The organism is Apibacter sp. B3919, from assembly GCF_026537405.1.
Lineage (GTDB): Bacteria > Bacteroidota > Bacteroidia > Flavobacteriales > Weeksellaceae > Apibacter.
Genome location: NZ_JAFNMG010000001.1, coordinates 229510 through 284074, shown reverse-complemented (window position 1 = coordinate 284074; position 54565 = coordinate 229510). Strand labels below are relative to the sequence as shown.

77 protein-coding genes and 1 tRNA gene (1 of these 78 cut by a window edge) are annotated in these 54565 nt (G+C 31.1%); 11 read left to right on the top strand and 67 right to left on the bottom strand.

The genetic code is table 11. From position 1 onward, the window contains the following. The 3 genes from J3U20_RS01395 to J3U20_RS01385 all read right to left on the bottom strand — a co-directional run. Nucleotides 1–1180: the 5' portion of a replication-associated recombination protein A gene (locus J3U20_RS01395; protein ID WP_185149850.1), read on the bottom strand. Its footprint begins 98 nt before the window's first position; only the first 1180 of its 1278 coding nucleotides appear in the window; the start codon lies at nt 1178–1180; the stop codon falls past the left edge of the window. Nucleotides 1181–1407: 227 nt separating this feature from the next. Then, nucleotides 1408–1800, bottom strand: a complete 393-nt coding sequence (locus J3U20_RS01390) for a hypothetical protein (RefSeq protein WP_160542078.1) — start codon at nt 1798–1800, stop codon at nt 1408–1410. Nucleotides 1801–1819: 19 nt separating this feature from the next. Then, a complete protein-coding gene (locus J3U20_RS01385; protein ID WP_160542077.1) occupies nt 1820–3331 on the bottom strand; it encodes a GH3 auxin-responsive promoter family protein in 1512 nt (503 codons plus the stop codon). Nucleotides 3332–3504: 173 nt separating this feature from the next. Between J3U20_RS01385 and J3U20_RS01380 the strand changes: the two genes are divergently transcribed. From J3U20_RS01380 to J3U20_RS01370, 3 genes are all read left to right on the top strand, one after another. Next, the gene (locus J3U20_RS01380; RefSeq protein WP_160542076.1) at nt 3505–5259 is read left to right on the top strand and encodes an AMP-dependent synthetase/ligase; all 1755 of its coding nucleotides are present in this window, start codon (nt 3505–3507) and stop codon (nt 5257–5259) included. A 239-nt stretch (nt 5260–5498) separates the two neighbouring features. Then, nucleotides 5499–5585 (top strand) — tRNA-Ser (locus J3U20_RS01375). A gap of 155 nt (nt 5586–5740) precedes the next feature. After that, on the top strand, nt 5741–6868 hold the full coding sequence (locus tag J3U20_RS01370) for a site-specific integrase (protein WP_160578724.1): 1128 nt from the start codon (nt 5741–5743) through the stop codon (nt 6866–6868). A gap of 12 nt (nt 6869–6880) precedes the next feature. On the opposite strand, the gene J3U20_RS01365 is transcribed toward J3U20_RS01370, so the two are convergent. The 8 genes from J3U20_RS01365 to J3U20_RS01330 all read right to left on the bottom strand — a co-directional run bounded on the left by J3U20_RS01365 (nt 6881) and on the right by J3U20_RS01330 (nt 12299). Continuing rightward, complete coding sequence (locus J3U20_RS01365) at nt 6881–7330, bottom strand: hypothetical protein (RefSeq protein WP_160543332.1); 450 nt, start codon at nt 7328–7330, stop codon at nt 6881–6883. A gap of 322 nt (nt 7331–7652) precedes the next feature. Beyond that, nucleotides 7653–8222: a hypothetical protein gene (locus J3U20_RS01360; protein WP_160543331.1), complete on the bottom strand. Its 570-nt coding sequence runs from the start codon at nt 8220–8222 to the stop codon at nt 7653–7655. 4 nt (nt 8223–8226) lie between these two features. Next, complete coding sequence (locus J3U20_RS01355; protein ID WP_160543330.1) at nt 8227–8667, bottom strand: M15 family metallopeptidase; 441 nt, start codon at nt 8665–8667, stop codon at nt 8227–8229. Nucleotides 8668–8670: 3 nt separating this feature from the next. Next, nucleotides 8671–8901: a hypothetical protein gene (locus J3U20_RS01350; RefSeq protein ID WP_160555778.1), complete on the bottom strand. Its 231-nt coding sequence runs from the start codon at nt 8899–8901 to the stop codon at nt 8671–8673. 160 nt (nt 8902–9061) lie between these two features. Beyond that, nucleotides 9062–9472 carry a hypothetical protein gene (locus J3U20_RS01345; RefSeq protein ID WP_160543328.1) on the bottom strand — a complete coding sequence of 137 codons (411 nt, stop codon included), beginning with the start codon at nt 9470–9472 and terminating at the stop codon, nt 9062–9064. 36 nt (nt 9473–9508) lie between these two features. After that, nucleotides 9509–10369, bottom strand: a complete 861-nt coding sequence (locus J3U20_RS01340) for a hypothetical protein (RefSeq protein WP_160543327.1) — start codon at nt 10367–10369, stop codon at nt 9509–9511. A 7-nt stretch (nt 10370–10376) separates the two neighbouring features. Next, complete coding sequence (locus J3U20_RS01335) at nt 10377–11816, bottom strand: phage head spike fiber domain-containing protein (protein ID WP_160543326.1); 1440 nt, start codon at nt 11814–11816, stop codon at nt 10377–10379. A gap of 6 nt (nt 11817–11822) precedes the next feature. After that, on the bottom strand, nt 11823–12299 hold the full coding sequence (locus J3U20_RS01330; protein WP_160543325.1) for a hypothetical protein: 477 nt from the start codon (nt 12297–12299) through the stop codon (nt 11823–11825). Nucleotides 12300–12423: 124 nt separating this feature from the next. Between J3U20_RS01330 and J3U20_RS01325 the strand changes: the two genes are divergently transcribed. Together J3U20_RS01325 and J3U20_RS01320 are read left to right on the top strand one after the other, a co-directional pair. After that, entirely contained in the window at nt 12424–13128 is a 705-nt protein-coding gene (locus J3U20_RS01325) for a phage tail family protein (protein WP_160543324.1), read from the top strand. A 14-nt stretch (nt 13129–13142) separates the two neighbouring features. Next, nucleotides 13143–16580 carry a phage tail protein gene (locus J3U20_RS01320; protein ID WP_160543323.1) on the top strand — a complete coding sequence of 1146 codons (3438 nt, stop codon included), beginning with the start codon at nt 13143–13145 and terminating at the stop codon, nt 16578–16580. A gap of 515 nt (nt 16581–17095) precedes the next feature. Here J3U20_RS01320 and J3U20_RS01315 read toward each other — a convergent pair. Together J3U20_RS01315 and J3U20_RS01310 are read right to left on the bottom strand one after the other, a co-directional pair. After that, entirely contained in the window at nt 17096–17896 is an 801-nt protein-coding gene (locus tag J3U20_RS01315) for a phage antirepressor KilAC domain-containing protein (RefSeq protein WP_160543322.1), read from the bottom strand. A gap of 2 nt (nt 17897–17898) precedes the next feature. Continuing rightward, entirely contained in the window at nt 17899–18489 is a 591-nt protein-coding gene (locus J3U20_RS01310; protein ID WP_160543321.1) for a KilA-N domain-containing protein, read from the bottom strand. A 255-nt stretch (nt 18490–18744) separates the two neighbouring features. Between J3U20_RS01310 and J3U20_RS01305 the strand changes: the two genes are divergently transcribed. The 3 genes from J3U20_RS01305 (at nt 18745) to J3U20_RS01295 (ending at nt 20246) form a co-directional block, all read left to right on the top strand. After that, nucleotides 18745–19062, top strand: coding sequence for a helix-turn-helix domain-containing protein (locus tag J3U20_RS01305; protein ID WP_160543320.1), 318 nt, complete (start codon nt 18745–18747; stop codon nt 19060–19062). 80 nt (nt 19063–19142) lie between these two features. Beyond that, nucleotides 19143–19547: a hypothetical protein gene (locus J3U20_RS01300; RefSeq protein ID WP_160543319.1), complete on the top strand. Its 405-nt coding sequence runs from the start codon at nt 19143–19145 to the stop codon at nt 19545–19547. 27 nt (nt 19548–19574) lie between these two features. Then, nucleotides 19575–20246: a DNA-processing protein DprA gene (locus J3U20_RS01295; protein ID WP_160543318.1), complete on the top strand. Its 672-nt coding sequence runs from the start codon at nt 19575–19577 to the stop codon at nt 20244–20246. Between the two features lie 74 nt (nt 20247–20320). Here J3U20_RS01295 and J3U20_RS01290 read toward each other — a convergent pair whose 3' ends face one another. The 53 genes from J3U20_RS01290 to J3U20_RS01030 all read right to left on the bottom strand — a co-directional run bounded on the left by J3U20_RS01290 (nt 20321) and on the right by J3U20_RS01030 (nt 51722). Next, nucleotides 20321–20695, bottom strand: a complete 375-nt coding sequence (locus J3U20_RS01290) for a hypothetical protein (RefSeq protein WP_160543317.1) — start codon at nt 20693–20695, stop codon at nt 20321–20323. Between the two features lie 59 nt (nt 20696–20754). Then, complete coding sequence (locus tag J3U20_RS01285) at nt 20755–20964, bottom strand: hypothetical protein (protein ID WP_160543316.1); 210 nt, start codon at nt 20962–20964, stop codon at nt 20755–20757. 181 nt (nt 20965–21145) lie between these two features. Next, nucleotides 21146–21652 carry a hypothetical protein gene (locus tag J3U20_RS01280; RefSeq protein ID WP_160543315.1) on the bottom strand — a complete coding sequence of 169 codons (507 nt, stop codon included), beginning with the start codon at nt 21650–21652 and terminating at the stop codon, nt 21146–21148. A gap of 31 nt (nt 21653–21683) precedes the next feature. Then, nucleotides 21684–22124: a hypothetical protein gene (locus J3U20_RS01275; RefSeq protein WP_160543314.1), complete on the bottom strand. Its 441-nt coding sequence runs from the start codon at nt 22122–22124 to the stop codon at nt 21684–21686. Between the two features lie 9 nt (nt 22125–22133). Further along, a complete protein-coding gene (locus J3U20_RS01270) occupies nt 22134–26840 on the bottom strand; it encodes a tape measure protein (protein ID WP_160543313.1) in 4707 nt (1568 codons plus the stop codon). Then, entirely contained in the window at nt 26840–27016 is a 177-nt protein-coding gene (locus J3U20_RS01265) for a hypothetical protein (protein ID WP_160543312.1), read from the bottom strand. The genes J3U20_RS01270 and J3U20_RS01265 overlap by 1 nt, the downstream gene beginning before the upstream one ends. Before the next feature lie 59 nt (nt 27017–27075). Beyond that, entirely contained in the window at nt 27076–27630 is a 555-nt protein-coding gene (locus J3U20_RS01260; protein WP_160543311.1) for a hypothetical protein, read from the bottom strand. A 78-nt stretch (nt 27631–27708) separates the two neighbouring features. Then, nucleotides 27709–28446 (bottom strand): hypothetical protein, encoded by a 738-nt coding sequence (locus J3U20_RS01255; protein WP_160543310.1) that lies wholly within the window; start codon nt 28444–28446, stop codon nt 27709–27711. Nucleotides 28447–28457: 11 nt separating this feature from the next. After that, nucleotides 28458–28871, bottom strand: a complete 414-nt coding sequence (locus J3U20_RS01250) for a hypothetical protein (protein ID WP_160543309.1) — start codon at nt 28869–28871, stop codon at nt 28458–28460. Beyond that, complete coding sequence (locus J3U20_RS01245; protein ID WP_160543308.1) at nt 28868–29326, bottom strand: hypothetical protein; 459 nt, start codon at nt 29324–29326, stop codon at nt 28868–28870. The genes J3U20_RS01250 and J3U20_RS01245 overlap by 4 nt, the downstream gene beginning before the upstream one ends. Beyond that, nucleotides 29317–29640, bottom strand: a complete 324-nt coding sequence (locus J3U20_RS01240) for a hypothetical protein (protein ID WP_105297645.1) — start codon at nt 29638–29640, stop codon at nt 29317–29319. The genes J3U20_RS01245 and J3U20_RS01240 overlap by 10 nt, the downstream gene beginning before the upstream one ends. Next, the gene (locus J3U20_RS01235; protein WP_105297646.1) at nt 29634–29954 is read right to left on the bottom strand and encodes a DUF6706 family protein; all 321 of its coding nucleotides are present in this window, start codon (nt 29952–29954) and stop codon (nt 29634–29636) included. The genes J3U20_RS01240 and J3U20_RS01235 overlap by 7 nt, the downstream gene beginning before the upstream one ends. Before the next feature lie 12 nt (nt 29955–29966). Next, entirely contained in the window at nt 29967–31070 is a 1104-nt protein-coding gene (locus J3U20_RS01230; RefSeq protein ID WP_160543307.1) for a major capsid protein, read from the bottom strand. Nucleotide 31071: 1 nt separating this feature from the next. Further along, nucleotides 31072–31635, bottom strand: coding sequence for a hypothetical protein (locus J3U20_RS01225; protein ID WP_160543306.1), 564 nt, complete (start codon nt 31633–31635; stop codon nt 31072–31074). Nucleotides 31636–31645: 10 nt separating this feature from the next. Continuing rightward, nucleotides 31646–32263, bottom strand: coding sequence for a hypothetical protein (locus J3U20_RS01220; protein ID WP_160543305.1), 618 nt, complete (start codon nt 32261–32263; stop codon nt 31646–31648). A gap of 145 nt (nt 32264–32408) precedes the next feature. Continuing rightward, the gene (locus tag J3U20_RS01215) at nt 32409–33440 is read right to left on the bottom strand and encodes a hypothetical protein (RefSeq protein ID WP_160543304.1); all 1032 of its coding nucleotides are present in this window, start codon (nt 33438–33440) and stop codon (nt 32409–32411) included. Between the two features lie 19 nt (nt 33441–33459). Continuing rightward, entirely contained in the window at nt 33460–33654 is a 195-nt protein-coding gene (locus J3U20_RS01210; RefSeq protein ID WP_160543303.1) for a hypothetical protein, read from the bottom strand. An 18-nt stretch (nt 33655–33672) separates the two neighbouring features. Continuing rightward, nucleotides 33673–35043: a phage portal protein gene (locus J3U20_RS01205; protein ID WP_160543302.1), complete on the bottom strand. Its 1371-nt coding sequence runs from the start codon at nt 35041–35043 to the stop codon at nt 33673–33675. 27 nt (nt 35044–35070) lie between these two features. Next, nucleotides 35071–36492, bottom strand: a complete 1422-nt coding sequence (locus tag J3U20_RS01200) for a phage terminase large subunit (protein WP_160543301.1) — start codon at nt 36490–36492, stop codon at nt 35071–35073. 5 nt (nt 36493–36497) lie between these two features. Continuing rightward, the gene (locus tag J3U20_RS01195) at nt 36498–36989 is read right to left on the bottom strand and encodes a transposase (protein ID WP_160543300.1); all 492 of its coding nucleotides are present in this window, start codon (nt 36987–36989) and stop codon (nt 36498–36500) included. 21 nt (nt 36990–37010) lie between these two features. Further along, complete coding sequence (locus J3U20_RS01190) at nt 37011–37430, bottom strand: hypothetical protein (RefSeq protein ID WP_160543299.1); 420 nt, start codon at nt 37428–37430, stop codon at nt 37011–37013. Between the two features lie 51 nt (nt 37431–37481). Continuing rightward, nucleotides 37482–37715, bottom strand: a complete 234-nt coding sequence (locus J3U20_RS01185) for a DUF7681 family protein (RefSeq protein WP_160543298.1) — start codon at nt 37713–37715, stop codon at nt 37482–37484. 99 nt (nt 37716–37814) lie between these two features. Then, nucleotides 37815–38000 (bottom strand): hypothetical protein, encoded by a 186-nt coding sequence (locus J3U20_RS01180; protein WP_160543297.1) that lies wholly within the window; start codon nt 37998–38000, stop codon nt 37815–37817. Nucleotides 38001–38019: 19 nt separating this feature from the next. After that, entirely contained in the window at nt 38020–38403 is a 384-nt protein-coding gene (locus J3U20_RS01175) for a VRR-NUC domain-containing protein (protein ID WP_105297658.1), read from the bottom strand. A 64-nt stretch (nt 38404–38467) separates the two neighbouring features. Next, nucleotides 38468–39151 carry a hypothetical protein gene (locus tag J3U20_RS01170; RefSeq protein WP_160543296.1) on the bottom strand — a complete coding sequence of 228 codons (684 nt, stop codon included), beginning with the start codon at nt 39149–39151 and terminating at the stop codon, nt 38468–38470. Next, the gene (locus J3U20_RS01165) at nt 39148–39381 is read right to left on the bottom strand and encodes a hypothetical protein (RefSeq protein ID WP_105297661.1); all 234 of its coding nucleotides are present in this window, start codon (nt 39379–39381) and stop codon (nt 39148–39150) included. Before J3U20_RS01165 ends, J3U20_RS01170 begins: the two co-directional genes overlap by 4 nt. Then, nucleotides 39378–39836: a hypothetical protein gene (locus tag J3U20_RS01160; protein WP_160543295.1), complete on the bottom strand. Its 459-nt coding sequence runs from the start codon at nt 39834–39836 to the stop codon at nt 39378–39380. The genes J3U20_RS01165 and J3U20_RS01160 overlap by 4 nt, the downstream gene beginning before the upstream one ends. Nucleotides 39837–39840: 4 nt before the next feature. Then, nucleotides 39841–40206, bottom strand: a complete 366-nt coding sequence (locus J3U20_RS01155) for a YegP family protein (RefSeq protein ID WP_160543294.1) — start codon at nt 40204–40206, stop codon at nt 39841–39843. Nucleotides 40207–40229: 23 nt separating this feature from the next. After that, nucleotides 40230–40586 carry a hypothetical protein gene (locus tag J3U20_RS01150; protein ID WP_160543293.1) on the bottom strand — a complete coding sequence of 119 codons (357 nt, stop codon included), beginning with the start codon at nt 40584–40586 and terminating at the stop codon, nt 40230–40232. Nucleotides 40587–40623: 37 nt separating this feature from the next. Continuing rightward, complete coding sequence (locus tag J3U20_RS01145) at nt 40624–40830, bottom strand: hypothetical protein (RefSeq protein ID WP_160543292.1); 207 nt, start codon at nt 40828–40830, stop codon at nt 40624–40626. A gap of 13 nt (nt 40831–40843) precedes the next feature. After that, entirely contained in the window at nt 40844–41545 is a 702-nt protein-coding gene (locus tag J3U20_RS01140; protein WP_160543291.1) for a hypothetical protein, read from the bottom strand. A 23-nt stretch (nt 41546–41568) separates the two neighbouring features. After that, complete coding sequence (locus tag J3U20_RS01135) at nt 41569–41718, bottom strand: hypothetical protein (protein WP_160543290.1); 150 nt, start codon at nt 41716–41718, stop codon at nt 41569–41571. Nucleotides 41719–41734: 16 nt separating this feature from the next. Next, nucleotides 41735–42073 (bottom strand): hypothetical protein, encoded by a 339-nt coding sequence (locus J3U20_RS01130; protein ID WP_221410886.1) that lies wholly within the window; start codon nt 42071–42073, stop codon nt 41735–41737. Then, nucleotides 42070–42510, bottom strand: coding sequence for a DNA cytosine methyltransferase (locus J3U20_RS01125; protein WP_221410887.1), 441 nt, complete (start codon nt 42508–42510; stop codon nt 42070–42072). The genes J3U20_RS01130 and J3U20_RS01125 overlap by 4 nt, the downstream gene beginning before the upstream one ends. 37 nt (nt 42511–42547) lie before the next feature. Further along, complete coding sequence (locus J3U20_RS01120; RefSeq protein ID WP_160543288.1) at nt 42548–42820, bottom strand: hypothetical protein; 273 nt, start codon at nt 42818–42820, stop codon at nt 42548–42550. A gap of 24 nt (nt 42821–42844) precedes the next feature. After that, nucleotides 42845–43807, bottom strand: a complete 963-nt coding sequence (locus J3U20_RS01115; RefSeq protein ID WP_160549977.1) for a hypothetical protein — start codon at nt 43805–43807, stop codon at nt 42845–42847. Beyond that, entirely contained in the window at nt 43770–44822 is a 1053-nt protein-coding gene (locus tag J3U20_RS01110; RefSeq protein WP_160543286.1) for a DUF6291 domain-containing protein, read from the bottom strand. The genes J3U20_RS01115 and J3U20_RS01110 overlap by 38 nt, the downstream gene beginning before the upstream one ends. Before the next feature lie 22 nt (nt 44823–44844). Then, nucleotides 44845–45213 (bottom strand): hypothetical protein, encoded by a 369-nt coding sequence (locus J3U20_RS01105; RefSeq protein ID WP_160543285.1) that lies wholly within the window; start codon nt 45211–45213, stop codon nt 44845–44847. Next, nucleotides 45210–45818: an HNH endonuclease gene (locus J3U20_RS01100; RefSeq protein ID WP_160543284.1), complete on the bottom strand. Its 609-nt coding sequence runs from the start codon at nt 45816–45818 to the stop codon at nt 45210–45212. Before J3U20_RS01100 ends, J3U20_RS01105 begins: the two co-directional genes overlap by 4 nt. A 27-nt stretch (nt 45819–45845) precedes the next feature. Next, nucleotides 45846–46106 carry a hypothetical protein gene (locus tag J3U20_RS01095; protein WP_160543283.1) on the bottom strand — a complete coding sequence of 87 codons (261 nt, stop codon included), beginning with the start codon at nt 46104–46106 and terminating at the stop codon, nt 45846–45848. Nucleotides 46107–46133: 27 nt separating this feature from the next. Further along, entirely contained in the window at nt 46134–46517 is a 384-nt protein-coding gene (locus tag J3U20_RS01090) for a YegP family protein (RefSeq protein WP_160543282.1), read from the bottom strand. Nucleotides 46518–46519: 2 nt separating this feature from the next. After that, nucleotides 46520–46879 (bottom strand): YegP family protein, encoded by a 360-nt coding sequence (locus J3U20_RS01085; RefSeq protein ID WP_160543281.1) that lies wholly within the window; start codon nt 46877–46879, stop codon nt 46520–46522. A gap of 4 nt (nt 46880–46883) precedes the next feature. Then, nucleotides 46884–47270 (bottom strand): DUF1508 domain-containing protein, encoded by a 387-nt coding sequence (locus J3U20_RS01080; protein WP_160543280.1) that lies wholly within the window; start codon nt 47268–47270, stop codon nt 46884–46886. A 4-nt stretch (nt 47271–47274) separates the two neighbouring features. Next, a complete protein-coding gene (locus J3U20_RS01075) occupies nt 47275–47640 on the bottom strand; it encodes a YegP family protein (protein ID WP_160543279.1) in 366 nt (121 codons plus the stop codon). Between the two features lie 4 nt (nt 47641–47644). After that, the gene (locus J3U20_RS01070) at nt 47645–48097 is read right to left on the bottom strand and encodes a hypothetical protein (RefSeq protein WP_160543278.1); all 453 of its coding nucleotides are present in this window, start codon (nt 48095–48097) and stop codon (nt 47645–47647) included. Nucleotides 48098–48127: 30 nt separating this feature from the next. Beyond that, on the bottom strand, nt 48128–48568 hold the full coding sequence (locus tag J3U20_RS01065) for a hypothetical protein (protein ID WP_160543277.1): 441 nt from the start codon (nt 48566–48568) through the stop codon (nt 48128–48130). 6 nt (nt 48569–48574) lie between these two features. After that, nucleotides 48575–49606 (bottom strand): hypothetical protein, encoded by a 1032-nt coding sequence (locus J3U20_RS01060; RefSeq protein ID WP_105297680.1) that lies wholly within the window; start codon nt 49604–49606, stop codon nt 48575–48577. Nucleotide 49607: 1 nt separating this feature from the next. Further along, on the bottom strand, nt 49608–50159 hold the full coding sequence (locus tag J3U20_RS01055; protein WP_105297681.1) for an ERF family protein: 552 nt from the start codon (nt 50157–50159) through the stop codon (nt 49608–49610). A gap of 96 nt (nt 50160–50255) precedes the next feature. Continuing rightward, on the bottom strand, nt 50256–50489 hold the full coding sequence (locus J3U20_RS01050; RefSeq protein ID WP_105297682.1) for a hypothetical protein: 234 nt from the start codon (nt 50487–50489) through the stop codon (nt 50256–50258). Between the two features lie 11 nt (nt 50490–50500). Beyond that, a complete protein-coding gene (locus J3U20_RS01045; RefSeq protein ID WP_160543276.1) occupies nt 50501–50833 on the bottom strand; it encodes a hypothetical protein in 333 nt (110 codons plus the stop codon). Nucleotides 50834–50956: 123 nt separating this feature from the next. Then, nucleotides 50957–51307 carry a hypothetical protein gene (locus tag J3U20_RS01040; RefSeq protein WP_160543275.1) on the bottom strand — a complete coding sequence of 117 codons (351 nt, stop codon included), beginning with the start codon at nt 51305–51307 and terminating at the stop codon, nt 50957–50959. Nucleotides 51308–51333: 26 nt separating this feature from the next. Further along, nucleotides 51334–51522 (bottom strand): helix-turn-helix domain-containing protein, encoded by a 189-nt coding sequence (locus J3U20_RS01035; protein ID WP_160543274.1) that lies wholly within the window; start codon nt 51520–51522, stop codon nt 51334–51336. Between the two features lie 11 nt (nt 51523–51533). Continuing rightward, complete coding sequence (locus tag J3U20_RS01030) at nt 51534–51722, bottom strand: hypothetical protein (RefSeq protein WP_160543273.1); 189 nt, start codon at nt 51720–51722, stop codon at nt 51534–51536. Between the two features lie 117 nt (nt 51723–51839). Between J3U20_RS01030 and J3U20_RS01025 the strand changes: the two genes are divergently transcribed. Continuing rightward, a complete protein-coding gene (locus tag J3U20_RS01025; RefSeq protein WP_160543272.1) occupies nt 51840–52187 on the top strand; it encodes a helix-turn-helix domain-containing protein in 348 nt (115 codons plus the stop codon). A gap of 35 nt (nt 52188–52222) precedes the next feature. Continuing rightward, a complete protein-coding gene (locus J3U20_RS01020) occupies nt 52223–52897 on the top strand; it encodes a helix-turn-helix domain-containing protein (RefSeq protein WP_160543271.1) in 675 nt (224 codons plus the stop codon). Nucleotides 52898–53425: 528 nt separating this feature from the next. Here the strand turns inward: J3U20_RS01020 and J3U20_RS01015 are convergent. Then, nucleotides 53426–53581 carry a hypothetical protein gene (locus J3U20_RS01015; protein WP_160543270.1) on the bottom strand — a complete coding sequence of 52 codons (156 nt, stop codon included), beginning with the start codon at nt 53579–53581 and terminating at the stop codon, nt 53426–53428. A 598-nt stretch (nt 53582–54179) separates the two neighbouring features. Here J3U20_RS01015 and J3U20_RS01010 point away from each other — a divergent pair. Then, the gene (locus J3U20_RS01010) at nt 54180–54425 is read left to right on the top strand and encodes a hypothetical protein (RefSeq protein WP_160543269.1); all 246 of its coding nucleotides are present in this window, start codon (nt 54180–54182) and stop codon (nt 54423–54425) included. Nucleotides 54426–54565 lie beyond the last annotated feature (140 nt).

Genomic DNA, 54565 nt, shown 5'->3' with positions numbered 1-54565 from the left:
CTTGATCGGGTAAAAATTCCTGATATACAAAATTTCCCGGATAGTCATGGGCATATTTATATCCTGAACCGTAATTCAGCTCTTTCATTAATTGAGTGGGTGCATTTCTTATTGGTAAAGGAACGGGCAAATTTCCTGTTTCTTTAACGTATGCTAAGGCTGAATTTATTGCTAAATAGGAAGCATTTGATTTAGGAGAGGTTGCTAAATAAATGGCACACTGACTTAATAAAATTCTTGCTTCGGGATTTCCAATGACATTTACCGCTTGAAAGGTATTATTTGCTAATATTAAAGCTGTAGGATTGGCCATACCTATATCTTCTGAAGCGGAAATAACCATCCTTCGAGCTATAAATTTAATGTCTTCTCCCCCATCCAGCATTCGGGCTAACCAATATACGGCTGCATTGGGATCTGAACCTCGAATCGACTTTATAAAGGCGGAAATGATATCGTAATGTTGTTCTCCTCCTTTATCATACAAAGCCATATTTTGTTGAATGACTTTTTTTATTTCTTCATTATTGATATGGATTTCCTCCTGATCACTGAATTGTTGTACAACTAAATCCAAGCTGTTTAACAGTTTTCTGGCATCGCCTCCTGAATATTGCAATAAGGCCTCTTCTTCATCTATGATTATTTTCTTTTGGGACAAAATTTCATCTTCTGTTATAGCTCTGTGCAATAAATTGGACAACGCTTTTTTGTCTAAGTGATAAAGGGTATATACCTGACACCTGGATAATAGTGCTGATACAACTTCAAAACTGGGATTTTCCGTGGTTGCTCCGATTAATACGACCCATCCTTTCTCAACGGCTTGTAATAAACTGTCTTGCTGCGACTTATTGAATCGGTGGATTTCATCAATAAACAAAATAGGACTTTTTCCGGTAAATAAATTTTGATTTTTAGCCTTTTCTATTACTTCTCTTACTTCTTTAACTCCGGAGCTTACCGCACTAAGTGTATAATAGTCTCTTTGAGATTCATGGGCTATTATTTCTGCGAGAGTTGTTTTTCCTGTTCCCGGAGGACCCCAAAAAATCATGGAAGCCAGATTTCCACTTTCCACCATTCGTTTAATGGGACCGTCTTTTCCTATTAAATGATTTTGATATTGATAGTCCTCAAGGGTTTTCGGACGCATTCTTTCTGCTAAAGGTGACTGGATCATCCTCTTATTTATTAATACTGTTTCTAAATGTAATTATTTATTTTCAAATTATATGGATAAAAGGCAATAAATTTTCACATTTTCAAGTATATATATGCTTTATAGTTTTGAAATTAAAACTTTTAAAAATATCCTACTTTATTAAAAATAGAGTTACCTAAAGTTTCTGTAGTTTTACCATATAATTTTTCGTAAACTAATATTATATTGAATAGATATCCTTATTAGTTATTTTTGTAAAGCGTTTTGCCGTCTTTTTCTAATTCATACGTATCATTAATTTTTTTTACTACCCAATTTCCATTTTTCCATTCAGTATCATTTATCTTTTGTGCTATCACTGAACCGGGTATCTCTGATGAAAATATTTCTATACGATCTTTATCTACAAGTATATAAGCTGCTTGAGTAGAGGTTGTAGAAACAGGTTTTAATTTAATTCCTACACTAAACGGTTGAATGCAATCTCTTTTAATTTGCGACCATTGAGAACCGGTAGATCTTTTACACCCGTGTTCGTCTGCATCATTTCCTACAATGACCGAATGGGTGTTATTTTTAGATGAACAGGCAAGTAAACTTAAAGTAGTTCCTAAAATTAAAAAAAATTGTTTCATTATTAAAGTTTTTAGATTATTAATGGTTTAAGTTCAGCAATGAATCCAAATATTCCCTGTCATTAGCTAAACGGGGTATTTTATTTTGACCACCCAATTTACCTCTTTGCTTCATCCAGTCATAGAAAAGATGAGGTCTTGCTGAATGTACTTTGGGCATTGTTAATGTCATATTATTATATCTTTTGGCTTCGTAATCGGAATTTAATTTCTGCAATTCATTATCTAAAATTTCCGTAAATTTTTCCAGAGAATTCGGTTGTCGTGCAAATTCTATAATCCACTCATGCGAACCTTTTTCTTTTCCTTTCATAAATATCGGCCCGGCCGTATATTCGGATATTATCGCTTGGGTTTCTTTTTCCGCCTCTTTTAAGGCTTTTTCAGCATTTTCAACCATCAATTCTTCACCAAATGCATTAATATAAAATTTGGTTCTTCCCGTAACTCTTATTCGATACGGATTTTTAGAAACAAACTTTACCGTATCTCCTATAATGTATCTCCACAATCCGCCATTAGTTGTTATAACCAATGCATAATTGGTGTCTAACTTTACATCTTCAATGGATATAACTGTCGGATTATCCGAATAAAACTCATCCATAGGTATAAACTCATAAAATATACCATAATCGAGCATTAAGAGCATATCTTTACTTTCATTGGTATCTTGCATGGCAAAATACCCTTCGGAAGCATTATAAATTTCATAATAATTAATCGGTTTGGAAAATATGGATGCATACTGCTCAACATAAGGAGTAAAACTTATTCCCCCATGAAAGAAACATTCAACATTCGGCCATACTTCATCAATGTATTTTTTATCTGTAGCTTCCAAAACTTTTCGTAATAATACCATCATCCAGGAGGGAACTCCGGTAAAACTTCCCACATCTTGCGTAATGACTTGTTCCACAATTGCCGGTAATTTGATTTCCCAATCTTTTAAAAGAGAAACTTCTTTATTTGGAGTGCTTTTCCATTCTGCCCAAAAGGGTAGATTATCTATTAAAACGGCAGATAAATCTCCATATTTCGAATCGAAACCGGCGTAATTTTCTCGGGTTCCTCCCAACCTTAAATTTTTACATTGAAAAATCTTTGTATTTGGATTATGGAAAGCATACATTGAAAATAAATCTTTTCCTGCCTTATAATGACATTCTTGCAAGCTATCTTCTGTAATTGGAATAAATTTACTTTTAGCATTGGTTGTACCGGATGATTTGGCAAACCATTGAATTATTCCGGGCCATATAACATTTTTTTCGCCTTTTCTTGCTCTCGTTATATAAGGTTCGAAATCTTCATAATGTACTAATGGAACTTGATTTTTGAAATCCTTATATGAAGTTATTTGATTAAACTTATATTTTTTCCCGTATTCGGTATCTTTTGCCTTATATAAAAGAGCTGTTAATACGGCATTTTGGGTATCTTCAGGATTATTAATGAACACTTCCATTTGCTTAACCCTTTTCTTTACATACCACTGGATAAAGGTATTTACAATTCCTGATACCATTTCTTTACTAATTTTAGGATATAAAAGTACATATATTACTAAATCTAGCCAAAAATTAACTAATTTTTGAAATAATTAACATACCTTAATTTCATAAGAATTATATTATTCTTAACTTTACATTTCGAGATTTAGGCTTATCTTATTCTAAATTTCGATAAAAAAAATTATATATGAATTTTTCGCAAATCATACTTGATAATAAAGTATTATCTTCTAAAGTAGCCTTAAATTTTAAAGAAAATCATGAATGGAAATCGTATACTTGGTTAGAGTTTACAAATTTAGTTAAACAGACAGCCAATGCTCTAAAGTCTTTAGGAGCTAAATCTGATGACAAGATTGCCATATATGCTGATAATATGCCGCAATGGATGATTTTAGATTTAGCGATTCTTACTATTGGTGCTGTTACTGTACCGATTTTTGCTACTCTAACTTCTGAACAAGCTGAATACATCATAGATGATGCTAATGTAAAAATTATTCTTGCCGGAAATGAAAAACAATATACGAATTGTTTAAAGATCTATTCTAAAGGAACTTCTCTTGAACATATTTTAGTTGCTAAGAATTTTATTGAATTACAAAGTAAATATTCCTATCATTTTTATGATTTGATTAAAGATCAGTCAACAGACTGTGAAGTGGTTTCTAAAGATAAAGATGATATAGCTTCTATAATATATACTTCCGGAACAACCGGAGAACCCAAAGGCGTAATGCTTTCTCACGGAAATTTTATCGAAGCTTGTAAAGCTCATGAAAGTTTCTTTGGTTTTACTCCTAAAAATGAAAATTCATTAGTGTTTTTACCATTAAGTCATGTATTCGAAAAATGTTGGAGTTCTTTTGTACTTTCAAGTGGTGGACAGCTGAGCTTTTGTGAAAATCCTAGAGAAATATCACAATTTCTTTTAGAAGTGAAACCAACAACCATGTGTTCGGTTCCTCGCCTTTTCCAAAAGATTTATATTTCTGTTAATGAAAAAATCCAAAGCAGTCCCAAATTTTTAAAGAAATTATTTACATCCTCTTTGAAAATTGGTCAAAAATACTCCAATCTAAAAAGAAACGACAAAAAAATCCCTTGGTTTTTAGCCCTTAAGTATAAAATCGTTGATACACTGTTTTTCAAAAAAGTTAAGAAACAATTGGGAGGTAATCTTAGATTTATTCCTGTGGGAGGAGCTTCGATTAGTCCTGAAATAACAGAATTTTTGGATTGTATTGGAATTCATTTATGCGTGGGATATGGCTTAACTGAAACTACTGCGACTGTAGCAGCATTTCCTCTGAAAAACTATGAGTATAATTCTGTTGGTAAACCCATGACAGGAGTACAAATACGTATAGGCGATGAGAATGAAATTTTAATTAAAGGATACGGGGTTTTTAAAGGTTATTATAAGAAGGAAAAAGAGACTAAAGATGCTTTTACTGCCGATGGATGGTTCAAAACCGGTGATGCAGGAAAATTTGACGAAAACGGTAATTTAGTCATTATTGATCGCATTAAAGATTTAATGAAAACGTCTAACGGTAAATATATTTGTCCGCAGCCGATTGAAAATCTTTTAACCAATGATAATTATATTGAGAAAGCTGTGGTTGTGGGTGATAATAAACCATATGTAACTGCCTTATTAGTACCTAATTTTGAAGCGTTGAAACATTTTGCAGAAAATTTAAATATTCATTTTAATTCTTTTGAGGAGCTTATATCTCATCAAAAAATAAAAGATTTGTTCACTGCGAGAATTAATCATATTCAGCAACATTTAGCAGGATTTGAAAAAATTAAAAAATTTCAATTGCTTCCTATGGATTTTAACATGGATTCAGGTGAGATCACTCCTACTTTAAAAGTTAGACGTAAAATTGTATTGGAAAAATTTAAATTTCTAATCGATGATATGTATAGTTAATAGTAAATAAATTCTTATTATTATAAAAAAACAACTAAGATAATCTTAGTTGTTTTTTATTTTATAATTAGTATAATAAGAAACAGAGTATTGATCCAATTAGAGTTTTATATCTATATTATTAATTGCTTATTGAAATATAAATTTAAACGTTCATCCCGATAAAATTTAATTTTAATAAAGATTATATTATAGTTGGTTCAATCTAAAAATATTTCTATATTTGCGCTCTACTAAACAGAGAGGTGCTCGAGTGGTTGAAGAGGCTACCCTGGAAAGGTAGTATACGGGTAACCGTATCGTGGGTTCGAATCCCATCCTCTCTGCTAATAAACCCGCTATTTAAGCGGGTTTTCTTGTGTTTACGCGGTTTATAGCCCTTTTTTACGTTTTTTCACCTGTGCCATATTCTGCCATATTCTGCCAATTTTTTGTTACACTTTTTTAAATTTGTAACAAAAATTTTGTTACAACTTGTAATATGGACAATTTAAGTATACGATTTGTTTTTGATAGGCGAAATGAAATAGCAAAGGGTAAAACGGTAGCGCCTTTGCATATTGAAGTTAGACAAGATAAATCTACGAAACGAATATTAATACCAACGGGTATCAAATTAAAATCTACTGAATTTACACCCAAAAACGGATTTACTTGTAAGAACCATCCTAATGCATCTGCTATAACCGCTAAGGCTCATCGGATATTTAGAGATATTGAAGCATTTGTTTTATCGGAAAACTGTAATTCCTTAGAAGATGCCAAAAACTGGAATAAAGATGAATCTTTAACCCATTCAATAGTTGAATTTATTTATTCTGAATTAAAACGGCGCGATCCGTCTTTATCTGTCATAGAATATAATAAATCGTTTATGAGAAGACTTAAAGATTTCGGAAAAATTAAAGTATTTGCGGATTTAACCTACAAAAATTTATTAGAATTTGATGAGTATTTAAGACAGTTTATTAAATCTTCCCCTACTCTTTACAAACGTCATAGTTTGTTTAAGGGATATATTAATGAGGCGATTAAAAGGGGACTTTGTAAATCTAATCCCTACGATTTATTTAAAATTTCAAAAGGTAAGTCTAAGAAGCCTGTATTTTTAACTCCTGATGAAATTGACTGTATTTATTTATTTGAATTTGACAACCCTAAAATTGACAGAGTCAGAGAGTTATTCTTATTTCAATGTTATACCGGTATGTCATATGCTGACACTCAACTATTCAATAGTGAATATATCGTTGAACTGGACGGGTATAAAGTTATTCGGTCTAATAGAAAAAAGACCGATGAAAGTTTTATATCATTACTTTTACCGGAAGCCGAAAGAGTGTTAAAAAAATTTGATTATAAACTACCTAAAATAAGCAATCAAAAATATAATGATTATTTAAAAATAGTTGGTGAATATGTCGGACTTACTAAAAAACTTACCAGTCACGTTGCTCGTCATACTTTTGCCACGTATTTACTTAATAAAAGTATTCCTATTGAAACAGTGAGCAGAGCTTTAGGCCATTCCAATTTAAAACAGACACAACACTACGCTAAAATGATGGGTAAAAAAGTGGTTGATGATATGAAAAAATTGATAGAGTGATAAATTAATTAATTACTCACATTTTGAAAGAAGAATATCTTTATTATTTAAAACATTTTTAATTTCTGATACAATTTTTTTATAATTCACCTTTAGACTGGAAAAACCATTTCTAACCAGGAATTTAAAAAAAAGCTTACTAATAAAAATTAAAACGGAAAGATTATAAGTACTTAAGATTGTAAGTTTTTTTGATGTATCATTAAATTGATCATAAGCTTTTAAAAATTCTTTATTTTGGATTTTAATTACTTCATTTATATTCTTTTTATCTTTTGAATACTCTTGATCTTCTAAAGAATTTAGAAAAATAATTATTTTTATTTTAAAGTCTAGAAATTCAGGATTAACAACTATATTTTTAAATATTTTTAAAAATTCTATGTCTTCTTTTTTTAAATATCCCTTGTTTTGTATATAGGTAAGTTCCATCTTATCATAATTTGTAACTAATATATTCATGTTTTAAATGAAAAGTAATACAAAGATAAAAATATATTTATTTGATTTTTAAATATTTAAAGTTGTAGCGCTAAATTTTTCAAAATAATCTTTAATAAAAATATTAAGAATTAGCATATTCCATTTATGACATCATAAAAAAGAAAAGCCTAAATTATTGAAATTAGGCTTTATTTTAATTAAGAAGAATAAAAGTTATTTATACTTCAAATACATTCATATCATAAATCTATTTCAAATATATAAATAAATATATTTTTAGCCAAGAAAAAGATGTTTTAAATTGTGCGAAAACTATTCATTTTAAACAAAATATAAAAATTTAAAGCCTTATAAAATTATAGCTTATACCAACGCCAACGGTTGGAGTCCATCCGTTTTTAAAGTCGGTGCCATAGCCGCCAAAAACACCGATACCAACGGGTTTTATTTTGCTTTTTTTATTCTTGTAAATCCCTATTTCTTTGTCTTTTTCATCGATAATTAGTTTTGACAAATTTAATTGCTGTTTGTTTTTTTCTAATTGAATGTTTTGGATGTCTACTAAACTATCGCATTGATACGCTTGTTCTTTCAATTGTTGGACATCTTTTTGGCAAAGGGTATCGTTGTATTGCTGTATTCGTTCTTCTGTAATAAGAGTAATTTTTTCTTTTCCTTTCAGGTATATTTTTTTTACTTCTTGTTTTACTTGCTCCAACTTATCGTATTCTTTCTGTAGGCTGTCGTATTCTTTTTTGTAGGTTTTTACCTTTTTTTCTGATACTTTAATTTCTTTTTGCTGTGTTTTAGTGATAACTTTTCTTTTACCGGCGTTATAAGACGTATAACAGGCGGCAAATATCATCACGAGCATTCCAACGGTAAATATGAATTTTTCTTTAGATTTCATTGGTTTAAGGTTTTTTCAACTCAAAATGAGGGTCATCGCACATCTTCCAATCGCCCCCCCATTCTACTGTAATATTTAATTCTTTGGACGTTTTTTTTATGTGTTCTGCTATGGCTTTTAATCTTTTTCGTACTTCCGGTCCTTCTCCTTTTTCTCCTGTTTGTACGGATCCATTGTAATAAGGATATAAGTCTAACGCATAGCCGTAACCGTCGGCCTTCGCTTGATGGTTGGACTTGTTTTTCTCTCCATCGGCATAAGTTATAATTTTGCCCTGCTTGGTTCGTCCCCGTGCGAAAAGTTCTTTTTGTTCTTGAGTGGACCGCAGCCCTTGAGTTATGGTGAAATCGTAAGGACTGTTTTGTATGGCCACAACCATTACGGTTACCAGGTCCGGATGTATATCTTTTAGGTTTTTATAGCTCCTGCTACTGAATTTATTCATATTCTAATTTTTTGATGTTTTGTTTTTTCTTGTTCTTTTTTTATGGGCTTTGTCTTGATTTTTTACTAGATTTTCTACGGCGGCTTCTTGTTGCTTTTTACTGTCTTCTTCTATTTCTTTTTGCGCAACGGCCAATTCGTTTTTAAGTTGGTTTAGTACCTTGTTTTTTCTTTCCTCCGTATTCAATAATTGTTTTCTTTTCGCTTTGATGCTCGTTACGTTTTTGCTTGTCATGGTTTTTATGGAATCGATATTCGGCAACTCAGAAACAGCAAAGCGGTTTTTCTTGCTTGCTGTATTTCTGTGATGCGTCCTATACTCTAAAGGGTAAGGCTTGAGTAAATAACAAAAAAGGAGTACTACAAGGGCCGATATGATAATTTTTAGTTTCATACTATTTTTCTTTTTTTAGTTTTTTTAATCTTAAAATAGCTTCGTTTGCTTCTCTAATTATTTTTTCGTTATCTTGAATATCTTTGGTTATATGGTGATATTCTTTTTTGGTTTCGCCTAAGTATTCTACCCATTTCTCATAACATTTTTGGTTTTGTTCTATGTACTTTTTTTCCAGTTCATCGTATTTTTCATCTTTTTTCTTCAGTTCTAAATAATACTCGTCTTTTTCCTCTTCTCTGTTTTTGTCGCATTCTATCTTTTCTCTTTTTTTATCTTCCAACTCATCGTGGAATATATAGGCGGGGATGAGCATTAAGGCGCATACTAACAGAAATAAAAATTCTTTTTTGAAAGCGTTGGTTATAAACCAATCGCCGAAAGATATTATTTTATCTATTATTTCTTTCATTTAATTTATTTTCTCTCAATTACTTACGGGCGGTATCTAAATTTTTAAGCAGGGATATGTTAACGTTATTTGTACTTTGCTGTTTTTGAAATCGTTAAAGGAGTCATATACTCCTTCGAATTCAGTATTAGAAATAGTTACGCTACCATCCCAACAGTAATAATCCAGCTCTCTGAGGGTACTTCTGTTTCCCATGACCGTCCCCTTTCTAACGACATTTATTAATTGGTTTACATCGGTCTTGCCTTTCAATTCTTCAGGGACTTTAAATAAAGTTATTACCTCAGTTTCTTCGGTGTCGTCAATGTCTATGGTTGCCGTGATTACGACCAAATTTCCTTGTTTTACAGCTAAAAAAGAAGTTACGTTGGTTTTCGGATGAAAATTCCAGTTGAGAGTTTCTTTGCCATAATTTTTTTGATTTATGTATGGGTAATCTTCAGGGGCGGGAGTATAATCGGTTGCCTTTTCTCCAAACTCGAATTTATACTTATACGAGCGTGGAGCTGCTATTCTAAGATAAAAAGCTTCTGTTGGTCTTTTATAGGTAAATACTGAATATCTATATCCTTTGATTTCTATACGATCGATAATTTTTTTGTCTTTATCATAAAAGGCAATAATCGGATTTTTTGTTTCGCATGGATCCCAAAATTTAACGGTTATTGCGCCGTAATCTTCAAACTCAATATAATTTGTTACTAATGTACCCCAAACGCGTATAATTTCTCCGGTTTCTCCTATAGTACCGGTTAAATCCTCGTTTTCACATTTTTTTTCATACCAAAGGTTTTTTCCTCCTATACGAACATTTTTAACCGCTTTAATATCATATGCTATTTGTTTAAGAGTTTCTAATAATCGGTTTGCAAAAGGTTTTAGTGCAAAGGTCTGCATAAGGTAATTATTTTAAGGCTTCTTGATAAACATTTAGTGGATCTTCTGTTTGGAAATCAAGTACAAAGTCTTGATAGGAAGGAGCATAACTTGTGGCCCGATTGCCTTCTTCAAGCTGCAAGGCGGCAAAAAGGATCCCTGAAGTAACGTTAACTCTTGATTCTACACGAAATAACGGATCATTGTTCGCACTGTTATCGAATTTAACCGTTATAGAAAATCGTTGCCATTCTTGGGTGAGTTTATTAATGTCTACAATTTTCGACCCGCTGTTTGTGGCCCCGTAAACGTATAATTCGCCGTCCATTTTGGAGGTATCTTCTATGGTTTTACAATAGAATGAAAAGGTATAATCCACGCCTTTTTTCAGTCCTTGTATGTTTTTTTTCTGGTATGACATGGCCGAATAATCACGTATAACCTTATAAACCGTTGCATCTAAATATTTTTCATCGGTTATTTGTGCCGCATTTCTATTGCTCCAATTTTTATAATTGGTTGAGTTTTTTAATAAATTAACCGCACCTATATTTATTTCTTCTTGTTTTTGGATTTCCATGTCCTCCGGTGCAGGGGTATAATCGGTTGCTTTGTCTCCAAATTCAACTTTGTATTTTCCTTTTTTCGTTAAAGGACGCGGGGTTGATATTCGTAAATAAAGAGTATTTGCAGGGATATCAACAGTGCTTTCTGTATAGGTATTCCCGTTGAAATCTACTTTTTTGATAAATTTTTTATCTTTATCGAAAAAGGCAAGGGAGGCATAACCGGTAAGGGGTTTTTCCCATACTTTAACGGTTACTTTTTTGTAATCTTTAACTTCTATAAAGTCAGTATAAATAGTATCTGTGGAAGTAGAAACGGATCCGTTATCTGCTATTGATCCAAATAATTTTTCTTTTTCGCATTTTCCTGCATACAGTAAATTTCTTGTTCCGATTCTGACATTTTTTAGATTTTCGATTTCTTTTTCTACCGTGTTTACCGTTTGTTTTTCTTTATCGGTAAAGGCATTGGTATTTGCATTGGACTCGTACATTTCCTTTATTTGGGACGCTGTTAATGCGGCAGATGTTCCCGCCTGTTTGGTCCATGCAAAATCGTTAGTGTCCCAAATGTAACGAGATACTTTTTTTCCTTTTCCTTCGTCTACATCGGCATAAAATCCTCCTTCTTTAGATGGGTTCCACTTTTGGGCGTTGGTTTCGGTTTCGGGATAAGCCGCACACAAGGCTTCAAAGGAAGCGTAAGTTCCTAAATATTTATTGGAAAGTCCTTTTAGTTTGTCTTTTTCTTGTTTGGTAAAGTTTTGCTCTGAAAGGCCTTTACCTGCTTCTTTGTCTACTTTGTTGTTAAGAGTTTCATTTACTTTTTTAGAGTTATTACCTATTAGTCTAAAGGTTTCATTGGCTTGTTTAAGCCATTCGGAGAGATTTAATAAGCTCATAGTTTTTTATTTTTTTAATAATTCTTCTTGATATATTTTTAAGGGATCTTCCTCTTGATAATTAATGGTTTCATTTAACCAGGTTGAAAGCACTAAAGGAGACCATAAAACAGAGGTTGTGGACACTCCGGCTCTTAATTCTGCCAACGTTCCGCTTGCTGCAGTTCCGTTGTTTTCACTTACCCTCCCACCTCCTTTTTTAAAAAGTATTTTATTTAATTCTTCTAAAAGATTTTGTAAGTCTGTAAAGATTTTTTTATTTACCATGATTTCATCTATACCACCAATTACCAGGGTTTCATTGGGGTAATCAATAGAATACACTTTGATTTTTTCAACAAATTCATGATTAGATCCACTCCCTGTTATCTTTACGGCTTTGTATCTTTTAGGATACGGTAACTTATATTTCTCATTCTTATTTTTAAATTGAAAATGAGATTTTTTAAGCTCCTCTTCTTCGTATGAATTAAATTCGTGCATTTTTTCTCAAAAATAATTCTAAGAAAAACGATTTATTATCGTGTATAGTAATTATTTAGTAATCATCTTTAACAATAACCTCCCTGAATTTTTGATTGAAATATTTTTGAATAAAATATATAACATGTATTCTATCACATATAAATTTAATGGCATTAATTGCAAAGACTTGGGTATTGTAGTTTCTCAGTCTTTCGGACTAACGGATATGCCTAAACCTAAAGAGCTTTTAACAGCCAATTGGCCGGATGAACACGGTATCGAAGTCGATTTAGCTAACAGAGTTTTTGAAGCGAGGATAATTAAACTTAATTGCTATATGAAATGCAACAATGAAGAAGATTTTATTTCAAAGTCTCAACAATTAAATAAATTGTTTTTAAGTAGTTATAGTAAAGGACTAGTAAGTTTGGTTATTGAGTTCCCTTATTCAAAACCGCTTGTATATGCAGTATATCTTTCAGGAGAAATAAACCATACAAAAAAATGGCGTAATGGAACATTTTTTTCAACGTTTACTCTTGAATTTACAGAGCCCGAACCCATGAAATTGACATATGCCGTTAAACCGGAAACTAGAGAAGTTAAATTTAATTTTAACAGTATTCAGAAAAATACCTTTATAACTCTATACACCATAAAAGAAGAGATCATGTCAGTGCGAAAAGATGTAGCATTAAGTGAAGGAAATGATCAACTAACCGTTTATCTCAACGCATCAAATAATTTAAAAAATCGGGGATATATTATTTTAACTTGTAATAAAGGGGTTAATGCACTCTATTTTCCCTACCCTGATGATTGTATACTGTTAACCCGTGGAATCTAATAAGAAAAAATAGTATGAATAATTCACAATTTACTGTATATAGAAGTGCTAACGGCGCTTTTCAAACATATTGTTTAAACTCCTCAACAAACGTTTCTCAGGTTACATCAGCAACACAAATTACCACATTATTAAGTGATGATATAGTTAACATGACTATAATCAGTGCAACTCCGATTGATTTTAGAATTAACGACTATATATATGTATTCGATAAGATTTATAAATTAAATTCTATTCCTTCAATAGTCAAAGAAAGCTCAAGGAAGTTTACCTACCAAGTTAAATTTGAATCTTTGCAATATGATTTATTAAAATGCACGTATCTTATTCCTCAAAGTAAAGGAGACATAGACCTAAAAGGAGATTATTTAGTATCTGATTTAAGAGGATTTGCGGAAGTTATTATTACTAATACACAAAGAGTATTCGGTAAACGTTGGAGGCTGGGTGAATGTCCTACAAATACAGAATATAAAAACCTTTCCTTTGATGGACAAAATTGTCTACAGGTGTTGCAAAACTTGTGCGATGAGTATGATACGGAATTTGAGATAATAAGATCTACTGAATTTCATACCATAAACATTAAAGAAATAATTGGAAATACCTATCCTTTCACTTTTCAATATGGCAAAACGGGCGGATTATACAATTTATCAAGAAATAATTGTAATAATAAATCTTTAGTAACTCGATTATTTGTTTACGGAGGCACTAAGAATTTAAGTACAAAATATCGTCAAACCAAACTATGTTTACCAAATAAAAATAAGGTAACCTCTTATTTAGAAGAAAAAGAAGCCGTTAATAAGTTCGGTATCATTGAAAATGTTGTAAACTTTGATGATATTTATCCTTGCCGCACGGGCAAAGTAACTTCTTTAGGAGGTAAATATTATCAATTTTGCGATGCGGAAATGTTTAATCTGAATGAAAAAGATGATCAAGGTACTCTGTGGTTAATTGAGGGGGCTAACGCTAAAGTACATTTTCAAACCGGTAATTTAGCGGGTTATGAGTTTGACGTGCACTCTTACGATGATAAACAAAAAATGTTTTCTTTAGTTCCTTTTGACGATGATAGAGGGTTAAGGTTACCCAATGAAGAAAGTCCCGCCTTTCAAATAATGCCAGGAGATACGTATGTATTATTAAATATAAATTTACCTCAGAATTATATTGATGATGCGGAACAAAGATTACTAAAAAAGGGTGAAAAATACTACCAACAAAATTCACAACCTTATGTAGAATATTCTTTAGTTATTGATCCTTTATTTTTAAAGAAAAGAGAAGGAGAAGGATCGATAACCAATTTTTTCCAAGCCGGAGATTTAATAAAAATTAAAGATGAAGATATTAATGTTAATAAAAGTATACGAGTAAATTCATTTTCAAGAGACCTGATAAACCCTTATAAATATGAATTGACTATATCAGACACGGTAGAAACCAATATAATCACAAACATATTGGAGAATGTGATTAAAAATGATACAATTATCAAAGTAAATAATTTAAAAGATCCCGCTAGAATTAGACGTAATTGGCGAGATACTGAAGAATTGAAAGGATTAATATTTGACCCCGAGGGTAATTATTATACCGAAAAAATTAAGCCCGGAAGTATTGACACCATGATGTTATCGGTAGGTGCAAAATCTATGCAGTTTGACTTGATTAATACCCTGTTGGAGGCAAACTATCAAGGTGATTACAATGTTATAAAGGTTACGGGTGGCAGTTTGGTGCACTACGCAATTGAACAAGATATCAAATATTGGAATTTAGGGTCAGGCACTACCAATTTAACTAATACTAATGCTTATTATATATACGCTCGATGTGAAAAAAAGGGGGACAATGGAACTCTTATTTTTTCTCAAGATCAAATTAAAGTTGATGATGACTCTACCTATTACCATTTCATTATCGGGGTGTTAAATTCAGTACAAGACAATGTACGGTCAATTTCTCTGACGTATGGAAGTACTACTATAAACGGTAAATTTATACGAACCGGTAAAATTACTTCTTCAGACGGAAGCTCTTTTATGGACCTGGACAACAATCACCTTAAATTTGGAGACGATAATGCATGTATTGAGTGGAACAGAAATAATGACAGAAAGTTGGTTATTAAAGGGACTATAGTACAAAGTCCTTCAGGAGATGAAAATGTTATTGGAGTATATAGGGGCGAATATGATAACTCGAAAAAATATTACGTGGGTGATGAAGTTACTTATTTAGGTTCTTCTTATCGAATGATTAAAGAGGCCAACCCTGGAAATACGCCCACCAACAGATCTTATTGGACTATTATATCTAAATCCGGTAAAGACGGCTATAACGGAAAAGACGGGACAAATGGTAAGGATGGTGCAAATGGTAAAAATGGAACGGATGGCAAAGACGGCTTAAACGGTAAGGACGGAAAAGATGGTAAAGATGGTAAAGATGGTAAGGATGGTAAAGACGGAAAAAACGGTTATAACGGTCCTTCATTAGTTTTCAGGGGTGAATATAAAGACCATACGGTATATAAGGGTACCCAACTTATTGTTGAAGTAGTTAAGTTTGGAAATATGTATTATATGACCAATATTGATGCCGGCGAATTTGCTAATGTTTGGCCCTTAGCTACTCATAAATGGACTCCTTTTGGAGCTAATTTTGAAAGTGTCGCTACAGATACTTTATTAGCCGAAAACGCTAATATTGGGGATTGGATAATCCAAAACGGTAAAATCACTTCACAAAATAAAACGTCACAAGGATCTCCTAAGGCGCAATTAAACGGGGTTAACGGGGGTATAACTTTTAATTCTAATTCAGATGTCATAACAAAAGAAGGAAATGTAAAGAATGTTCAAAATTCTATAAATATCAGTTCTTCGCCTGCTAATTCTATATCTATAACAGATACTGAAGGACATTACACGCATATCACAAATGAGGGGATAAATAGTTTTGGTGCAGGAAAAGTTATTGTTACTCCAGCCCATTACAGAGTTCTCGCAGGTATAGCGGGATATTCGAGAGAAGCTCGTAAAAATAATGGAATAACTGATAGCGCTGCTATAATTGGTCTTAAATCAGGAGTTTACGGTGGTGATTACATGGATTCTTGGGGGGGATGGTTTGAAATGCTGAAAGTTATAGGACTTTATACCTCGATAAAAACAATATCTTCTGATTACCATGTAGCATCTTCAGACGTTATATTAATTCATAAAGGAAGCAGAAACACGGTTTATTTTAATAGTGGCACTCAAAAAGGCCAATTAATAATAATAAAAATTGATTCAACGAACACTCTAACCCTTTCAGCTTATTTTGGAGGCTCGAATAATTCAATTCATATAGATCCGCAAAAATGTGAATTGGTTTTTATGTTTTTTGACGGGGATAGATGGTATGCCAGTTTGATACCAAAAATTAGATAAATTATAAAAATATTTATTATCTTTGTATTGAACTTTACACAAGATGTTAATAACATCTTTACAATTTAAAAGCCTTGTAGTCATAGAAAAGGACCGCAAGGCTTTTATTTTTCATTAATTTGCACTTTTCATTATTTTTACTATTTAATCAGGTTTAGATTAACTTTAAGCAAAGCCCTTTAATATATTCCAACCAACAACTTATAGATACTTGCATCAAAAGTTAATTAATTTAAATTATTAAAGCTGTTTTTTAAAAAATAACTACTCATTTTGTACGTATCAACTTGTTTCCAATCATGAAAGTTGGAATTTTGATTTTTTGACAGTACCTTTTCATAATAACCCATTGAAAAGATTAATAATTCTAAAATTACTGTATTATTATTTTTTAACCAGTTAAATTTTTCATTTGATATAGTGCCTTTTTTATTAAGGTACAATATGATTTTATATAGTTCGTTTTCGTTCATTTTTTTTAAGTATTTTTATTAAAAATTAAAAGTAAGTTTAAATTATGCTGTTTTTAAAGTAGAAATTTGGTGATGTATAAACTCCCTGCCTTTTTCTGTCCATACCGTTAACATACACGTCCTTTCAACCCCGTCACTACCTTTGTACAGGGTAGTTTTGGTTTTCGTAAATCCTTTGTCTTGAAACTTATGGTTCAAAACCCATACACCCGCTTGCTTATACTGTATTTTGTTGTCTGCTAAAATTTTGTTTAACGTCCTTGCGCTCATTCCGAGCTCTTTGGCTATCAAATTTGTGTTATAGGTACTTTCAGAATTCAGTACGTTGTTGTAATACTCAACTTTGGGCGCTTGTTTTTGAAGTTCTTTTTCTTGTTTTTCGGATTGTTGTCTTAAATATTCAGTTTGTTGCCTTTCTTGCTTTAATTGTGTAGCTAACCCTATAACTAGATCAGGGTTTTGTATTAGTTCGTCTATCTTTTGAGGGGTTGCCGTAAGACCGTGTCTTAAGAGTTCTTTTATTCGATCATTACACCATATAGCAAATGAAGGATTTAACCATCTTGCTAATTCTATTGCTACATCTTCATGCAGCCATGTGCCTTGCATATCGGGTATTCCCCCGCTTCTAACTATCACTAAATCAGCCGTTACGATTTTCTTCGTAACGCTCAAAACTTGTATAAACTCTTTAGTTGATTGTAATTTCAACCAATCAGTAGGCCGTTTATTGAAGACTTTGGCCATTTCTGTTGCATTGATCAATAGATTATTCCCTTTCTGAAATTTTACGGAAATGTTGTTGTAGTTGAAGGTAACTACATTTTGTTGTGAGTTATGCATAATTAAAATTTTAAATTTAAAAACCCGTACGCTGCATAACTCACATACTGAAGGTATAAGATGTCACCGCTCCAAACGGCTCGTACGGGCTTAAATATTTTTTGGGATTTTTTACCTCCAAATACATTATGTGTGTTATGCATGACAAATGTATAAAATTTTTCAATTCTTACAAATATTTTTTTTATCTGTTTAACTATACAACTAAAACCATAGCGGTTCATTATGTACATAGGGTTTGTCTTACCATTTGATGCTTTATAACTTGATTCAAAGGACATTTGGAGTACAGCCAAATTTTCGGCGCTACTTAATAATTCTCTAATTGATAATTTTTGAACTATCCGCAATGCAACTCTTTGGTGCGCCCATGTACCTCTTCCATTTTCAACTCTCAATAAATCAGTAGCTATAAAATTTTTTATAGCTGACAATTCAATAGCATATTCTTGTATTTCTTTTGAATTGACAATGGTTGATAAGTTTTTATTAGGAAATGCTTTTGCAAATTCTGTTACATTCACCATGATATCACCATTTCCAAACTGAAATGTAATCTTGTTTCCATTAAAAATAAATATTTGATTTTCCATAACTATATTAGATTTAATTTAAAGAGTTTCAAATAATTCTAAGTTTATTTTTTTATACCTGTTTAATTTTTCTGTATTGCTCATATCTTTATGTTTATTTAATTGCTATTTAAATTTTATAACACAAATGTAAATAACATTTAAATATTAAACCAATAACAAGTGTTAAATTTTTGTTAATTATTTAAATATAAATTAAATTATTACCCATTTAATAAAATAGTATTTAAATTTGCTTATAATAAAATATACGAAATGATCAAACTACGAGTTAAAGAGATATTAAAAGATAAAGGAGTTTCTCAGAAAGAATTGGCTGAAAAATTAAATATGACGGAGACAGGGTTATCTATTTCAATAAATGAAAATGGTAACCCTCCTTTAAAAAGATTAGAGGATATTGCGAATATTTTAGAAGTAGAACTTGTAGAATTATTTACACCTATAGATAGTAATACAAAAGGCTACATAGAACATAATGGAACTATTCATAAAATAAATTCTATCCAAGATTTAAGAAATCTTTTAGAAGACTTTGATGGTGAAAAAAGAAATTCAGATTATAAAATATAAGTAGTTAAATTTAAAAACCCGCATGCTATAAAAAAGTAAAAATGCTTAAAAGCTAATAACCTATAAAGAATTGATTAAAAATGTATAATTTTTCACAACAAATAGATGATGATATGCCTGATTTTTATTATGTATATAAAACTGTATATGGTTATATCTCTAAATTAGGAAGTGATTCCTTAAAATCAAATAAAAGTTATGTTAAGATAGATACTTATCCTGAAAGTATCTTAATTAAAGATCCAATCTTGTATTTAAAATTAATACCTTTATATAAAACTGATAAAATAGCTATGAAGATAAAAATCAAAAAAAATGCAAAAACGGGCCATGATATTTATGCTGAAACTACTAATAATTTTAGAGTATTAGGAAAGGGTAGTTTAATTGACAATCTCAAAGAGCAAGGGTATATAAACTTAGAAAGAACTAAAGGCTCTAAAACTATTGATGATATTTTAAAATCTATTTATGGATACCAATAAACCTATAAAGCAATTTTTTTATACTAAATGAATACTTATAAAGAATATTTCAGCAAATTAACAGATATTGAAAAAAAAAATAGTCCTAAAGAATTGTATTTTAAAGGCAATTTTTCTTTACTTAGTAAAGGGCGCCGTGTATCGATTGTTGGATCTCGAAATATTTCAGAATTAGGAATAAGAAGAACAAAAAAAATCGTAAAATTTTTAGTTAATTCCAATATTACTGTTGTTAGTGGTTTAGCTCAGGGTGTAGATGCATTTGCTCACTCTACCGCTATGGATAATAATGGTAATACAATTGCGGTAATTGGTACACCTCTTGACAAATATTACCCGAAAGAAAACAAACATATACAAGATAGAATAGCTGCAGAACAATTATTATTATCACAATTCCCTGAAGGTTATCCAATTAGCCCTAAAAATTTTCCTATAAGGAATAGGACTATGGCTCTTATAAGTGATGCAACCATAATAATTGAAGCATCTGAAAAAAGCGGAACAAAACATCAAGGTTGGGAGGCATTAAGACTTGGTAGAAATCTTTTTATAATGGAGAATATTATTAAAGATGGTAAAGTAACTTGGGCCAAAGAAATGCTTGACTATGGTGCAGAAATTCTAACCAATAAAAATTATGAAAATTTAATTGATGAAATACCATATTTAACCTCAAAAGAAGAATGTATATTTTGATTTTTCTACTTATTTAGTATATACTCCTAAAGGGGTAACTCTGAGCGTCTAAACATATTTTTTTTAAGCCTATATTAATTATTTAGAAGTAAATCGTTAATATCTTTCCCATCGAAATGATCTCCTACTATATCTCTTATATCTTTTAATGCTTTTGTTAGTGGAAGTGATTCATTTTCTATAATTCTTTCAATGGTAAAATCAAATAATTTAAAATTTTTTATCGAATATTTTGCTTCTCCCTCTAATCCAACTAACGATGTGGAGTATAAATAATCTTTTAACTTTAAACCTATACTCTTAGATATTTTTATGGTTATAGCATGATCATTTGATAAACGTATTTTGGCAGCTGGTTGTTTCCCATCATACAAATGTTCAACTTTAACGTAAATTATAGTATAATCATTAATAAGGTTTATGTATTTAGTTTGTATAAACTTATTCATCCTAAGAATAGTATTTTTACGTATATCTCTAATTTTAATAATAATTACTTAAAGCTATATTATTTTTCAGTTACCACATAATATATTTTATTATCACTACTTAACGATCTGGTTGCTTTTAAAAAAACTCTGATTTCGGGGGTATCCCAGTAATATATATCATTAAGTGTAGAATAATTATCTCCTGGAGTATCCAAATATTTTTCTGTCTGATTAGAATTCAATATTCGATCTGTAAAATTTGTTATTAGCCTAGTATCTCTTTTCACATCACTGATATTGTTTGAGTAGTTTAACTCGTAAACCAGGCCTTCACTTGTTTTTTGTTTTTTTATTTGTTTATTATAAATCTTTTTTAGTTCATATTCTAGTTTACTTTTCTTAGAAAAATGACATGAAATCATAATCAGCACTAAAATAAACAGTATTATTATATTAAATTTTTTCATATCATAAAGGTTCATTGTCGGTAACAAATTTTGCGATACTATCATAAATTATTGACATTTCTAGACCTATTTTTTTGAATTCAGAAGTCATTGAGCTCGACGGATTATTCACTATAGAATCAATTTTTTTTAACTTGTTGAAAATTTTAGTCAAATCACAATAGGCATCCTTAAATTTTTTCGGAGGATTTTTAAGATTTTGAATTTTATTTTCAATTTCTTTCTGTTTAATAGTCATTGAGTTTAATTGAGGTTTTAATTTATTTTTAGTTAAATTAAAAATCTCGACACTATCTTTAACAAAGAACAGATTTGATTCATCATTAACAACATATATATAGGTATCTACATAAATACCCAATATATCTACATATTTAGTATCTAATAATACAATTTCAACATATGTGTTTTTAAATTCATTATAATATTCATTGGTGTAATCTTTATCTTTGTTAGTACATGAGTAAAAGACCAAAAGTACTACAAACAATAAAAAGATCTTTTTCATATAATTAATTTTGCACTCAAATATATAAAATTTACTTTATTTTATCTCTAATAAAAATATTATTTTCATCTCCATTGATTATTTTAAAAGTAGATTGATCGAATTTATATAATAGTACTATGGCATTCTTACCCACCGACAGATCTACATGAGCAATATGCTTTAAATAGATCCTTACCACATCATACGGCTTGACATGTAAAGTGATCGTTGAATCTCCGTAAAGAATGTTTTGTTCTTGAGCTTCAAATACCCCCCTGCTGTCTACATAAACCCCGTAAGGCTCACCTTTCAACTTAAAATGTTCCATAATTTCATAAGTAGGAAAATCTTTTTTCATACAAGGTTTAATATAATCGAATAAAACGTGGGTCAATTCTCTAACGGTCCGGGCATTCTCAAGATCGTTTAATGAATCTTCACAATGCCCTCCCATTTTTAGCATGATATTTTTTATTTGTCTATTATCCATTTTTTTTATTTAATAGAATAATCCTTTTGCTCGGGCGCTGTCCAGTCCCGAATTAGATTTAATATATTGTACCATATCACTCATCATTTTTTCCATGGAATTTAATTTAAAGGTGTTCATTTCAATTTTACTCATCAATGTAAGTTGGTCTCTCAATAAATTAAAAGAGTTTAATTGATTCATGCGAATGGCATTCAACTGTCCGGCAATTAAATTTGCCGTATCTTCACTCACTCCTTTAATAGCTCCTGAGAGAGGATCCATATCTGCAGAGTTAATGTCTTTAAAAAAATTTTCAAACTCCGTAAGCGCATTAGTAAAACTATTTCCAGCCTCGCTCAACCGGTTTTTCCATTTATCAAAATCAAACCCTGATAAGGAATTGTTATTATTACCCATATAGTCAGACATATCCTTAACAAATTTGTCGGTGACCGGTTCTAATATGCGCAATTTAAGCGCGTTTTTAACGGAATTAGCAATGACCTGCTTAAACGTCTTTTCAAAATCTTTGGCCGCATCCTTACCCTCTGAAAAAGCAGTCGTAAAAACATCTGCCAATTGGTTTGCTACGTCTTTAAAATTTGTTTGGGTGAGGGTTTCTGCTATATTGTTTTGAATGTCGATGATTTGATTATTAATTTCATTTATTTGATTTTTCCAATCTTCAATCGCTCCGTTGTCGCGTTTTTTGCTTTTTTTCTTTTGCTCATTAGCTATTAACTCATTGAGTTTTTGTTGTTGAGATTGTAAATTTTGGATTTTATCCCGTTGCGTTGAGTAATAATCCTCTCCTACCGCCCTGCCTACTTCACGTTCCAAATTTGAGAACAACCGCTGTATTTCTGCTAATTCAGATTTTAATTGTTTCGTTCTTCTTTGCAATTTTCTTGATTTGCGATCAAAGGCATCAGAAAGCGTACTGATCAGTCCCATAGCTCCACCTATTATTTGCGCCGGATTTTTATTTAATATACCCGAAATAGCCTGCATTCCTCCTTCAATTCCTTTGACGACTTTATCTAAATCTTCGGTATTATAGCCTAAATCCTTTAATCCGTTGGAAACTGCCTTTAAAGACATTATTGCATTCTCTTCAAACTCTTGATACGCTTTTTTTAATTTATCAAGCGCCTTGGATTTATTCATATCACCTTCGGCATCCTTGTATTTTTTAATAGCCTTTCTAAGATTGGTTAAAGGAGAAGAAATAGAGGCTTCGTAATCGTCTAATTGGTTGGTTAGATTCTTTTTAATTCCTTCATCACTAATATTGGCGATCATTTCTTTCATCTTCTTCGTGCTTTTCTTAAACACATCTAAAGACACATCGCCCATCCCGTCAAATAGATTTTGCCAAACATCAGAACCTTGTATTTCCGAGGCGTCTAATTCTCCGATAAGTTTGTCTTTAGTCTTTTCTATGAGAGGAATCAATTCTAAATATCCTTTTTCTCTTGCAAGCAATATATTTTTCTCGGCTTCTTCAACTATTTCTTTTCGTTGAGTTTCAAAAGTTTTGAAATTTGCCAATAATTTATTTAAAATATCCTGCTGTGTTTTTTCGGATTCTTGATTGAGGAAATTAAACGCTTCATTTTTTTGCTCACCAAAAATATTAATCGCTCCTTCATTCAATTTTTGTTTGAATTCTGCAATTTTTTCCACATATTCAAACAAGGACCGGCTTTCATCTTTTGCTCGGGCTATACTGTCCTTTAATTGCTCAAAGGATGATTTTATACCTTTAATTTCATTAATTCTGTCCGTAAGGACGGATAGTTGATTGCCTTCAACTAAAGTTAATTGGCCTCCCTTATTTACGATATTGGATTTTTGTTTTTCCAAATATTCTAAAAATGTATTTCCGTTTTTTAGTAAATCGGAAAATTGCTTATCGGCAGAATCTTTACCCAAATTCTCGATCCATTTATAGTAATTAGAATACTGTTGACTCTTATAGGCCAATTCTTCATCAAAACCCCGTATTGCCAGATTAAAACGGATCTCTTCCACTTTTTGATCTGCTTCTATCTTTTTGTCGGAAAGCTTTTTAATAAACTCCTTGTTTTTTTCTTCATACGCTGTTTTTGATATAATGTCATCAATTTTCCTGGATACCTCTTCCCAATACTTTAAAGATCCGTAAGGATATTCTTCTTTCTTAGTTTTAGTCTTTCTTTTGGATGATTTTTCAACGGAAATATTGTATTTATCTAACTCTTTTTGTGCTTCTTTGATCAGTTGGGTGTATTCTTTAAAATCTTTTTCTTGATTGGAGGTCCTGCCCGAGGATGGCAACGCTTCCAGTAATTTGGTGTACTCTTCTTCTCTTTTTTTCCAATATTCCTTATTTTTAGTTGCTGCAGGTGATTTAAGAGCTAATAATTTTACGTCGACACCGCTTATCTCTTCTAATTTATTTTTTAAAGCATAATTGATGGGTGATAAATAAGAAGGAATAACCGAAAATGAATTTCCTAATTTATCTACCTCGTCTTTAGTTTCAATAATTAATTTTTTTTGTTTCAACAGACTCTCAGTCCCTTGATTTACTAAAGATATCTTTTTTTCATGCGATAAATTCTCTTTATTCAATACATTTTGATTATCCAAAATAGCCAATGCCTGGTCTGTTAAAATTTTCTTTTGCTCTTCAAGGTATTTAATTTTCTCTTTTTCCGATAATTCTTGATACGCAGCCTCTTTGGCGTTTTGCTCGTTAAGTTTTTTTTGCTCTTTAAGTAATTTTAATTCTTCTTCTTGAGCCGCAAGTAATTTGGTTACATGAATAATTTCAAATACATTTTTGTCATCTTTTACCGTTCTTTCATAACGTTCTCTTAATTCTTTAATTTTGTTTTCCACTTCTTCAATGCCTTTCGTGTTTATCTTAACATCGGCATCATCCATGGCTTTATTTAAAATCTTTTGTTGCTCTGCCGCACTTTTGGCTTTAAAAGCATGAAGATCTAAGTTTCGTAAATAGTCGGGGTATAAGGCTTTTAATTTATTGAAAGCTTCTACTTGAGCATAAATGGAGTTTGTTTGTGAATTGATCGTATCGACCCATCTTGAGGTGTTTTGTCTTCTTTTTTGTCCTTCTTCCAATCGAGCATTTAATTTTTTTTGCGCTTCTTCTTGAGCGTTAGTGCTGTCATGCAAGGCCCACATAGTAGCGGTTAATCCGACAATAGTGGTGGTAATCAACACAAAAGGATGAGTAATCAACGCGGCATTTAAAGCTTTTTGGGCCACGGTTTCAGCCGCTAAGGCTACCGCTCGGGACTTTGAAACTACAGTCAATCCTTGAGTGACCCTGGACAGATTAACTACGTTTGCAATCATAGTTGTAGTATCTTTGGCTTTTTGAAGTGTATTATCGAGCATTAATGCGGTGCGATAAGCCCCGTAAGTACTGATAAGTGTAGTTAAAACTTTAACTAATGCTTCATAGTTTTCAACTAAAAAAGCAGCGGCCGAAATTCCTCCTGAGAGTATACTTTGTGTTTTTGTGCCTATATCATTTAATGCAACATCTACCGCATCAGAGAGTTTTTCCCGTAGCCCTACCAACGACTCCGTTTGTTTGATCATCAAGTTATGGAATTTTCCTCCTTCTGAAGACATATTTTTAAGCGCTTTTTGAACCTCAGGAAATCCTACTTTTCCGGCTTCAACCATTTCGTTTATTTGGTTGGTATTAACTTTTAGGACCTTAGCTAATTCCTCGTAAATAGGGATGCCCCTCCCCGCAAATTGCCTGATGTCTACCGCATACGCTCTTCCTTGTGTCCTCAACGTACCGTATAAATACGCCAGGTCTCCGATTGGTTGAGATACCCCTGATGCAACATCCCCTAACATTTTGAGTTCATTGCGCACTTCATGTGCGGCACTTCCATATGCTAACAGCTGTTTTGCGGCTTTTGCGGAAGATTGCAACCCAAAAGGAGATTCGGAAGCAAAACTTACCAATTCGCCCATTAATTGGTCGGCCTTTGCCTTGCTTTGAAGCATAACTTCAAATGCTATTTGGTTTTGTTGAAATTCTCCTCTAACTTTTATTAATTGGTTGGTAAAGCCTTTCAAGGCTGTTAGCGAAAAATAAGCGGCAACCCCTGTGGATAGAGATTTAAAATACCCGTTCATTTTAGAGGTTTCATCTTTAACGGTATTAGATAAATTTTCAACATCTTTTTTAGTTTTATCGATACCCTGAATGGTTGCTTTAACAGGTTTATTGGAAGATAAATCTTTTATTTTTTGCTTCGCCGTCTCTAATTCTGTTGAATATGCGGTTACAGCAGACTTAGCATCGATAATTCTGTTTTTTAGTTCGTTCCATTTTTTGGACCCTTCGCCAAAAGTTTTCTGTTGATATTTAAAGTTTTCGATCTCCTTATACAACTCTTTAATATTTCTTTTGGCTTCTTCCATAATAACCCGCTGCTTAACCATTTCGTTACTCACACTGTTTCCTGGAGCAGGAAGGATTAATTTATTTAAATTTACCCCGTATTTGGAAGCATTTTTTTGTATTAAATATTCTAACCTTTTACCGGAATTTACAACTGCAGTATCTAATTTAGAAAAATCATCCACGGCATTATTGGAAAAATTTTTAATTAAATCTTCCCCCTGTTTTATCGCTTTTTTTATAAGGCTTAGATCAATTTCAGCCGAAAAATTTAAAGCTCCTTCGTTATTGTTCATTATAGATTTTTATTTTGTTGATTTAGCATATAATTTATAATATCCTCATCCGTTTGATAGGACACCTTGTTAGATTGAGAGGTAGACGGAGTCTTTGATTCGTTTGTGTCGTATTCATAATTTGAAGCGTCTATCATCATTCGTTGAATGATTGGCCAAGGAATAACCTCGTTCATTTCTTTCCATGTAAACCCAAAGTTTTTTTTAATTTCTCCCCTTATCCCGTATAAAGATTTTAAGCCTCTTTGTTTTCCTCTATCGGAGTCGGGATCGCTGTCCTTAGCGGGGCTAGTAATCTGATAGAGTTGGTAAAATCCACTAAATTTCCTATAGTATTAATCAATAGCGCAACCTCTACCAGTTTTGAAGGAGTTAATGAGCGGTAAAAAAGCCCTGTATAATATTTCAATTTTTTTTCATTCGTATATTCCATGCCCAGAACGGCAATAGCAACAATCTTTGCTAAGACAATCGCCTTTTCTCTAACTAAGGATATAGCTGCTTTATTTAGCTGCAATTGATCTTCATTATCTAGTGAATTTTCATATTCTAACTTCAAATATTCTTTAGATAGCCTGTCTAAGACCTTTAATACCGGTTGTTTTATAACAAATTTTTTTTCTTTGCTTATTTTTATTGTTTTATACGTTGCGGGTAAGAATGAAAATAGGCCCTCTCGTTTAATCTTTTCTTTTTTTATATATTCCACAGGAATTGAAAATTCAACTCCTTGATTTAACAGCAAATCGTATTCTTGTCTTTCTGCTTGTAGTTTTTGAGATATATCCATGGTTGTATATAGTTAAAAAGCCTATATAGTAGGGTTTATATAGGCTTATTTACATGATTTTTTTATTTTTTATAAATTTTATTGCGCTAAAACTGTAAACCCAACGTTTACCGAGCCTATATACCCTCCCCCTGCTTTTTCACTAATTGTGGCGGAATTCTTGGTTATATTGGAAACTTCAACGTTTGAAGTATCTACTAATGGGTTTAATTCATTTACTCGATTTAAAATGGTCTCAGCGTTATTATCCTTGAGCTTTCCTAAATCAGTGCTTTTTAAAATTGAATCTAACCTGATTAAGGGTTTAATAAATTTCTGTGTTTGCCATTTAGGTACACCTTCTTTAGTTGGTTCAAGTATTGTACACACCAAGTGTATTTGCATCAGTTCGTTCTTTGTAAAAGAACCGGATAATTTCGGCATTATGGATACTCTAGGATAAGCAAATATATATCCCTTTTCAGGAGTGATTTTACAGCTCCATTCTTTTGCTTCAATTTTATTTGGTGCACAATAAATGGCCTCGTCTCCCGTGCCTTTAATAGTTCCACCAAAAAGTTTTTGTAACGTTTCTAAATTAAAGTTCATTAAATCAAACTCAAAACTCTCTTTCCCCGGTACTGTTATTGAATCAATCGCCGTATCTGATTCTTCTGAATAAAAATCTGTCGTATCTCCATCTTCACTGTTAAATGTGAATGTTTCGCGTCTTGTATATCCCAATCGGAACCACTGATTAGTCATTCCTCCATCTGTAGGAATGGTTCCAAATTCTATTTTTTGGAGTCCCCTGGTTGTTGTCTTATCTGTTGCCATTTTCTATTATTTTATTTAAAATATGCTTTATAACTTATAAATTGAATTCTTATATTTATATAATGATTATTAGCGGTATCCACATCTTTAAGGGTATTTTCCCAAACTATATATAAGTTGTAATCCTCATTATAAATTTCATCTATTTTATTTCTTACTAATTCATTTAACTCGTTCAGCCTTTTTAAATTTGGCTGGTTTTGTATTTGATTTTTGTATTTTATTACCAAATCAGGAACATGAATATTAAGGTTATATGTCCCCTTTTGTATGTCTCCGGTTGAAAGTATTAAAGAGTTAATAACAATATCTTCTTTATTAGAGTTTGCCGGACGTTGCAGTTTATAAATTCCTCCGGTTAAACAGCCTTGTAAAGAGTGTATTGTCTTGAAAATTAAATCAAATACATCTATATTGGTTCTCAACTTATTAACTTGTTTAGATTGGTAACCATTTTTGGAAGCTCCCGTCTGACTAATTCTTCAGAAGAAGTAAGGACATTATACCCTTTACTTTCCACGTATACGGCATAGTTCATCCCCGCTACTACTATTAATGAATACGAGTTTTTGGGTTGTTCTGCAGCTAATTTTAACGCTAAACTCTCGCCTTTTTCAGCTCCCTGCATATTGTATTCTGCTAAACCATGACGGTTAAAACCTAGTTTTTTAACCACGCTTCCATCTTTAACAATCAGGTAACCTATGGAAGAACGCAAGTTATTGGTAATGTTTTTATAGCGCCCGTTATTTCTTGCCTCAATTACAGCTTGTTCTCCTAAATAACTTAAATTCATTAAAAGAATACTTTCTACCTTTTCAGTGTATTTATGAAATTGAGCCCTTATTTCGCCTAAATTAAATTCTGGTTTTAAACCCATAGTCTTGTATGTAATTGATCCATTCGCGAATACATCACAGGCAACTCCTGCACCCTTACGGATCCTTCTCCATCTATCACTCTAATAAGCGTTCCTTGAGTCACCTGTTTTGTACCCTTTGGGCATTGTATCAATGCCGTATATAAATAATTAACACCATCTACACCTTTAATAACTTTACCGTTTCCGGCTTCATCCCTGCAATAACAATAATGTTTCCATTCAGTTTTTTGAGGTTGGTAATCACCGTTGCCATCCCGAATAGACTCAGCAATTACAAGTATTTCTAATTTATAGGGATATTGCATTACCATAAATGGACAGCACTTATTGTTGAACTTGTAAAAAACGTATCGTCTTCGCCTAATTCTTTTGCTAATGAAGAATACCACAACCGTATTGCTTCCATGTCCCAAGAAATGGAATAACCACCCTCAGACAAAGTTTTTTGCTTTGGAAGATATATGCTGAATTCTTTAAAGAGTGTTTTTTTCAAAAGCAACACATCTTCTTCGGTCTTTACTTCTTTATCGGGTGAAAGTTTTTGATTTATTATGATTAAATCAACGGTTGCAATCTCAACTCCAAATGGAGCTAACGTTGCTAATAAGTATTCTTTATAAGTCATGGGATTATCTAACTATTTTTCGGTTTTTAAACTAAATATCCCGTTAATTGAATTAAATACCGGTAAGGCTATGGTTTCTGCTTTAATAAAATCGGTTTGATTTGAATTTTGTTTCTCACCTACTCCCCATTGTGCTATTCGAATTCGTCCGTAATTAGAATATGTTACCCCGTCATCCGGCTTTAATTCGCTATTAGTGTATGAATTTTTAATAACGCCTAATTTGCCCTCAGGTACAAATACCAAGTTTTTACCGTTAAAAGGACTTATTGTTTTTAATGACCCGTCCTGTAAACGTACATTTGTTTGGCGGCGAATCACTTTAAACTTCGGTAATTCATTGCTCTCCATAAATCCATTTAATTGACTTAGTAAAAGCGGACTGTTACTTTTATCCACGCCAAAAATAACTTGCTTTAATTTTTTTGACTTCAATATAAAACTTAGTTTTGCTTGAGAAATCCATATTTCAGAAAGTTTTATATTTTGGGCCGCATCCACTACTCCCTGAATATCTTCAAAAGGATCCACGGTATTTACATTAGATTCCACCCACTCTACGGTTGCGACTCCTTTGTTGGAGTCAGGCATTTTATAATCAATACTCGTTTTAATCCCTTCAGGGTTATTATCTGCATTTATATTATAAATTCCTTCATTGGATAATGCCCCTAAAAATATCATGTCAAGTTTTGCTTGTACTCCTTCCACTGCATCTTTAACCGTACCGAACATGATTCTCATTAATTCATTATTTTTTTGTTGATCGTTTAAAAAACGGCTGTTTATCAATTCTAATACTTTTCTGTACTCTTGCACCGTCAACGGAAAAGAATGTGCGTGTGTAAGATTTTTTGCACTAAGTGTACTCAAACCTTGAGGTCCTCGAATCGGCTCTTTAGCGTTTTCATCTATAGTCGCAGCGGCAATCGATAAACTATATTTACCTATAATTTCTTCAAAGTTTAACCCAACAGTCGGGATATCCCATGGCAAATAATTTTCGTAAACAGGTAAGTCAAACAACAATTTATTTTGTCGCGAAGCTTCATCTATGCGTATTTGCACTCTTTTAGTTAATCCTCCAAATATGGAGCTATATAAAATTGGTGGCATATTATTGATTTATAAATAAAATATTATGATTCTTTTTAAGATAATGGCCCTCTTTCCATTCCTCAGGAAAGGCACCCAACACGTTTTTAAGGATAACCGCTTCACACGAAATACTTACGGTTGTGTCTTTAATGTCGTCTACTGTTTTGTCGGACTCAACAACAAATTCTGGGATATTAGTAGGATCATATAGTATATCGCCTTCTTTTAAATCCTGAATCGGTTTTGATAATGTAATCGTGTCAAACGTGGTATCATCAGTATCAATATCGGTAATTTTCACCTCTTCTCCTCCACTTTTCATGACAACATCTCCTTTACATAGCAAGGACCCTTTAGGTATTCTGGGCTTAGAAGCGGTTCCACCACCCACTATAACCACGTATTTGATAATTGTAGCTTCTAATTTGTCAAAATCAACTTTAACAAAAGATCCACGAGGAATAAAAGTCCCTATTGGTAATTTATTAGTGATATTGAACCCCCCGGGCAGCACTTTACTTTCTCCACGCCAATAAGGCTGCTTACTGCCTACATATTTTGTTTCTTTAAAATTTACTCCCATTTTTTTATTATTATGATTTATTCGGCAAACTTGCTACGAAATCTTTTTCTTCTTGAGCTAACATTGCATCATTGGTTACTTGAATTCCTGTTTTTTTGGTAGGTACTTCTAGATTTATTGTAGATTGCTTAATTTCAGAAAGTAATTGTTTTATTTCATCCTCTTTCAGATGATCGTCAATTTTAACACCGATCATGCGTCCTTCCGGTATTTCCATTTCTTTAACATATTTAGTAATAAGCTGCTGTCTTTTTTCCTTCCCTTGCTCTTCCAATAATTTTTTATTTTGTTCAGCAATACTGGCAATAAGTTGATCATTTGCCTTTTTGAAATCAAGAAACCAATTCGGAGCCCCCGATAAATTAGATTCGTTACCGTGTTCCTGTTTATTTTTTAAGCCTTCAAGTTCAGCAAGTTTGTTTTGTAGTAGGGACTTTTCCTGACGAACCGTATCTACTTCTCCTTGAAATGCTTTAAGAAGATTTTCAACCCCTGAGATAGCGGTATCAATATCTCCCTCTACTGTTACGTTATCAGCTAAATAACTAGCCATCCCGTTAAATGCTTTTTCTCCAAACCCTAAATTTTTATATTTAGTTTTTAGCGCTGTTTTTATTTTTTCTTTCATTACAAAATATTTTGTAGCACAAAAATACATTACGGCATGAGCGCATCGCTTGATTTAAACGGGTAATTACTAAATAATTACTATAAAAAACAAGAGTCTTTCCTGTAGCATACAGGAATATAAAAGAAGGTTAAAAATTAATTAATCACAGGTTTTGGAAAATGGGCTTTATAGGTAAAATATCTTTATTGTCTCTAATAAAATAAGGTAGAGACTTTGCTGTATTAATTCTTTTAAGATTTTCGCTTAACCAAAGTAAAAAGTTTGAAGGTAACTCTTCCACTTCATTTACACTTTTCCAGTCAAGCTCTTTTCCACGCAACGTATAGTTGTTAAGTTTAAGCATTTCTTCATGTGTCATTAAAATTGGAAGCATACTGCATAAACATTGCGGATGCCACCCTACAAATTGAAAATATTTAGGGTATTTACCCTTTAATGAATCGCATATTTTACAGGGATACGGGTTTTTGCTTCTTTTTATTTCATAGCCCACGACAAAGGGCATATCTTTCCATCTTTCAACATCTGCAGTTTTGTATGCAATATTAATTTCAGTTCTTGCCAGGCGTAAGGCATTTTTTTTACTGCTTCGATAAACTCCTCTCCCCGGCGCATATTCTTTCGCTGCTTTTGATAAAGTTAATTTGTTGTTTTGATCTTTAATTCTCCGAAAAAGCCTGTCCGGTTCGTTAAGATATTTTTTTATGCCGATGCTCAATAAATGTGCAGATTGTCCACTACGCAAACAAGCGTCTATACACAATTCTAACTCCTTTTTGTGTTGAGTGGTTAATTTCCAAACTCTATCGGACAAGTTTAAACCGTATCTTTTGCGTTCAAAAAAAGCATGTAAGGGGGCGTCGTTTCTTTTCAAAAACTTATCCTTGTTCTTGATTGTTTTTATTTTTTTTACTAACTCGTCATTTTTAGTATTGGACAGGTTCCATTCCTTAGTAATTGAAACTTTCAATGAGGAATATAATTCTGAATACATATTTCGAAGTATATTCTTTACCAATTCAGCAAACGGATAATCATAAAAAGTAAATGCCTTTTTATGTAAGGTAATTCTATGAATTAGTATTAGTTCAATTAAAAGATTTGTATATTTTTCATAGAGTTTTTCAATCTGAATGGTATACTCATCTACTCTTTTATGGGCATCGTCAATCATTTTACTTTTTACCTAGTTTTTATAAGGTTTTTAATAGGTCCTTTTCTTTCGACAGTTCAAATTCATAATATACCCCCGACCCGCTTTCATCTCTTAATTTATACCTTACTTCATTCATGGTTATTAGTATTTCAATTATAAAGTTTTCTAATTGTTTACTGTCGTTTTTAATATATATAGTATCTCCTACGCTAAATTTAGTTTTTATTTCCATTAGTTTAAATTTTTAAGATTAAATACCGGATTCAAAAATATTTACGGCTCTTTCTTTTTCTACCTTTTCCTCTTTTTCTATTTTAATTTTCTCTAATTCTTCTGAAGCATTAGTTACATAAGGATTTAATGATACGGCGCTTTGTTGCGAAATAATTTCGTTCTGCTTTGCCTCTATTAAATCATTTAACAAGGTTGAGATGTCTTCATCAAATGGTTCTTGAAATTCATGGGTTATAATCAATTTTTTACATTCTTCTTTTAATTTAACATCTAGAATATTTGAAATAATAGCTATAATCAAATTAGAAAAACGGTCCAACATAGCCCCGTATATTTCCTTATTCATATCTGCTTTTATTTTAGCTAATATCATTAATTGCTTTAAAGCTTTACCGGACATATTACTTGTGCCTTTAATGTTTTCATAATCTATACTAGGTGTAAACGCTCCCCTTAGTATGTGTTTATCTAAAAAATCCATTTCGTATTTTTTTCCTTCCGGTAAAGAATCATAAGTTAAATAACTGGCCCCTCCTTCACCGGTTAATTTGATTATTTTGCCCTGGTCGTTTTTTTCCGGCATGGAAGCTATTTTATCTATATGAAGTTTAAGGATTGGAGAAGAAAAATAATCATTGGTATCAGCATTAGTAGACGCTAACCATTCTTGCCTTTCAATAAGAGGATTCACGTCCCCGAATTCTGTATTTTGTTGAAATAAAATTACCGGTATCTTGCCAGCTAAATTAATTTCTATATTTACATCCCACCCTATATTAGATTTAACACATCTGTAAATATTTTTTTTAGTATATATATCACAATGTTGTTTTACATCGCTGCCGACTTTTAAGTTATATACTCTGGCGAAATTCAGTAATCTACCAAATTGATCTTTTGAATAATACAAATCATCTCCGAGGGATTTTGACAAGGGTTTAGCCAAAATATCCGGTAGTCCTCCTTCTTCTTTTTCCCAATGGATTAATAAGGCACTTTCCGATTCAGCTCCGGCAATTCTTTTGCATTGTCTTATAGCATAGTCAAATCTTATTTTCTTTAAAACTTCCAAAAACTTATGGTAGGCATTATCCGTTTTTTTCGATATTTGATTCCATTTAACCGGATTACCAAAAAGCATAACTAAGGAAATTTCATTGATGTATTTTGGATAATTTATAGGCAACTTCCATTGTTTTTTTAGGCCTATCCGTTCTCCTTTTTCATTGGTTAAAATCTTATCTTCTCTATCATTTATATTATGCGTGTTTACATTATATTTTTTAATATTACTTAACGCGTTTTCGCTGTTATTATCCAGTATTGACAAAATACCGCTTATATCTTTAGTTGACAATAACTCATCAAACGTTTTATTTACTCCCATTATCAATATTTTAATATTTATTTATTTTTAGTGAAAACCAAAAGTGTCTTTAGTTATATTTTCAAATACCCCCGTATCCATGTATTCAAAATACATCCTCATAGTAAAACAATCTAACCAATCGGGTGAATGTCCAATAGTGTCTTTAATTTCTTCTTTCGGTTTAACCTCTAACTTGCCGTCACCGTCAACATTCCAAGTTTGAAGATTTCCTAACTCCAGGATTATATTTTCTTTCTCGCTTTCGCTTATTTCCGCCTCAAACCCTATTTCATTATTATTTATCTTTTCCGCTAATTTATAAGCGCATTGGGTTTTAAGATTTTTATAATTTTCCTCATTAAAAGGTTTAGAGTTATTTTTAAACCCAATCACATTGCAATTATCAACCACTCCACCACCAACCCCGTCTTCATCTACTAATACTCTGTAATTCGGTATTTTATATTTTTGCTGCAAATGTTTTATGTTCATTTGAATATCCGTTAGTTTCGAGGTATCAAATTGATTTTGGTAGATAAGAACATAACCATTCCACACAGTTATTCTAGCTACATCAGAACCAAACCTAGCAACGTCACAAACTATATAATACTTTCCATTCTTAACTGATAGTATATTATTAAATATTTGTAAAATGGTATCGTGGGCACACATAGCATTCGGGTTATCTTCATAATCCCAATTAGCTTTTAAAAGCCTTTCTATTAATACCTTGTTATTAGACGTTTGAAGGTTTTTTATATAACCGGAATCGATGAAAGGATTTTCAGTTACCAAACATTGTAAAAAAACAACGTGTGGAGGTAGTAATTTTTTAATATAGGGCTTATAAAATTTATTATAAAGCCAATTTTTTTTAGGATTACAAGTAATAAATATTTTTCCGATTAAGTCATATTTATCATTCATCCATCGGTTAATCCTAGTTTTAAGGATATCATAAGCCCCTAAATTAATTTGTCCGGCTTCTTCAATCCATCCTCCTGTATATTCTTTAGATCCGAATCTTTCATATAAAGGATCTTTCGGAAGGAATTGTAATTTTAAAAAATCTATCCTACTTCCATTGATAAATTCTATGAAATTATATTTTTCGTTTATTTTATAGTAATCTTTATCAATACCATATTGTTTAAACACTCTGCCGAAGGTCTGCCAAGTTGAAGTCATTAAATCAACTAAGGTCTCTCTACCTACAAACCATTTTGTTCCTGGGTATAAAAGACTCATAAAAGCTAAATAGGTACACCCTGTCCAGCTTTTTGCTCCTCCTGCGGCTCCTCCGTACACAACGTCTGTATGTACATCGTCTGTCAATAGTTGAAAGCAATCGTTTTGTTTTTTGTGAGACTTTCCATCCCTATCAGTTATAAACTCAAAATTTTTGCGCTTGAATAATTCTATACGGGCTTCTAATAATGGATTATACCGGCACGGTGCATTCATTAAACTCAGCTGTTGTTTTGTCCTTCACTTAATATTTTTTCAACCTTTTTTAAATTTTCGGTAGGTATTTTTGAGGCGTCAAATGATTTAAACAAATTATCACCATCTTTTCCTGTATGTTCATTATACTGTTTGTTTTTCCAATTTTCGGGATCTTGATTAGTAAGAGCAAATATTATTGCTGCGGTATCAGGAAGGATATGTTTTGTTGTTGTTGTTATCTCCGTTGATTTTGGTTTTTTTACTGTCTTTGTTTCTACAACTTCATATCCACGAATTTTTTTTAATAAAGATTTTTCAGCTTCTACTGCGTACATTTTACGTCTCTCTTTTTTTGCCTTTTTTATTTTCTCGGAAAAATCGGGTTTTTCTTTTTGCCACTCAAAATAGGTACAATCGGCAATTCCAACTCTTTTGCATATCTCTGTAACGGTATAACTATCGGATTTTATTAAATCGGTTATTTCTTCTACTATCTCTTTGCTATACTTTGCCATATCAAGGGTTATTTTTCACTTTTAAATTGTATCAAACTTTAAATTATTCTTAATTTCTTTTTCGACCTGTATATATTTTTGTATAAAATTTTTATCGTATTGGATGTCTTCATCAAATTTTTTAATAAAAAAATAGACACTGGTTATGTGCCTATTTAGTTTTTTACTAATCTCATAAGTAGATAATCCCAGCTTTCTTGCATAATGAACATACATCATTCTGCTTTGGGCATATTCAAGTTTTTTAGAATTAGAGGAAATATCATCGGATATATTAAACACAAGTTTAATTATCTTTTCTATTTGATCTAGGATAGAATAGTCAATATCAATTTTTTTTATAAAATGAAATTGATCTAACCCACATTCTTTTAACTTAGATAGTTGTTGATGTATATACTTGTCTGAACCTTTTAATGTACCGGTAAAAATTACTTCCAAAGAGATTTATTTAGTTTAAAATTATTTTTCTTAAATGTTGATGTAGTTAGCTTACTTATCAAAAGTTAATGCCTTTACTGCCCATAGAAGTGCCCCTTCTAATTCCGTTATTGCTACAGAACACAATCTTTTCTGTTCCTGTGATTCAGAAGTAGCTCTTAAATCATTTAAGGTATCTATTTTAGCTGCTACATTTTTTTTAAATTGGTAAACTAATTCATTTCCTGTAGGAGTGTTATTTAACCCTACCAACTTTCCCCCGTAACTTAAATTTTGATTTTCCATCTTTTTTAGATTTTTTAATAATAGTATTTATACAAAAATACTTAATTTTTATTTATTCAACAAATTGATTTAATGTTATTTAATTTGTTTTACTTAAAGTTATACTTTAAGTTGTATTTTTTCTTCCAATTGCATTTCTGTTATAATCCTTGAGAGTTGAGCCGGTGAGATATTAAATATTTTTGATAAGGCGGGGATTGTATTTTCTTCATTTGATTTAAAATATTCGTAAACCTTTATTTTCAGGACTTTAGGAATATCATCATATCTTTTAAAATCTCTCATTTTATTGGTTATAGTTTTCTTATTTTTTATTCAAATAGTTATTTACTTTTTCAATGAACTCTTCTAATGAATAACATACCTCTACTTTATAATCTTTTCTTTCTGCGTCTTCGATAAACACTCGTTGATTTTCTCGTAATTTTCCGTTTTTTGCCTTCATTTCGATAAACAACCCATGATACCCTTCTTTTCCACGCATAAGAAAAAGGTCGGAGACCCCGGCCATAACTCCCTCTCCTTTCATTATGGCCGCCTCTATTTTGCCTCTTTTCCCTCCGTTTGGAATAGCGAAAATGGTTTCTTTGGGATATTGTAACTTAAACCATTTGATACATGCTCTTTGTAACCGGCTTTCAGGGTTCTCTCGTTTTTTTCTTATTTTAATTTCTTCTTTATTTTCCATTTTTTAATTTTTATAAGCTCTGTTATTTTTTAGATTACTTATATGAATAATTATGTTTTTAGAATTAATACTTCCAATCTTTGGGTTTGTCAATCCATTCAAAGCTATATACCCATACCCACGGATTTTCATCCCACGCTTCAATTCCGTATATGGAATGCCAAAGAGATTGAAATCTTTTTCTAGCGGATGTAAAATTAAATCCACTTTCATGATAATAATCTTTGTACCTACTTACATAGTCCTCGAACATTTCAACCCCCTCTTCTATAGCGTCTTTTTCTGTAATATCCTGTAGCTTTTCAACCCTTACATCCGTTACTTTAAGAAATATCCTCACGGCTTTTTTTGGCATGAGTATAGGTCTTCCCCATTTCTTTAATTCAAAGTTTTCTATAAAACTATCATATTCGGTATCATAATTGATTTTATATAAATATGGTTCTTTTAAATAATCACTATATCCACTATACCCCCATTTTTCTCTTACCCATAGAATAACTCCTTTTTTTATTGGATTTTCTTCTAACAAATCATCAATATTAATATCTACATTCGCCATATCTTTGCTTGTTATTCCCTCCTCAGTTGCTCCTGACAGATATTTTTCCCCTTGTTCTACTTCCCTTTGTTTTATTGGCTGTGGTTTAATTATTCTTCTTGTCATGGTTTTATCTTCAGCTAGTATAGCTTGAATCATCGGAGTTGAAAAATTAATTGGTATATAGGTGTTATTTGTTTTTTTCATTTGTTTATATTTATTTTTCTTATTCCTTTTGACGTTTGTTCCGCTAAACTTTGGATATTTTCATAAGACATTTCTAAGCATTCTTCATAATCAAGTCCGTAATCTTCATTACAATCTTCACGTAATTGATCTGTGGATTGAAAATCTTTTGATATTTTCTTTAGAGCATCTAACATTAAATTGAATTCCTCTGCTTGTCTGTATGTTATTGTGATATTATTGTTTTTCATTTTTTATATTTATTATTTAAATAATTTTCTATATCCGTTAATTCTAATACGATCCCACGGCAATACAATTCTCCATCATCATAAATGTCAAATGTTGCATGAGGGATATTTGTTGTTATTAACCATGAACAGTCTAGTTCTTTTGGACGCCATTGAATTTTAATAGGAATTTTTGGTAAAATAAAACCCAAATTATAATCTTCTAAGAACATTTTTATTTCTTCTATTTCTTTTTGTGATATACAGGTTAAATCTCCATCTTCACCTATGTATAGATATTTAGTATCTTTTTCATAAACTACATCCTTATACATAATACCTCTTAATCTCAAAAAATCATCAGAAACCACGAAACAAACCAAAAGCCTATTTTTTCTGGCTTGTATTTGCTCATAATCCATTTCTGCTCCATTTTGAATGCCATCTAATAATTGTGCTAATTCCTCTTTTTTCATGTTTTTAGTTTTTTATTTTAGTATTGTCAACAACAGGCGTTTTTAGAGATAAGTTTTTTAAATTTTTAATTAAGCTTATAGCTTCTTCTTTTGTTTCAAATGATGGTGATTCTACTATTATTTCACCGCTTTCGTCCCTCAATAAGAAGATCCATTTTTTATCGAAAGTTTGTATTACTCTAAACCGATCTTCATTTTTAAAATTTCTTATTACAGATTTTAGTTCTTCTTGACAACTAGTTTTTCGTACATATAAATCACTTTCTAGATAAATGTTCCCTTCTTCGTCTTTTAAATTGAAATAGAATAAATTGTCTTTATATTTGTGTATTTCAAAATAAAATTTTTTGTTGTTATTTGTGAGTGTCATGATTTTAGTTTATTAAATTATTATTATTTAGTTTTGTCAATAACAGGAGTTTTAAGAGACAAATGTCTTAAATCTTCAATTACATTTTCAGCTTTTTCTCGTGTATCAAATTCATCAGTGATTACTCTTGTCAAACCATTTCCTTTTTTCAAAAGGATTATCCATTTTCCATCGTAAATTGACCATAACTTAAAATGATATTCGTTTTTAGAGTTATATATTATTCCTTTTACCTCTTTTTCGCATTTGGTTTTTTGTGTATAGTTACCTATATCTAAATAAATATTATCTTCATAGTCTTTTAATTGGAAATAAAAAAGGCCGTCATAATCTTTGTGTATTTCAAAAAAGTATTTTTCGTTGTTATTTGAATGTTTCATGGTTTTACTTTTTTTAATGTTTTTTTATTTTATATAGTTAAAAGATCCTTTTTTCTTTAGACAATTCAAACTCAAAAAATACATCAACCAACTCCATACACCTTGTTCTATATTTTATTTCATATAATGAAACTATTACTTCAATTATAAAAACTATTCGCTGCTCTCTATCATTTTTAATATATACTTGATCTCCTATATCAAATTTTGATTCTCTTATCCATCTTTTTGATGATATTATCATTTTAATTTTAATTTTAATAAAATGGTCTTACTATTTCTAAAACTTCGTCTTCCGTAAACATTCTGAATTTTCCTATTTTATCAAACCCATAATATTTATCTGGTTCAATAGTTACATCTAATATTTTACCTCCAACTAGCGCAGAATACGCTGTTAATGGATTGTTATTTTTATCATATTTAACAATAATTACTAATCCATGATGCGCTTTTACTATTGATCTGTTACCTACCGTACATGTAATGGAGTTTTTACCTTTTGTTGAGCTTAGTGAATACTTACCCAAAGTCACGCTATATGCGCTTTCTCCTTTTGTATAGCTCTGTGAATGATCCCCAAATGTTGCACTATGTGAATACGACCCTTCAGTGCGGCTTTCTGATATCTTACCTAAAGTAGTACATGGTGAGCAGACCCCTTGTGTTTGGCTTTTGGAGTTTTCTTCCAAAGTTGCGCTTGGTGAAAACCACCCGTCTGTTTTACTTTTCGAGTTATATCCTAAAGTAGCGCTGGGTGACAAATCCCCCTTTGTATAGCTTTGCGACTGAATTCCTAAGGTTGCACTAGGTGAAAACTCCCCTTCTGTTTCACTTTTTGATTCGCTCATTAAAGTTACACATGGTGATGCTTTCCCTAGTGTTTTGTTTATCTTGCTTTTACTGAATAGTTTTTTTAGCTTTCTGATAATTTTGTTAAGAAAATTTTCTTTTTTCATAATTTTATTTTTTTAATAGTTCTTTATCTCAACGCTATTGTTCTTTTATCTTTTCGGTAATATTTTTTTCCTGCTTCTATTTTTTCGGCTTCTATTTCTTTAGCTTTATTTATATTTTCAATGGCTTTTTTTCTTGCTTGTTTTTTTTCTTTATGGGTAATTTCTCCTTTCATTTTGTGGTATGATTTATTAATTTTTAAATTCAAACTTTTTAATACATTCAAAAAGATAATGTGCGATTTCCGGTATTACTGCATTTCCCAATGAACTTATTCTTCTTTTGTCCAATTCTTTGGAAAACCCATCATCCATTCGTAAAAATTCATAGCTTGATTTGCCGTTAAACCGTTTAATTGGCACTGATATAGGGTTTTGTCTTGATAGTTTTTTAAGTAATACTATTTGGTAACTCAATGAAGATTGAAGTATTATTAATGCATCGCTTTTCGTAGGGGTAGGCAATACCGTAAAATCGGGTTCTTTTATGATTGTATCCAAATTGCGTAGCCGATAAACTTTGCCATTCACACATACCCGATTTTGGTAAGGTCGTGTAAAACTTTTCCGAGTCCTCGAACAGTAAGCATTGGACTATTTTCAATAATAACGTATCGGGGTCTAACATCCCTAATAATTCGCCACATTTCAGTCCATAATCCTGATCTTTTCCCATTAATTCCTTTTGCTTTACCATCTATAAAATTTTCTTTACTTATGTTGCTTATACTTATATCTTGACATGGAAATCCTCCACTTATTATATCTACATATTCAGGTGTTTGCATAGTAACTATGTCCTTATAAATTCTTGTTTCAGGAAAATGTTTTTTTATTATTTTTACATTGAATTCTTCTATTTCACACCCCCACAATGTTTTTATTCCACTCATTTCCGCGCCTAAGTCAAATCCTCCAATCCCCGTGAATAAACTTCCGTGAGTTAAGTTTCCTGTTAAGTTGTTCATATGGTTATAATTCCGTTAAAGTGTTTTTTGTTGGAGTTTAAATTGTGACATAATTTTTACGGATAACTGTTTCCACTTTTTGGGCGAGATCCTGAATGTAGGTAGATCCACTTATCTTTTTTATTGTAAATACTTTATCGGTTAACTCCTCAATTTCTTTTGCGTTAAATTCTAAGTTTTCTTTAAATTTTTTGGATCTTTCATTGAATTCCTGTATTCTTTTTAACCGATCTATTACATGGAGTAACAACATGGATAAAACCACGTATTCATGAAATAATTTATCTTTTTCTTTTTTACTTATTTTCATCATTTTTTTACAGTCTTTAATAGGTCACCTTCTAAGGCTTTTTCCTTTTAATTCAATAATGTTAAACATGGAGAATAATCGATCGTATATACGTGGTCCGTATCTTTTACCAAATTGCCACAAGGTAGAATTCACATTTTCCAAAACATCGACTCTCCCATTTTTATCTTTGATAGAGCGTTTGTGGTAATTACAGCTTATTAAAGTTGTACTTCCCAAATCGTATCTTTTTTCCAGTATATCTTTGAATATTTCAGCCTTTCCATAGTTGTTTGCCTCTCGCTCTGTTAAAATATCATCATAATAGGCACGTCCATTGTTTTGTTGCAGCCAAAAGAAATCTTTATCAGCAGGCTCTGCGCATACCTCATATTTCTCTACAACTTGATTTGCCGTAAAGTATTTAAAAAACTGTTTGTATCTGGCTAATTTTATAAGATCTCCATTTAGATTTTTAATTGAAATATCTTGTTCCAGGCATACTTTAAATAGATAATGGAAAGCTTTAAAAAATGAAGTTTTTCCACAGCCATATCCCCCTATTACAAGTAATCCTTTATTTAAATCATGTGTGATTTTATCTCCTTTGTACAAAAGATTACTTTTGTAAAAATTATCTGACTTAGCAAAATAATAAAGTAAGGTGCATAAAAATTGATTTGCTTCTCCATCATTTGCATTTGGATTGAATTTTTCCTTGTTTACTTTATAAAACGCCTGACAGAAATATTTTTTTAATTCTTTTACATCCATGGTCCCAATAGGCTTTATAACTTCTTTTTTTTCAATAATGCCCTCAGCTTCATTTGCTTTTTTTTGGTATTCTTGATAAGCATATAATGCTGCTTCATAATCTTTTACAATATGATGTTCAGGATTATTTTGTTTTAAATAGTTATAAGTAGAAGGCCGTGTTGGGCGTTTGGGTATTAAATTTCTCAATCCTTCTTCATCTATTAATTGTGAAATCTTCATCGGTTGTTTCATGTCTTAAATCCTTGTTTTTATAATTTCCCTCTAAAATTTTAATGAAATTAGCAGGGCTCATAATCCAATCAAAATCAGCTGTCCAGCTTTGTTTATTTTGCCCATTTAAAAATGTCGACTCCGACACCATGTCTATTACCTCATTTACTTTCTCTTTTCCAAATTCTTTTATCCTTGCGCTAACCGATGATATTCTTTTGTCCGTTATTTTTTGGACTATTGGTAAGTAAGTACATCTATCATTGAAATTATTTACTATTTCCTCACAATCTTTTTTTCTTTCTTCTTTTGTTGAATAAAAACCTGATAAATTTTGATTTTCACCCCCTACTTTTTTTAAAAGCGGGGACGCTTTTGGTTCTTTTTCTAAAAGAACATCATCCTTCATTTTACATTCTTCATTTTCATTCTTCATTATACATTCTTCATTTTCATTCTTCATTATACATTCTTCATTATACATTATACATTCTACATTAGCTTCTGTTTTGCTCCTGTTTTGCTTCTGGTTTGCTCCTGGTTTGCTTCTGGTTTGCTCCTGTTTTGCTTCTGGTTTGCTTCTGGTTTGCTCCTGGCTTGCTCCTGGTTTGCTTCTGGTTTGCTCCTGGCTTGCTCCTGTTTTGCTCCTGGCTTGCTCCTGGTTTGCTTCTGGTTTGCTCCTGGCTTGCTCCTGGTTTGCTTCTGGTTTGCTCCTGGCTTGCTCCTGGCTTGCTCCTGGTTTGCTCCTGGCTTGCTCCTGGTTTGCTTCTGGTTTGCTCCTGGCTTGCTTCTGTTTTGCTTCTGGTTTGCTCCTGGTTCCTTTTTTTTTGCCATTTTCATACTTACGAATATTAGCATCCAGTTGCGGTTTTATTAGAGTAAAAATCACTTTGGGTATTTCACTTAATTCAACCTCTTTGAAGTTTAAAGAGTATTCAAATATTGCATTGTAAACCTCTGCTTGTGTTTCAGAAGGTAGTTGTTTTATTGATTCAAAAAAACTTCTATAAAATATGATACTGTCTCTTTCTTCCATTATGAAAACTTTTAAAATAGTCTTAATTTTTGTTGTTATTTTCAGGTTGCCATGATTGCATTTGTTCTTTAAACTTTTCTTCAAAATTATCTTTACCCATGTTTGCCAATGCTTCAGAGACATTGTTATATCCTAGCTTTTTTGCAAAAGTGTTTTTTTTCATATACGTATTGTCAGGGGTTAAGGTTAACATCTCTTGTTTTAGGCTAAATAGATCGTTTGCCATTTGTACATTTTCCGACATTTTGGCGGCTTGTAAGATTAATTTTGCATTATTAGTTATTGCGGTACTTATGTTAACCATGGCTTTTGCTTTGTCTATTTCTAATGTACCTTCTTCTATACCTTCTAAGGCTTTAAATAATTTGTTGTTTAATTCGGATATGTTCATTTTCTTTTTATTTTATCTTTAATTTTTTTAGTTAAGTGTAGGGTTCTTTTTATCTCCGCCGGATATTGGTGTATGGTGTTTCTCTCCATTAATTCCTTGTTGCTTATACATTCTAAATTTTCAATAACACAATTCAAGGCGTTCCCGTCTTTAAATACTATATTATATCCTTTGGGTATTTTGGTTTTTGTTTCTTTTTCCCATAACCATCGGTGCTTAAGCACCATCATATTGTCTACGGGGGATTTTATATAATAATATTGGGTGCCCATTTTATTGCGTATTACTTCTTCTAAACTTTCTTTTGTTTGTTTGGGTTTTTGTCCTTTTTTAAATCTTGTTTTTAAGTTATTTTTTATAGCTTCTTCAGATAGGTATTCTGTCATTTTCTTACCCTTATTAAAGGGGGTTGATCCTTTTTTAAATAGCCCTGCCTGTTTCCTTTTTTCAATGATTTCTTTAGGTATTTCAAGCCCTAATGATTTTAACTTACGCATTATAGTCCCATGGTTACTCCCTATTTCATCAGCTATTCTCTTTATGGGCTTATTCAAGTACTCGCGTATAATTATTTCTACTTGTTGATCTGTTAATGACTTTCTCAAAATCGTCTTTTTATTATGCAGTGATTTTTATTTATCCCTTCTTTTCATGATTATAACAGGTCTTAATTTTTTGTTATATCTTGATCGAAATTTATGTTTAACACATATAACTTCAAGGTACCCTTTATATCCACAATAAAAACCTGTTTGATACCCCTGACAATTCCATCCGTTAAATCCATCTTTTCTCAATTTCTCCATCAATGACAAATAATTTTTCATTGACATTTCCTTTTTCATAACTACCGTTATTACTTCATCGGGATCGTATTTCAGTCTTTTACTCATGCGAACATGTTTATAAATAAAAAGATTTTAGTTGTTTATTGTCCACTGAGGAATTCTCTTAGTTTTATCAGAAAATTTAGCTAAATGCACTTTTCTTGGTAAGTCTTCAACAAATTTTTCTATTCTAAATTTTGTTTTAAAATAAGGGGTAAATGCTATAGCTCTACCATTTCCGGCTGTAAGACTGCATGTCCATTTTTTATTAGAAGCTTGTTTAATTATAAAACGTTCTCTATTTTTAGAATTCCTTATTACTGATTTTATCCCGTGTTTACAATTAGTTTTGTACGTATATGCGCCTCTTTCTAAATAAATATTACCTTCTTCGTCTTTTAATTGGAAATAGAATAAGTTGTCTTCATTTTTATCTATTTCAAAATAAAATTTTTTGTTGTTTCTTGGGTATATCATGATTATTTAGTATTGTCAATAACAGGGGTTTTAAGAGATAAGCTTTTTAAATTTTCAATAAAGTTTATAGCTTCCACAATTGTATCAAAATAATAAGGTGATACTGCTATTATTTGACCGTTTTCGTCCTTCAGATAGAAGACCCATGTTTCTTCGTAAGTTTGTTTTGCTCCAAAACGATCTTCATTTTTAGAATTTATTATTATTGATCTTATCCCTTTTAGACAATTAGTTTTTTGTGTATATGAACCGCTTTTTAGATAAATGTTTCCGTTTTTATCTTTTAAATTGAAATAGAATAAATTGTATTGATCTTTGTTTATTTCAAAATATAATTTTTCGTTGTTTGTAGAGTGTTTCATGGTTTTAATTTTTTATCTTAGTATTGTCAACAACAGGCGTTTCAAGAGTTAAGCTTTTTAAATCTTCAATAAAGTTTTTAGCTTCTTCTTCTGTATCAAATTCCTTAGGAATTATTGCTATTGTTTTACTGTTAACGGTTTTCATACGTACCATCCATTTTTGATCGTAAATTTTTTCTACCTCAAACCGATCTTCATTTTTAGAATTTCTTATTACTGTTTTTATTCCATTTCGGCAATTAGTTTTGTTTGTAAATTGCCAGCTTTTAAGTAAAATTTTACCCTTTTCGTCTATCAAATCGAAATAGAATCGATAATTTAAATCGGTTAATTCGGCTTCGTCTGTGTGTATTTCAAAATAAAATTTTTTCTTGTTTGCAGAATGTTTCATGATTTTAGTTTTTTATTTTAGTATTGTCAATTAAGGCTGTTTCTAGAGATAAATTTTTTAATATTTCAATAAAGTTTTTAACTTCTTCTTTGGTGTTAAAAGCTGTTTTGAATGCTCTTGTTTTACCGTTTTCGGCTTTCAAAGAGCCTTTCCATTTTTCATCACGAGTTTGTTCAACTATAACCCGTGCATCATTTTTAGAATTTCTTATTATTGATCTTATCCCTTTTAGACAATTAGTTTTTTGTGTATATGAACCGCTTTTTAGATAAATATTTCCGTTTTTATCTTTTAAAATGAAATAGAATAAATTGTATTGATCTTTATTTATTTCAAAAAAGTATTTCTCGTTGCTATTTGAATCTTTCATGGTTTTAATTATTTAAGTAATTTTCTATATCCGTTAATTCTAATACGATCCCACGGCAATACAATTCATAATCAACATAAATGTCAAATGTTGCATGAGGGATATTTGTTGTTATTAACCATGAACAGTCTAGTTCTTTTGGACACCATTGAATTTTAATAGGAATTTTTGGTAAAATAAAATCCAAATTATAATCTTCTAAACTTTCTTTTATTTCATCATAGTTTGATTCTTCCAAAATTGCTATTTTATGATCTTTGTCTTTATACAGGAAAATACTCCCTCCTCCATAAATTCCTACTCCATTAAACACAATACCTCTTAATTCCAATAAATCATCAGAATATCCGAAACAAACCAAAAGCCCGTCTTCTTTGGCTTGTAAGTGTTCTTCATAGATCATTTCTTCTCCATATTGACGGCCATTTAATAATTGTGCTAATTCTTCTTTTTTCATGGTTTTAATTTTTTATTTTGTTTTAATTATTTATAAATATTCTTTATTGTTTTCAATACTGATTCTTATTTCATTTAAAAAGTTCAAGTCATTTGGTTCGGGTAGGTAATGACCGAATTCTTTTAATGAATATGCTCTTAATCTGTCTATTGCTATCGTCAAATCTTTACTGTTGAGTATTGACGTACTCTTCCAGTCTTCGCGAATCTCTTTCGTTCTTTTATTTAGATGTTCGGTTTTAAAAATGTCCGAATTCAATTTCTTTTTAAATATTTCTAACTTTACATATTCTAAGGTGTCTCCATATTCCAGAGCGAAAGAACTTAACAGTAAATGCAAATAATTGTTTTGACTTATACTTCGTATGGGTTGTTTTTTTGTTAATTCGAAGGTTTTTTTATTGTTTATCAACCAATTAAAGTATTCTTTTGCTTTTTGAATGTCGAAGGGTTTTTCTGCGTTGTAGAACATAATATTTTATCTATGTGTAAATATTTCATTATCAAACCCATCAATCCATTTAGGCTTGTAAAATTTAGTTTTAGACCTGAAAAAATTATAGGATTTATTAAAAGCGTTTTCAGCGATCATTTTGTTTAAACAATTGATCTTAAAATCAACCTTTCTTCTAGCATATTCTAAATACCCATCATCTACTTCTATAATGGAATAGTTAAATTTATCATCATACACAATGAATTTGAATTTAGGATTATGACTTAATCCTAGTATTATTAAACCTAAGGAATAAATCCCAAATTGAAGATCATATTGGAATTTACGCATGTCATATTCAAATTTTTCAGGTGTGCAATCGGATGCATATTTGAAATCGTAGAAAATTTTAGATTGAAAAGCGTCTAATTTTCCTTTAATTTTCCACCCTTTATATTCAAACTCTATTGCTTTTTGAAATTCTTCAACTTGCTCTAATTCCTCTAATATTTCATCTTGCGATAATAAATTATCACTTACATCTTTGCATTTTTGGTAATGGACAATGCTAATAACTTGCTTATTTTCGCAAATTGAATATATATAAGGGATTAAATGTTTTAAGTTTTCCGAACTTCCTTTTTTGTAAAACTCTTTAAATGTTTCATTGAATAGTATTTCAAAAATGGGTGATGTTTTGTCTATTCCTTTGCTCTTTATTTTTTCAACCACTGCATGGCAGAAATTAACTTGCAGTTCAGTAGATGGAATGTCTTCTAAAACTGCATAGTTCTTAATAAACAGATCAGGGGTAGTTATTAAAGTATCTATAACACTCCCCGTTATCATCCCTTCATTTGTTTTTTTAGGGCGCAGATAGTAGTTGATAAAATTTATCGGGCTATCCAAACATTTTAACGAAGAATAACTTAGTACTTTTTGCTTATTTTTAAGTCCTTCTATTAAAATGTCTTTTTCTGTCATATATTCTTGATTACTCATTAAGTATTCGTATTGATTTTCTATGTAATAGCTCTCTGAATATTGAGCTGCAAGTTCACTTGATGCGCTCATATTATTTGTTTTTTAATTCTTTAATTTTTTCTCTAATAGCTTCTTTATATTGCGTCTTCAATCCTTTAGGCGGGGTATTCCACTGTACACCAAATTCTCTTAAAAATTTTATATCCGTTGATCTTATAGCCTCTTGAAATTCCTTTTCTGTAAGCCATTGGGTAATTTTGGGTTTATTTTGTGCATTTTGAATTGTTTTATTACCGTCATCGTCTTCTGCTTGTAGTCCTAAAAGTGATTGAAGAGTATATCTACGGTAATAGGTAATGGCGGATCCTGTTTTTTGCGGGTCTTGAAATACTGGCAATTCTATTTCACTAGTTACGTTTTCTCCTGAATCGATATCCGTTATCGTAGATATTACTTTATTATCCTTTATAGGCTGCATAAGAAGTAAATTATTTTTATGCAATAAAGGCTCAACGTGCTCGATGAGCTGGTTTACATCAAAATACTTGGATTGAAAAAATGGATTTATTTCATTTTTTATAAGTTTACCTATTTCGAGTTTTACTTGAAATAGTTTTTTGTATATACTTGTTTTATTTTCCATTGTGATTTTAAGATTTTCTATGACTTTATTTCTTCTTTTAAGAACTCTTGAATTTTTTCAATACTTGACATGGTAAGCAACCACCATGTGAAATAATTATATATCCTTTTCATGGTATGCTAAGTATTCTTTTAATGATTTAAAAGTCTTACCGTTACTAAATGCACTTTGTATTTGATTATTTTTAAACCCTTTAATTATTGATTGGTGTCTATTCTCTTGAGTGTCTACCTTTTTAAGGTATTTTTCGTATGCCTTCGCTAATGTGATATTATTATTTTCTAAAGCTTCATCGTAAAGAAGTTTTACGCCTTTTATTGTAGTATCCATTTTGTAATGTTTTAAAAATATACTTTTACTTCTCTTTCCAGGTCCTCTACTATTTCATCGATTATACTGTCATAAGGTTTATTGAAGTTGTAGAGGGTTGAATAACAGTCGATAACTTCTTCCCAGTAATCGCAGGAGTAATCGTAATTTTGAAAATCTTTTGTCCAATAAAATTTAACACTTACGATGGATCCTTCTATTTTTTCTATCTCGTAATGTAAATTGCTTTCTTTAGGAAGTATTATTATGTTGAATAAAACCTCAAGAGACTCTTGAAAAATTGACTCAGCTAATTTTTTTGATACTTCTCTTTTTTTAGTTATATTTGCATTTATTGTATTCATGATAATATTTAATTGATATTATTGTGATTAAGTCCTGTTGCTGCAGGGCTTTTTTTTTATTTTATTATTCTAATTTTTGATTAGCGATTTTACAGTTAAAGGGTTTTTGATCGTTTTTGTTTTCTACATGATTTTCTGTAAATGCTCGAAAAACTCATTATATTTCTCTGTCTCTAATTCGGAAATGCGATCGATATTGAATTGGTTTAGTAATTCTTTAACTTCTTGACTTTTTTTAAACCTTATAAGAGAGTTAATCTTTTTTTTAATTTTATCGAATTTTATATTGTCGGTGAGTTTGTAGAAAGGCTCTACGGGCGGGATATTTTTTTTATCCTCTTTCTTGTTTTCTTTTATACTTTCTTCTGTCGGTTCGTTTAAATCAACAGTATCTAAGAAATTTTTACCGCATTTTTTTAAAACTTTTAAGGCCTTTTCTCCAAATTCTATATTAATTTTTATATTTATTTCCATAACAAGACAATTTTTTAAGGTTTTTTCTAATTATACCTTCTGTGTTTATTTATAAAATCTTCAACCCACTGCTCGGTTATAACTCTTTTTTTTCTAATGTTACCCACCAAGAAAGTATCATCTAATCCTATTGTGCCCTTGTCTATCATTCTGTAAATGGTGCGGGCAGACAATGAAGTCCTCGCGCTCACTTCTTTTATGGTTAAGACATTCATAATAAATTTTATTACATTACTCGTTTTACGATGGTTTCATTTAATGAAGCAGAGACATTAAATTTTTTACCTGAATCGGAGGTGATTTGTCCGGCTATTGATCGGATTATAGAAGGTCGATAAAGAGGCTTCGGAAATTTCAACACTCCCCCCTCCACCTTTAGAGAGTTGATTGCACCTCGTATATTGATTTTTTCCATATATTTGTATGTAAGTAAGTTAATAAGTACAAATGTATAACACATTGTGTTATAAAACAAATAAAAACTAACGCATTGAGTGTTAAATATATGTTAAAATGATATATTTTTTTGATAATGAATAGATTAGATATTAAAGAATTTAGAAAAAAATATAATTTAACTCAAGAAGGGTTAGCAAATATTGTTGGAACTACAATTAGAGCAGTGCAAGGATGGGAGCAGGGACAAAGAAAAATATCGCAAAGTGCTATTAAGTTAATTGAAAATTACGAAAATAATGTTTTAAATCCTGATATAACTGACATAGCACTTTATGACGTACAACTTTCAGAAGAAAAACTAAAAAACGCTAATAAGAGAATTGAATTATTGGAAGAGTTAGTTGAATCATATAAACTTGAAATAAACGATCTTAAAAATGAACTTTTAAAGTTTACTAAGGGCAAAACAATACAGAAATAAATAAAATAAGTTTCAACTTTTATTTATTTATGATAATGAGCACAATAAAACAACTTAATAACATTCTGGTATACACAAAGTTAAATCCTAAGTCATTTTCTGAAAAAATAGGACTTGCTAGGCCTCAGGCAATCTACGATATACAGAAAGGAAAAACTAAAAATTTCAGCCATGCAATGATAAATAAAATTATTTCTGTATTTCCTGAATTTAATAAATCTTGGCTATTAACAGGAGAAGGAGAAATGCTTCTTACTAAAAAAATTGAAGTAAAACATAATGATATCAATATTATACGAATGGACATATTAAACCGTATATTACAGATAAAGGAAGAGCTAGGATATAAAACAGATGGTGAATTTGCAGGCGCTATGGGTATTAATAGATCAAACTTTTCACAAATGAAACAAGGTAATAGGTCTATAGGTGACAACATATTAAACAAAATTAGTATTCATTTGAACATTTCTAAAAGATGGCTATTAACAGGAGAAGGCGAAATGTTGATAGAAAAAGAAAAAACTACTTCTACCGAAAATTTAATAAAAGAAGATCTTAAGGACCGTTGTAAATCTTTAGAAGAAAGTGTTCGATTGCTAAAACAAGAAAACGAATTGCTCAAAAAAATTATTGATCTTACTGATCGAATATACTTTTTAGAAAATTCAAAGCATAAATCCAAAAAAGATCATATTAAAGAAGATTGACATGTTTGACTTTAGAGTTAATACCCCCGTTTTTAATGTTTTTAGCTCTTTTGACGAACTTTTTTATCAAAAACAACCAAGACTACCACTAGGATAATTTAAGTATCTTAAATAGCCTTATTTTATCTTTTCTTTTTTTGGCGCAACTTTTTTTCTTTTCTCCCCTTCGGGGTAAGTGAGTCTGATAAGTAGAATTGATTTTTTATTTTATTTAAAAAAAATCAAAATTGAAAAAATCGAAAAAAAAATTTTTCCAAAAAAGAGGGGTTTTTCTTTTTTTGTTTCTTTCTTTTTTTATTTTTTTTTCTTTCTTACTTTTTTTCTTTTAAAAATCGAAAAAAGAGTTTTTTTGTAAAATTACATGCCCTTCATAACAACCCTATACATCGGACTTAACGTTAACCTGTAAAATATTTTTACAGGTTCGTGATGAGGTTAGTATCGAAGTTAGTATCAAGGTTCGTGATGAGGTTCGTTTACAGGTTTATTATTAAGGTGATGTAATGACTTGTTTAAATTTCCTAAAAATCAAAAAAAATTTTTATCTGTAGAAAATTCCCCAGATGAATTTTTATTTTCTCCCCCTACTTTTTTTAAAAGCGGGGGCGCTTTTAGTTCTTTTTCTAAAAGAACATCATCCTTCATTTTACATTCTTCATTTTCATTTTCATTTTCATTCTTCATTATACATTCTTCATTATACATTATACATTCTACATTAGCTTCTGGTTTGCTCCTAGTTTGCTCCTGGTTTGCTCCTGGTTTGCTTCTAGTTTGCTCCTGTTTTGCTTCTGGTTTGCTCCTGGTTTGCTTCTAGTTTGCTCCTGGTTTGCTCCTGTTTTGCTCCTGGTTTGCTTCTAGTTTGCTCCTGTTTTGCTTCTGTTTTGCTCCTGGTTTGCTTCTAGTTTGCTCCTGGTTTGCTTCTGTTTTGCTCCTGGTTTGCTTCTAGTTTGCTCCTGGTTTGCTTCTAGTTTGCTCCTGGTTTGCTTCTAGTTTGCTCCTGGTTTGCTCCTGGTTTGGTTATAAATAAACAGTTATATGCTTGGAATATATATATTTAAAAATGAATTTTCAAAATTTTTTTATGAAAATATAAACACACGATAACCAACCCACTTTTTTTAAAAAATTTTTACAAAGCATTAACCATTTGTTAACATTTGAAAATTATATAGTTAGCTCTTTGATTTTATACGGATTAATCAAAATATGATTTTAAACATATTAATTTTATCCTGTTTTTTTTATAAATTGCGTTTACACTAAAAATACATAAAAAAAAATGAACGAAAACGAACTGCTTAATATTATGTTATACCTTAACAAAAAAGGCACTATATCAAATGAAAAATTTAACTGGTTAAAAAAAAATAATACAGTAATTTTAGAATTATTAATCTTTTCAATGGGTTACTATGAAAAGGTACTGTCAAAAAATCAAAATTTCAACTTTAATGATTGGAAACAAGTTGATACGTACAAAATGTGTTGTAATTATTTAAAAAATAGTTTTAAAAACCTTAATTAATACTTTTTGATACCAACAATTATAAGTAGTTGGTATTCAATTAATGTTCTAATTCCATCCTCTCTGCTAATAAACCCGCTATTTAAGCGGGTTTTCTTGTGTTTACGCGGTTTATAGCCCTTTTTTACGTTTTTTCACCT

Coding starts and splice junctions, on each gene's coding strand:
- J3U20_RS01390 (WP_160542078.1), bottom strand. CDS start 1,800: ATGAAACAATTTTTTTTAATTTTAGGAACTACTTTAAGTTTACTTGCC.
- J3U20_RS01385 (WP_160542077.1), bottom strand. CDS start 3,331: ATGGTATCAGGAATTGTAAATACCTTTATCCAGTGGTATGTAAAGAAA.
- J3U20_RS01380 (WP_160542076.1), top strand. CDS start 3,505: ATGAATTTTTCGCAAATCATACTTGATAATAAAGTATTATCTTCTAAA.
- J3U20_RS01370 (WP_160578724.1), top strand. CDS start 5,741: ATGGACAATTTAAGTATACGATTTGTTTTTGATAGGCGAAATGAAATA.
- J3U20_RS01365 (WP_160543332.1), bottom strand. CDS start 7,330: ATGAATATATTAGTTACAAATTATGATAAGATGGAACTTACCTATATA.
- J3U20_RS01360 (WP_160543331.1), bottom strand. CDS start 8,222: ATGAAATCTAAAGAAAAATTCATATTTACCGTTGGAATGCTCGTGATG.
- J3U20_RS01355 (WP_160543330.1), bottom strand. CDS start 8,667: ATGAATAAATTCAGTAGCAGGAGCTATAAAAACCTAAAAGATATACAT.
- J3U20_RS01350 (WP_160555778.1), bottom strand. CDS start 8,901: ATGACAAGCAAAAACGTAACGAGCATCAAAGCGAAAAGAAAACAATTA.
- J3U20_RS01345 (WP_160543328.1), bottom strand. CDS start 9,472: ATGAAAGAAATAATAGATAAAATAATATCTTTCGGCGATTGGTTTATA.
- J3U20_RS01340 (WP_160543327.1), bottom strand. CDS start 10,369: ATGCAGACCTTTGCACTAAAACCTTTTGCAAACCGATTATTAGAAACT.
- J3U20_RS01335 (WP_160543326.1), bottom strand. CDS start 11,816: ATGAGCTTATTAAATCTCTCCGAATGGCTTAAACAAGCCAATGAAACC.
- J3U20_RS01330 (WP_160543325.1), bottom strand. CDS start 12,299: ATGCACGAATTTAATTCATACGAAGAAGAGGAGCTTAAAAAATCTCAT.
- J3U20_RS01325 (WP_160543324.1), top strand. CDS start 12,424: ATGTATTCTATCACATATAAATTTAATGGCATTAATTGCAAAGACTTG.
- J3U20_RS01320 (WP_160543323.1), top strand. CDS start 13,143: ATGAATAATTCACAATTTACTGTATATAGAAGTGCTAACGGCGCTTTT.
- J3U20_RS01315 (WP_160543322.1), bottom strand. CDS start 17,896: ATGCATAACTCACAACAAAATGTAGTTACCTTCAACTACAACAACATT.
- J3U20_RS01310 (WP_160543321.1), bottom strand. CDS start 18,489: ATGGAAAATCAAATATTTATTTTTAATGGAAACAAGATTACATTTCAG.
- J3U20_RS01305 (WP_160543320.1), top strand. CDS start 18,745: ATGATCAAACTACGAGTTAAAGAGATATTAAAAGATAAAGGAGTTTCT.
- J3U20_RS01300 (WP_160543319.1), top strand. CDS start 19,143: ATGTATAATTTTTCACAACAAATAGATGATGATATGCCTGATTTTTAT.
- J3U20_RS01295 (WP_160543318.1), top strand. CDS start 19,575: ATGAATACTTATAAAGAATATTTCAGCAAATTAACAGATATTGAAAAA.
- J3U20_RS01290 (WP_160543317.1), bottom strand. CDS start 20,695: ATGAATAAGTTTATACAAACTAAATACATAAACCTTATTAATGATTAT.
- J3U20_RS01280 (WP_160543315.1), bottom strand. CDS start 21,652: ATGAAAAAGATCTTTTTATTGTTTGTAGTACTTTTGGTCTTTTACTCA.
- J3U20_RS01275 (WP_160543314.1), bottom strand. CDS start 22,124: ATGGATAATAGACAAATAAAAAATATCATGCTAAAAATGGGAGGGCAT.
- J3U20_RS01270 (WP_160543313.1), bottom strand. CDS start 26,840: ATGAACAATAACGAAGGAGCTTTAAATTTTTCGGCTGAAATTGATCTA.
- J3U20_RS01265 (WP_160543312.1), bottom strand. CDS start 27,016: ATGAACGAGGTTATTCCTTGGCCAATCATTCAACGAATGATGATAGAC.
- J3U20_RS01260 (WP_160543311.1), bottom strand. CDS start 27,630: ATGGATATATCTCAAAAACTACAAGCAGAAAGACAAGAATACGATTTG.
- J3U20_RS01255 (WP_160543310.1), bottom strand. CDS start 28,446: ATGGCAACAGATAAGACAACAACCAGGGGACTCCAAAAAATAGAATTT.
- J3U20_RS01245 (WP_160543308.1), bottom strand. CDS start 29,326: ATGGGTTTAAAACCAGAATTTAATTTAGGCGAAATAAGGGCTCAATTT.
- J3U20_RS01240 (WP_105297645.1), bottom strand. CDS start 29,640: ATGGTAATGCAATATCCCTATAAATTAGAAATACTTGTAATTGCTGAG.
- J3U20_RS01235 (WP_105297646.1), bottom strand. CDS start 29,954: ATGACTTATAAAGAATACTTATTAGCAACGTTAGCTCCATTTGGAGTT.
- J3U20_RS01230 (WP_160543307.1), bottom strand. CDS start 31,070: ATGCCACCAATTTTATATAGCTCCATATTTGGAGGATTAACTAAAAGA.
- J3U20_RS01225 (WP_160543306.1), bottom strand. CDS start 31,635: ATGGGAGTAAATTTTAAAGAAACAAAATATGTAGGCAGTAAGCAGCCT.
- J3U20_RS01220 (WP_160543305.1), bottom strand. CDS start 32,263: ATGAAAGAAAAAATAAAAACAGCGCTAAAAACTAAATATAAAAATTTA.
- J3U20_RS01215 (WP_160543304.1), bottom strand. CDS start 33,440: ATGATTGACGATGCCCATAAAAGAGTAGATGAGTATACCATTCAGATT.
- J3U20_RS01210 (WP_160543303.1), bottom strand. CDS start 33,654: ATGGAAATAAAAACTAAATTTAGCGTAGGAGATACTATATATATTAAA.
- J3U20_RS01205 (WP_160543302.1), bottom strand. CDS start 35,043: ATGGGAGTAAATAAAACGTTTGATGAGTTATTGTCAACTAAAGATATA.
- J3U20_RS01200 (WP_160543301.1), bottom strand. CDS start 36,492: ATGAATGCACCGTGCCGGTATAATCCATTATTAGAAGCCCGTATAGAA.
- J3U20_RS01195 (WP_160543300.1), bottom strand. CDS start 36,989: ATGGCAAAGTATAGCAAAGAGATAGTAGAAGAAATAACCGATTTAATA.
- J3U20_RS01185 (WP_160543298.1), bottom strand. CDS start 37,715: ATGGAAAATCAAAATTTAAGTTACGGGGGAAAGTTGGTAGGGTTAAAT.
- J3U20_RS01180 (WP_160543297.1), bottom strand. CDS start 38,000: ATGAGAGATTTTAAAAGATATGATGATATTCCTAAAGTCCTGAAAATA.
- J3U20_RS01175 (WP_105297658.1), bottom strand. CDS start 38,403: ATGGAAAATAAAGAAGAAATTAAAATAAGAAAAAAACGAGAGAACCCT.
- J3U20_RS01170 (WP_160543296.1), bottom strand. CDS start 39,151: ATGAAAAAAACAAATAACACCTATATACCAATTAATTTTTCAACTCCG.
- J3U20_RS01165 (WP_105297661.1), bottom strand. CDS start 39,381: ATGAAAAACAATAATATCACAATAACATACAGACAAGCAGAGGAATTC.
- J3U20_RS01160 (WP_160543295.1), bottom strand. CDS start 39,836: ATGAAAAAAGAGGAATTAGCACAATTATTAGATGGCATTCAAAATGGA.
- J3U20_RS01155 (WP_160543294.1), bottom strand. CDS start 40,206: ATGACACTCACAAATAACAACAAAAAATTTTATTTTGAAATACACAAA.
- J3U20_RS01150 (WP_160543293.1), bottom strand. CDS start 40,586: ATGAAACATTCAAATAACAACGAAAAATACTTTTTTGAAATACACAAA.
- J3U20_RS01145 (WP_160543292.1), bottom strand. CDS start 40,830: ATGATAATATCATCAAAAAGATGGATAAGAGAATCAAAATTTGATATA.
- J3U20_RS01140 (WP_160543291.1), bottom strand. CDS start 41,545: ATGAAAAAAGAAAATTTTCTTAACAAAATTATCAGAAAGCTAAAAAAA.
- J3U20_RS01135 (WP_160543290.1), bottom strand. CDS start 41,718: ATGAAAGGAGAAATTACCCATAAAGAAAAAAAACAAGCAAGAAAAAAA.
- J3U20_RS01125 (WP_221410887.1), bottom strand. CDS start 42,510: ATGAACAACTTAACAGGAAACTTAACTCACGGAAGTTTATTCACGGGG.
- J3U20_RS01120 (WP_160543288.1), bottom strand. CDS start 42,820: ATGAAAATAAGTAAAAAAGAAAAAGATAAATTATTTCATGAATACGTG.
- J3U20_RS01115 (WP_160549977.1), bottom strand. CDS start 43,807: ATGAAACAACCGATGAAGATTTCACAATTAATAGATGAAGAAGGATTG.
- J3U20_RS01110 (WP_160543286.1), bottom strand. CDS start 44,822: ATGGAAGAAAGAGACAGTATCATATTTTATAGAAGTTTTTTTGAATCA.
- J3U20_RS01105 (WP_160543285.1), bottom strand. CDS start 45,213: ATGAACATATCCGAATTAAACAACAAATTATTTAAAGCCTTAGAAGGT.
- J3U20_RS01095 (WP_160543283.1), bottom strand. CDS start 46,106: ATGAGTAAAAGACTGAAATACGATCCCGATGAAGTAATAACGGTAGTT.
- J3U20_RS01090 (WP_160543282.1), bottom strand. CDS start 46,517: ATGATATACCCAAGAAACAACAAAAAATTTTATTTTGAAATAGATAAA.
- J3U20_RS01085 (WP_160543281.1), bottom strand. CDS start 46,879: ATGAAACACTCTACAAACAACGAAAAATTATATTTTGAAATAAACAAA.
- J3U20_RS01080 (WP_160543280.1), bottom strand. CDS start 47,270: ATGAAACATTCTGCAAACAAGAAAAAATTTTATTTTGAAATACACACA.
- J3U20_RS01075 (WP_160543279.1), bottom strand. CDS start 47,640: ATGAAAGATTCAAATAGCAACGAGAAATACTTTTTTGAAATAAATAAA.
- J3U20_RS01070 (WP_160543278.1), bottom strand. CDS start 48,097: ATGAAAAAAGAAGAATTAGCACAATTATTAAATGGCCGTCAATATGGA.
- J3U20_RS01065 (WP_160543277.1), bottom strand. CDS start 48,568: ATGTTCTACAACGCAGAAAAACCCTTCGACATTCAAAAAGCAAAAGAA.
- J3U20_RS01060 (WP_105297680.1), bottom strand. CDS start 49,606: ATGAGCGCATCAAGTGAACTTGCAGCTCAATATTCAGAGAGCTATTAC.
- J3U20_RS01055 (WP_105297681.1), bottom strand. CDS start 50,159: ATGGAAAATAAAACAAGTATATACAAAAAACTATTTCAAGTAAAACTC.
- J3U20_RS01050 (WP_105297682.1), bottom strand. CDS start 50,489: ATGGATACTACAATAAAAGGCGTAAAACTTCTTTACGATGAAGCTTTA.
- J3U20_RS01045 (WP_160543276.1), bottom strand. CDS start 50,833: ATGAATACAATAAATGCAAATATAACTAAAAAAAGAGAAGTATCAAAA.
- J3U20_RS01040 (WP_160543275.1), bottom strand. CDS start 51,307: ATGGAAATAAATATAAAAATTAATATAGAATTTGGAGAAAAGGCCTTA.
- J3U20_RS01035 (WP_160543274.1), bottom strand. CDS start 51,522: ATGAATGTCTTAACCATAAAAGAAGTGAGCGCGAGGACTTCATTGTCT.
- J3U20_RS01030 (WP_160543273.1), bottom strand. CDS start 51,722: ATGGAAAAAATCAATATACGAGGTGCAATCAACTCTCTAAAGGTGGAG.
- J3U20_RS01025 (WP_160543272.1), top strand. CDS start 51,840: ATGAATAGATTAGATATTAAAGAATTTAGAAAAAAATATAATTTAACT.
- J3U20_RS01020 (WP_160543271.1), top strand. CDS start 52,223: ATGAGCACAATAAAACAACTTAATAACATTCTGGTATACACAAAGTTA.
- J3U20_RS01015 (WP_160543270.1), bottom strand. CDS start 53,581: ATGAAGAATGAAAATGAAAATGAAAATGAAGAATGTAAAATGAAGGAT.
- J3U20_RS01010 (WP_160543269.1), top strand. CDS start 54,180: ATGAACGAAAACGAACTGCTTAATATTATGTTATACCTTAACAAAAAA.